The organism is Streptomyces aureoversilis (genome assembly GCF_042657885.1).
Classification (GTDB): domain Bacteria; phylum Actinomycetota; class Actinomycetes; order Streptomycetales; family Streptomycetaceae; genus Streptomyces; species Streptomyces aureoversilis.
Map to the genome: position 1 here is coordinate 1 of NZ_JBHSKJ010000019.1, position 56427 is coordinate 56427.

At 73.7% G+C, this 56427-nt stretch carries 49 protein-coding genes and 2 rRNA genes (1 of these 51 only partly in view); 35 read left to right on the forward strand and 16 right to left on the reverse strand.

Annotation, left to right across the window (positions count from 1 at the left end; genetic code table 11):
* From ACFPP6_RS27735 to ACFPP6_RS27750, 4 genes are all read left to right on the forward strand, one after another.
* Positions 1-106, forward strand: a 23S ribosomal RNA gene (locus tag ACFPP6_RS27735); the annotation flags it as partial.
* A gap of 105 nt (positions 107-211) precedes the next feature.
* Positions 212-328 (forward strand): 5S ribosomal RNA (gene rrf, locus ACFPP6_RS27740).
* A gap of 162 nt (positions 329-490) precedes the next feature.
* A complete protein-coding gene (locus ACFPP6_RS27745; RefSeq protein WP_382047844.1) occupies positions 491-1612 on the forward strand; it encodes a hypothetical protein in 1122 nt (373 codons plus the stop codon).
* On the forward strand, positions 1609-2457 hold the full coding sequence (locus tag ACFPP6_RS27750; RefSeq protein ID WP_382047847.1) for a tetratricopeptide repeat protein: 849 nt from the start codon (positions 1609-1611) through the stop codon (positions 2455-2457). The genes ACFPP6_RS27745 and ACFPP6_RS27750 overlap by 4 nt, the downstream gene beginning before the upstream one ends.
* Before the next feature lie 102 nt (positions 2458-2559).
* On the opposite strand, the gene ACFPP6_RS27755 is transcribed toward ACFPP6_RS27750, so the two are convergent.
* Complete coding sequence (locus ACFPP6_RS27755; RefSeq protein ID WP_382047850.1) at positions 2560-3885, reverse strand: DUF1015 domain-containing protein; 1326 nt, start codon at positions 3883-3885, stop codon at positions 2560-2562.
* A gap of 75 nt (positions 3886-3960) precedes the next feature.
* On the opposite strand from ACFPP6_RS27755, the gene ACFPP6_RS27760 reads away from it, so the two are divergent.
* A complete protein-coding gene (locus ACFPP6_RS27760) occupies positions 3961-4989 on the forward strand; it encodes an HAD-IIA family hydrolase (RefSeq protein ID WP_382047853.1) in 1029 nt (342 codons plus the stop codon).
* Between the two features lie 212 nt (positions 4990-5201).
* Here ACFPP6_RS27760 and ACFPP6_RS27765 read toward each other — a convergent pair whose 3' ends face one another.
* Both ACFPP6_RS27765 and ACFPP6_RS27770 read right to left on the reverse strand, forming a co-directional pair.
* Positions 5202-6029, reverse strand: a complete 828-nt coding sequence (locus tag ACFPP6_RS27765) for a siderophore-interacting protein (RefSeq protein WP_382047856.1) — start codon at positions 6027-6029, stop codon at positions 5202-5204.
* A gap of 62 nt (positions 6030-6091) precedes the next feature.
* A complete protein-coding gene (locus ACFPP6_RS27770; RefSeq protein WP_382047858.1) occupies positions 6092-7126 on the reverse strand; it encodes an ABC transporter substrate-binding protein in 1035 nt (344 codons plus the stop codon).
* Between the two features lie 124 nt (positions 7127-7250).
* Between ACFPP6_RS27770 and ACFPP6_RS27775 the strand changes: the two genes are divergently transcribed.
* The 3 genes from ACFPP6_RS27775 to ACFPP6_RS27785 all read left to right on the forward strand — a co-directional run bounded on the left by ACFPP6_RS27775 (position 7251) and on the right by ACFPP6_RS27785 (position 10267).
* Positions 7251-8261 carry a FecCD family ABC transporter permease gene (locus ACFPP6_RS27775; protein WP_382048199.1) on the forward strand — a complete coding sequence of 337 codons (1011 nt, stop codon included), beginning with the start codon at positions 7251-7253 and terminating at the stop codon, positions 8259-8261.
* A gap of 32 nt (positions 8262-8293) precedes the next feature.
* Entirely contained in the window at positions 8294-9352 is a 1059-nt protein-coding gene (locus tag ACFPP6_RS27780; RefSeq protein WP_382047861.1) for a FecCD family ABC transporter permease, read from the forward strand.
* A 105-nt stretch (positions 9353-9457) separates the two neighbouring features.
* A complete protein-coding gene (locus ACFPP6_RS27785; protein ID WP_382047864.1) occupies positions 9458-10267 on the forward strand; it encodes an ABC transporter ATP-binding protein in 810 nt (269 codons plus the stop codon).
* A 58-nt stretch (positions 10268-10325) separates the two neighbouring features.
* Here the strand turns inward: ACFPP6_RS27785 and ACFPP6_RS27790 are convergent, their stop codons facing one another.
* On the reverse strand, positions 10326-10673 hold the full coding sequence (locus ACFPP6_RS27790) for a sterol-binding protein (RefSeq protein ID WP_382047867.1): 348 nt from the start codon (positions 10671-10673) through the stop codon (positions 10326-10328).
* Between the two features lie 68 nt (positions 10674-10741).
* On the opposite strand from ACFPP6_RS27790, the gene ACFPP6_RS27795 reads away from it, so the two are divergent.
* From ACFPP6_RS27795 to ACFPP6_RS27805, 3 genes are read left to right on the forward strand one after another with little or no spacing between them, the layout of a single operon-like run.
* Complete coding sequence (locus ACFPP6_RS27795; RefSeq protein WP_382047869.1) at positions 10742-11125, forward strand: hypothetical protein; 384 nt, start codon at positions 10742-10744, stop codon at positions 11123-11125.
* A gap of 13 nt (positions 11126-11138) precedes the next feature.
* Positions 11139-11954: a TlyA family RNA methyltransferase gene (locus tag ACFPP6_RS27800; protein WP_382048202.1), complete on the forward strand. Its 816-nt coding sequence runs from the start codon at positions 11139-11141 to the stop codon at positions 11952-11954.
* Positions 11951-12940 (forward strand): NAD kinase, encoded by a 990-nt coding sequence (locus ACFPP6_RS27805; protein WP_382047872.1) that lies wholly within the window; start codon positions 11951-11953, stop codon positions 12938-12940. Before ACFPP6_RS27800 ends, ACFPP6_RS27805 begins: the two co-directional genes overlap by 4 nt.
* A gap of 55 nt (positions 12941-12995) precedes the next feature.
* Here the strand turns inward: ACFPP6_RS27805 and ACFPP6_RS27810 are convergent, their stop codons facing one another.
* Entirely contained in the window at positions 12996-14441 is a 1446-nt protein-coding gene (locus tag ACFPP6_RS27810; RefSeq protein ID WP_382047875.1) for a S41 family peptidase, read from the reverse strand.
* Positions 14442-14562: 121 nt separating this feature from the next.
* Between ACFPP6_RS27810 and recN the strand changes: the two genes are divergently transcribed.
* The 3 genes from recN to ACFPP6_RS27825 all read left to right on the forward strand — a co-directional run bounded on the left by recN (position 14563) and on the right by ACFPP6_RS27825 (position 18476).
* Entirely contained in the window at positions 14563-16332 is a 1770-nt protein-coding gene (gene recN, locus ACFPP6_RS27815; RefSeq protein ID WP_382047878.1) for a DNA repair protein RecN, read from the forward strand.
* Between the two features lie 183 nt (positions 16333-16515).
* Entirely contained in the window at positions 16516-17040 is a 525-nt protein-coding gene (locus tag ACFPP6_RS27820; RefSeq protein WP_382047881.1) for a hypothetical protein, read from the forward strand.
* 323 nt (positions 17041-17363) lie between these two features.
* On the forward strand, positions 17364-18476 hold the full coding sequence (locus ACFPP6_RS27825; RefSeq protein ID WP_382047884.1) for a glycosyltransferase family 4 protein: 1113 nt from the start codon (positions 17364-17366) through the stop codon (positions 18474-18476).
* Between the two features lie 58 nt (positions 18477-18534).
* On the opposite strand, the gene ACFPP6_RS27830 is transcribed toward ACFPP6_RS27825, so the two are convergent.
* On the reverse strand, positions 18535-19380 hold the full coding sequence (locus tag ACFPP6_RS27830; RefSeq protein WP_382047887.1) for a pentapeptide repeat-containing protein: 846 nt from the start codon (positions 19378-19380) through the stop codon (positions 18535-18537).
* 41 nt (positions 19381-19421) lie between these two features.
* The gene (locus ACFPP6_RS27835) at positions 19422-21026 is read right to left on the reverse strand and encodes a PucR family transcriptional regulator (RefSeq protein ID WP_382047890.1); all 1605 of its coding nucleotides are present in this window, start codon (positions 21024-21026) and stop codon (positions 19422-19424) included.
* A 129-nt stretch (positions 21027-21155) separates the two neighbouring features.
* On the opposite strand from ACFPP6_RS27835, the gene ACFPP6_RS27840 reads away from it, so the two are divergent.
* Positions 21156-22466 carry an MFS transporter gene (locus ACFPP6_RS27840; protein ID WP_382047893.1) on the forward strand — a complete coding sequence of 437 codons (1311 nt, stop codon included), beginning with the start codon at positions 21156-21158 and terminating at the stop codon, positions 22464-22466.
* Between the two features lie 128 nt (positions 22467-22594).
* On the opposite strand, the gene ACFPP6_RS27845 is transcribed toward ACFPP6_RS27840, so the two are convergent.
* Entirely contained in the window at positions 22595-24397 is a 1803-nt protein-coding gene (locus ACFPP6_RS27845; RefSeq protein WP_382047895.1) for a glycoside hydrolase family 15 protein, read from the reverse strand.
* 450 nt (positions 24398-24847) lie between these two features.
* On the opposite strand from ACFPP6_RS27845, the gene ACFPP6_RS27850 reads away from it, so the two are divergent.
* The 9 genes from ACFPP6_RS27850 to ACFPP6_RS27890 all read left to right on the forward strand — a co-directional run bounded on the left by ACFPP6_RS27850 (position 24848) and on the right by ACFPP6_RS27890 (position 35990).
* Positions 24848-26497: a CTP synthase gene (locus ACFPP6_RS27850; RefSeq protein WP_382047898.1), complete on the forward strand. Its 1650-nt coding sequence runs from the start codon at positions 24848-24850 to the stop codon at positions 26495-26497.
* Positions 26498-26572: 75 nt separating this feature from the next.
* A complete protein-coding gene (locus ACFPP6_RS27855; protein ID WP_382047900.1) occupies positions 26573-27199 on the forward strand; it encodes an NUDIX domain-containing protein in 627 nt (208 codons plus the stop codon).
* A 283-nt stretch (positions 27200-27482) separates the two neighbouring features.
* On the forward strand, positions 27483-29630 hold the full coding sequence (locus tag ACFPP6_RS27860) for a tetratricopeptide repeat protein (RefSeq protein WP_382048205.1): 2148 nt from the start codon (positions 27483-27485) through the stop codon (positions 29628-29630).
* Between the two features lie 150 nt (positions 29631-29780).
* Positions 29781-30896, forward strand: a complete 1116-nt coding sequence (ald, locus tag ACFPP6_RS27865) for an alanine dehydrogenase (protein ID WP_382048207.1) — start codon at positions 29781-29783, stop codon at positions 30894-30896.
* 343 nt (positions 30897-31239) lie between these two features.
* Positions 31240-32367 (forward strand): ParA family protein, encoded by a 1128-nt coding sequence (locus tag ACFPP6_RS27870; protein WP_058045052.1) that lies wholly within the window; start codon positions 31240-31242, stop codon positions 32365-32367.
* Positions 32352-32909 (forward strand): hypothetical protein, encoded by a 558-nt coding sequence (locus ACFPP6_RS27875; RefSeq protein ID WP_382047903.1) that lies wholly within the window; start codon positions 32352-32354, stop codon positions 32907-32909. Before ACFPP6_RS27870 ends, ACFPP6_RS27875 begins: the two co-directional genes overlap by 16 nt.
* Before the next feature lie 65 nt (positions 32910-32974).
* Positions 32975-33994, forward strand: a complete 1020-nt coding sequence (locus ACFPP6_RS27880; protein ID WP_382047906.1) for a segregation and condensation protein A — start codon at positions 32975-32977, stop codon at positions 33992-33994.
* 137 nt (positions 33995-34131) lie between these two features.
* Positions 34132-34698, forward strand: a complete 567-nt coding sequence (gene scpB, locus ACFPP6_RS27885) for an SMC-Scp complex subunit ScpB (RefSeq protein WP_382048210.1) — start codon at positions 34132-34134, stop codon at positions 34696-34698.
* Positions 34698-35990, forward strand: coding sequence for a pseudouridine synthase (locus ACFPP6_RS27890; RefSeq protein ID WP_382047909.1), 1293 nt, complete (start codon positions 34698-34700; stop codon positions 35988-35990). Before scpB ends, ACFPP6_RS27890 begins: the two co-directional genes overlap by 1 nt.
* 61 nt (positions 35991-36051) lie before the next feature.
* On the opposite strand, the gene ACFPP6_RS27895 is transcribed toward ACFPP6_RS27890, so the two are convergent.
* Positions 36052-36759, reverse strand: a complete 708-nt coding sequence (locus ACFPP6_RS27895; protein ID WP_382047912.1) for a nucleotidyltransferase domain-containing protein — start codon at positions 36757-36759, stop codon at positions 36052-36054.
* Positions 36756-37118: a DUF952 domain-containing protein gene (locus ACFPP6_RS27900; protein ID WP_382047914.1), complete on the reverse strand. Its 363-nt coding sequence runs from the start codon at positions 37116-37118 to the stop codon at positions 36756-36758. Before ACFPP6_RS27900 ends, ACFPP6_RS27895 begins: the two co-directional genes overlap by 4 nt.
* A gap of 154 nt (positions 37119-37272) precedes the next feature.
* Between ACFPP6_RS27900 and ACFPP6_RS27905 the strand changes: the two genes are divergently transcribed.
* The 4 genes from ACFPP6_RS27905 to der all read left to right on the forward strand — a co-directional run bounded on the left by ACFPP6_RS27905 (position 37273) and on the right by der (position 41358).
* The gene (locus ACFPP6_RS27905; protein ID WP_382047917.1) at positions 37273-38358 is read left to right on the forward strand and encodes a prephenate dehydrogenase; all 1086 of its coding nucleotides are present in this window, start codon (positions 37273-37275) and stop codon (positions 38356-38358) included.
* A 132-nt stretch (positions 38359-38490) separates the two neighbouring features.
* On the forward strand, positions 38491-39204 hold the full coding sequence (gene cmk, locus ACFPP6_RS27910; RefSeq protein ID WP_382047920.1) for a (d)CMP kinase: 714 nt from the start codon (positions 38491-38493) through the stop codon (positions 39202-39204).
* A 50-nt stretch (positions 39205-39254) separates the two neighbouring features.
* Positions 39255-39842, forward strand: coding sequence for a lysophospholipid acyltransferase family protein (locus tag ACFPP6_RS27915; RefSeq protein ID WP_245700645.1), 588 nt, complete (start codon positions 39255-39257; stop codon positions 39840-39842).
* A gap of 58 nt (positions 39843-39900) precedes the next feature.
* Complete coding sequence (der, locus tag ACFPP6_RS27920; protein WP_382047922.1) at positions 39901-41358, forward strand: ribosome biogenesis GTPase Der; 1458 nt, start codon at positions 39901-39903, stop codon at positions 41356-41358.
* A 143-nt stretch (positions 41359-41501) separates the two neighbouring features.
* On the opposite strand, the gene ACFPP6_RS27925 is transcribed toward der, so the two are convergent.
* Both ACFPP6_RS27925 and ACFPP6_RS27930 read right to left on the reverse strand, forming a co-directional pair.
* Positions 41502-41828, reverse strand: coding sequence for a hypothetical protein (locus ACFPP6_RS27925; RefSeq protein ID WP_058045061.1), 327 nt, complete (start codon positions 41826-41828; stop codon positions 41502-41504).
* 143 nt (positions 41829-41971) lie between these two features.
* Positions 41972-42787 (reverse strand): hypothetical protein, encoded by an 816-nt coding sequence (locus tag ACFPP6_RS27930; RefSeq protein WP_382048213.1) that lies wholly within the window; start codon positions 42785-42787, stop codon positions 41972-41974.
* A gap of 196 nt (positions 42788-42983) precedes the next feature.
* Between ACFPP6_RS27930 and ACFPP6_RS27935 the strand changes: the two genes are divergently transcribed.
* From ACFPP6_RS27935 to ACFPP6_RS27945, 3 genes are all read left to right on the forward strand, one after another.
* The gene (locus ACFPP6_RS27935; RefSeq protein ID WP_382047925.1) at positions 42984-44234 is read left to right on the forward strand and encodes a glycosyltransferase family 4 protein; all 1251 of its coding nucleotides are present in this window, start codon (positions 42984-42986) and stop codon (positions 44232-44234) included.
* Positions 44231-45211 (forward strand): hypothetical protein, encoded by a 981-nt coding sequence (locus ACFPP6_RS27940; protein WP_382047928.1) that lies wholly within the window; start codon positions 44231-44233, stop codon positions 45209-45211. The genes ACFPP6_RS27935 and ACFPP6_RS27940 overlap by 4 nt, the downstream gene beginning before the upstream one ends.
* Before the next feature lie 64 nt (positions 45212-45275).
* Complete coding sequence (locus ACFPP6_RS27945; RefSeq protein WP_382047930.1) at positions 45276-46250, forward strand: helix-turn-helix transcriptional regulator; 975 nt, start codon at positions 45276-45278, stop codon at positions 46248-46250.
* Here the strand turns inward: ACFPP6_RS27945 and ctaD are convergent.
* Positions 46204-47889: an aa3-type cytochrome oxidase subunit I gene (gene ctaD, locus ACFPP6_RS27950; RefSeq protein WP_382047933.1), complete on the reverse strand. Its 1686-nt coding sequence runs from the start codon at positions 47887-47889 to the stop codon at positions 46204-46206. The two genes, ACFPP6_RS27945 and ctaD, sit on opposite strands and share 47 nt — an antisense overlap.
* Positions 47890-48353: 464 nt before the next feature.
* Between ctaD and ACFPP6_RS27955 the strand changes: the two genes are divergently transcribed.
* Positions 48354-48569, forward strand: a complete 216-nt coding sequence (locus tag ACFPP6_RS27955; RefSeq protein WP_382047934.1) for an I78 family peptidase inhibitor — start codon at positions 48354-48356, stop codon at positions 48567-48569.
* 112 nt (positions 48570-48681) lie between these two features.
* Here ACFPP6_RS27955 and ACFPP6_RS27960 read toward each other — a convergent pair whose 3' ends face one another.
* Both ACFPP6_RS27960 and ACFPP6_RS27965 read right to left on the reverse strand, forming a co-directional pair.
* On the reverse strand, positions 48682-49692 hold the full coding sequence (locus ACFPP6_RS27960; RefSeq protein WP_382047937.1) for a phosphatase PAP2 family protein: 1011 nt from the start codon (positions 49690-49692) through the stop codon (positions 48682-48684).
* A 272-nt stretch (positions 49693-49964) separates the two neighbouring features.
* Positions 49965-51182: a glycosyltransferase family 39 protein gene (locus tag ACFPP6_RS27965; protein ID WP_382047940.1), complete on the reverse strand. Its 1218-nt coding sequence runs from the start codon at positions 51180-51182 to the stop codon at positions 49965-49967.
* 201 nt (positions 51183-51383) lie between these two features.
* On the opposite strand from ACFPP6_RS27965, the gene ACFPP6_RS27970 reads away from it, so the two are divergent.
* Together ACFPP6_RS27970 and ACFPP6_RS27975 are read left to right on the forward strand one after the other, a co-directional pair.
* A complete protein-coding gene (locus ACFPP6_RS27970; RefSeq protein WP_382047942.1) occupies positions 51384-53084 on the forward strand; it encodes an MFS transporter in 1701 nt (566 codons plus the stop codon).
* A gap of 267 nt (positions 53085-53351) precedes the next feature.
* The gene (locus tag ACFPP6_RS27975) at positions 53352-54518 is read left to right on the forward strand and encodes an acyl-CoA dehydrogenase family protein (protein WP_382047944.1); all 1167 of its coding nucleotides are present in this window, start codon (positions 53352-53354) and stop codon (positions 54516-54518) included.
* Positions 54519-54639: 121 nt separating this feature from the next.
* Here the strand turns inward: ACFPP6_RS27975 and ACFPP6_RS27980 are convergent, their stop codons facing one another.
* The gene (locus ACFPP6_RS27980; protein ID WP_058045069.1) at positions 54640-55077 is read right to left on the reverse strand and encodes a cell division protein SepF; all 438 of its coding nucleotides are present in this window, start codon (positions 55075-55077) and stop codon (positions 54640-54642) included.
* 286 nt (positions 55078-55363) lie between these two features.
* On the opposite strand from ACFPP6_RS27980, the gene ACFPP6_RS27985 reads away from it, so the two are divergent.
* Positions 55364-56427 carry the 5' portion of a DUF5685 family protein gene (locus tag ACFPP6_RS27985; protein ID WP_382047947.1) on the forward strand. Its footprint extends 202 nt past the window's final position, so the window shows 1064 of its 1266 coding nt (coding positions 1-1064); its start codon is at positions 55364-55366; the stop codon falls past the right edge of the window.

Consider the following 56427-nt stretch of genomic DNA (forward strand, 5'->3'; position numbering starts at 1 on the left):
CTTGATGGGGTAAGGCTCCCAGTAGACGACTGGGTTGATAGGCCAGGTGTGGAAGACCGGTAACGGTTGGAGCTGACTGGTACTAATAGGCCGAGGGCTTGTCCTCAGTTGCTCGCGTCCACTGTGTTAGTTCTGAAGCAACGAACAGTTGCTGGTTTGAGCAGAACCACTTAATTGAAAAGTGTGCTTGTTCGCTCGAAACCGATAGGGTTTCGGTGGTCATAGCGTTAGGGAAACGCCCGGTTACATTCCGAACCCGGAAGCTAAGCCTTTCAGCGCCGATGGTACTGCATGGGGGACCGTGTGGGAGAGTAGGACGCCGCCGAACAATATTTCAAGGACCCTTGGTCCCAGCGTTCACGCTGGGACCAAGGGTCCTTTTTTGTATTTCTGCCGAAGCGCGCCGGCCGTCCGGTTGCGCGAGAATGACTGCGGTACCCGAAGACAGGAGTCACGTCGATGCCCACCAACTACCCCGACGATCGTTCGGGTGGCGACCGCGGCGGTTTCCGCCGCGACGACCGACCGGCGTACCGGCGTGACGACCGCGGTGACGACCGGCGTGGCGGCCCCCGCCGCGACGACCGCGGCGGGCGTCCGGCCGGTGGCGGCTTCGGCCGTCGCGACGACCGCCCCTCTTTCCGCCGTGACGACGACCGCGGCGGCTCCCGCGGCGGTCGCGACGACCGTCGTGACGACCGCGGCCCGCGCCGCGACGACGACCGTGGCGGGCGTCCGGCCGGCGGTGGCTTCGGCCGCCGTGACGACCGTCCGTCCTTCCGTCGCGACGACCGCCGTGACGACCGCGGCCCCCGTCGCGACGACGACCGCGGTGGTTTCCGCGGCGGCCGCGACGAGCGCCGCGACGACCGCCCCTCTTTCCGTCGTGACGACCGCGCCCCGCGCCGTGACGACGACCGTGGCGGCTTCCGCGGCGGCCGTGACGACCGTCCCTCCTTCCGCCGTGACGACGACCGCGGCCCGCGCCGCGACGACCGTGGTGGCTACGACCGTCCCCGCGGTGGTTTCCGTGGCGGCCGCGACGAGCGTCCGTCCTTCCCCCGTGACGACCGTGCTCCGCGCCGCGATGACGACCGCGGTGGCTTCCGTCGCGACGACCGTGACGAGCGTCGCGACAGCCGTCCGTCCTTCCGTCGTGACGAGCGTCGTGACGACCGCGGTCCGCGCCGTGACGACGACCGTGGCGGCTTCCGTCGCGACGACCGTCCGTCCTTCCGCCGCGATGAGCGCCGTGACGACCGTGGCCCGCGCCGCGATGACGACCGCGGTGGCTTCCGCGGCGGCCGCGACGAGCGCCGCGACGACCGCCCGTCCTTCCGTCGTGACGAGCGTCGCGACGACCGCGGCCCCCGTCGCGACGACGACCGTGGCGGCTTCCGCCGTGACGAGCGTCGCGATGACCGTGGCCCGCGCCGCGATGACGACCGTGGTGGCTTCCGCGGCGGTCGCGACGACCGCGGCCCGCGCCGCTCGTTCCGTGACGACCGGCAGGGTGGCGGCGGCTACCGCGGTGGCCGGGACGACCGTTCCGGTGGCTACCGCGGCGGCCGTGACGAGCGCGACCGGGACCGTGGCGACCGCGAGCCGGTGAAGCGCCTGCCGATCCCCGACGACGTCACCGGTGACGAGATCGACGCGGACGTGCGCCAGGAGCTCATGAGCCTGCCGAAGGGCCTCGCCGAGGAGGTCGCCCGCAACCTCGTCATGGTCGCCAACCTGCTGGACGAGGACCCGGAGCAGGCCTACGCCTACTCGCGGATCGCGCTGCGTCTCGCCTCCCGCGTCGCCGCGGTGCGCGAGGCCGCCGGCTTCGCCTCGTACGCGACGGCCAAGTACTCCGAGGCGCTCGCCGAGTTCCGCGCCGCCCGCCGGATGACCGGCTCCGTCGAGCTGTGGCCCGTGATGGCCGACTGCGAGCGCGGCATGGGCCGTCCCGAGCGCGCGCTGGCCATGGCCGGCGAGCCCGAGGTCAACAAGCTCGACAAGGCCGGCCAGGTCGAGATGCGCCTGGTCGCCGCCGGTGCCCGCAAGGACATGGGCCAGGCCGAGGCCGCCGTCGTGACGCTGCAGAGCCCGGAGCTCGCCTCCAGCTCGGTCCAGCCGTGGACCGCGCGCCTGCGGTACGCGTACGCCGACGCGCTGCTGGAGGTCGGCCGCGAGAGCGAGGCCCGCGAGTGGTTCGCCAAGGCCCTCGAAGCGGACCAGGGCGGCCAGACGGACGCCTCCGACCGCCTCGCCGAGCTGGACGGCGTCGAGTTCACGGACGCCCTGGCGGAGTCCGAGGCTGACGAGGCCCTTGAGGCCTCCGAGGCCCCCGAGGCCGCTGAGAAGCCTGTCGAGGAGTCCGCCGAGGAGTCCGTCGAGAAGCCCGCCGAGGAGGCTGAGGAGTCCGGCGACGTCGCCGAGGCGCCGAAGGCCGACGACGACAAGAGCTGATCGCTGACGTAGAGGGCGGCGTCCCGGTACCTCGTACCGGGACGCCGCCCTTTTTCGTCTCTTCTTTCGGCTCTTCCGCCGTCTCTTCCGCCGTCTCTTCCGTCAGTTCAGGGCCAGGCTCCGCAGCACCAGGCCCGTCGCCGGCTTGGGGCCGAACGACGTGGACTTGCGGGGCATGGTCACGCCCTGTTCCGCCAGCTCCCGGACGACGTCCTCCTGGACCGGGTGCATCAGCACCGCCGTGCCGCCGTGCCGCTCGGCCTGCTTGACGGCCGCGGCCGTCTCGTGGATGTAGCTGATGTTCTCGGGGTTGTCCGGCACCTGCCAGATGTGTTCCAGCAGCACCGAGTGCAGGACCGTCGCGTCCAGCGTGCGCCAGGCCTCCGGGCGGTCGGTGGGGACCACGCGGGCCAGCAGCTCCGGGTCCGGGCGGTCGAGGAGGTGGAAGCGGCCGTCGCCCGCCAGGACGAAGGCGTTCCCCGCTTCTCCGGACGCTCCGGACACCCCGGGTGCCCCGGAGGCTTCGGACGCCTCCGCCAGCGCGTCGAGCGCCTCCGGCAACGGGCCGTCGATCGTGCGGACCCGGAAGGAGCCTTCGAGGGCCGCCAGGGCCTGGGCGACCGGAAGCCGGTGCAGGAGGCGGTGGATGGCCCGTACGCGCAGCGGGTAGCGGGCGGTGTCGACGAGGAGGACGAGGCCGAAGTCCCAGGGGCCGGGGGCCGGCTGCTCGGCGCGCAGGCGCAGATACGTGGCCCAGCGGTGGTGGCCGTCGGCGATGAGCGCGTGCTGCTGGGAGAGGTCCTTCCCGATCGCTTCGAGGTCGTCCGGGTCGGTGATGGACCACAGGCGGTGGGCGTAGCCGTCGTCGGTCGTCGTGGACAGCAGCGGCTCGGTGCCGGTGACGCGGTCGATGACGGCCGCGGCGCCGGTCGTGCTGCCGTTGCCGCGGTAGGAGAAGAGCAGCGGTTCGAGGTTGGCGCCCGTGCCGCGCATCAGGGCCGCGCGGTCCTCGACGATGTGCGGCATGACGTCCTCGTGCGGGAGGACGACTCCCTCCTCGCGGGGGCTGAGGCGGAGGGCGCCGATGAGGCCGCGCTGCAGTATGCCGCCGCCGCGCTGCTCGTAGACGTAGAGGGCGGGCTCGGGGTCGGCGGCGAGGACGTGCTCCTCCTGCCAGCGGCGGAGGGTGTCCGCGGCCAGCCGGTGCCGGTCCGCGGCGCTCGCCGCCTGGGGGAGGATCAGCCTGACGATGTTGTGCGGATCGGCGGTCTCCAGGTGACGCAACCCGTCGGGCCGTACGACGACGTCGTACGGTGGCGAGGTGACGGCGGCGAGGCTGCCGACCCGCTCCGGGACATAACGCAGCCCACGGAAGGGGGCGAGCTGGAGTCCTTGCCCTGCTTTCCCTGCTCGGCCTGGAGTGCTCATTGGGAAATGTTATGTCTCATGGCCCTGTGAGCAATGATCGTGGAAGAGACGTACAGCACAAGGAGCGAGTACAGCATGAACCAGACCGCCCGTACGCGGCCCGACGGCAGCGAGCGTGCCCTCAGCGAGGCCTACGACACGGCGCTGCTCGACCTCGACGGCGTGGTGTACGCGGGCGGGGAGGCCATCGCGTACGCCGTCGAGTCGCTCGGGACGGCCCGCGAGGGCGGGATGCACCTCGCCTACGTGACGAACAACGCCGCGCGGACGCCGGAGACGGTCGCCGGACACCTGACCGAGCTGGGTGTCCCCGCCGAGGCGTCCGACGTGATCACCTCCGCCCAGGCCGTGGCACGGCTGATCTCCGAGCAGCTGCCCGCCGGGTCCCGGGTGCTGGTCATCGGCGCCGAGGGGCTGCGGGTGGCCCTGCGCGAGCGCGGGCTGGTGCCGGTGGAGTCGGCCGACGACGACCCGGCGGCCGTCGTCCAGGGCTACGGCGGGCCGGACATGCCGTGGTCGCGGCTGATGGAGGCGTCGTACGCCGTGGCGCGGGGCCTGCCGTGGTTCGCGTCCAACACGGACCTGACGATTCCGAGCGGGCGCGGCATCGCGCCGGGCAACGGTGCGGCCGTGGAGGTCGTACGGATAGCCACGGGCGCGACGCCGCAGGTGGCCGGCAAGCCGCTGCCGCCGATGCACCGCGAGACGGTGCTGCGGACCGGTGCGGAGCGGCCGCTGGTGGTCGGCGACCGGCTCGACACGGACATCGAGGGCGCGCACGTGGGCGGGGTGGACTCGCTGCTGGTGCTGACCGGCGTGACGACGGCCGCGCAGCTGGTCGCGGCGCGGCCGGAGCACCGGCCCACGTATGTGGCCGAGGATCTGCGGGGGTTGCTGGTTCCTCAGCCGGAGGTCGTGCCGGTGGGTGACGGGTTCCGGTGTGGGGGGTGGACCGCCTCCGCCGACGGTGATGCGCTCGTCCTTGCGGGGGAGGGGGAGCCTGTGGACGGGCTTCGGGCGCTTTGTGCTGCCGCGTGGACGGCTGCGGGTGACGGGGTGTGCTCGCTGGACTCGGGCAAGGTGGTGGCCCGGCTGGGGCTGTGACCGTGGATGGGGCGGGTTGGGGGTTCTTCCCCTGACCCGCCCCTTCCCGTAACTGGGGCTGCGCCCCAGACCCCCGTCCGCGCTGCCGCGCGTCGTCCTCAAACGCCGGACGGGCTGAGTTGGTGCGGGGACGAGCTGAGTTGGTGCCGGGACGGACTCAGTCGGTGCCGGGCCGGGCTGAGTTGGTGCCGGACGAGCTGAGGTGGTGCTCGTCAGGCCAGTTCCGCCAGCAGGTCCTCCTCCGTGGCTCCCCGGCGCCAGTAGCCCGTGAACGTCACTGTGCGGCGGTCGATGCCGCGGTCGTTGACCAGGTGGCGGCGGAGGCCGCGGACCGTGCCGGATTCGCCGGCGAGCCATGCGTAGGGCGTGCCCTCGGGGAGGTCTGCGGCGCGGACGGCGCTCAGGACGGGCTCCGCCGCGCCCCGTACCAGCCAGGTGATCTCCGCGGCGGCGTCGGTGGGCAGGTCCTGGACGTCCTCCGGGTGGGGGACCTCTATCCAGATCTTGGCCGGGGTGCCGGCGGGCAGCCAGGCGAGGATGCCGGCGACGGCGGGCAGTGCCGTCTCGTCGGCGGTGATCAGGACCCAGTCGGTGCCGGCGGGCGGCTGGAAGTCGACGCCGCCGTTGTCCTCGACGACGGGCGCGAGGACGGTGACGACGTCGCCGGGGCGTGCGGCCTGGGCCCAGTTCGTGGCGGGGCCGCCGTGTCCGTCGGCGTCGCCGTGCACGGCGAAGTCGACGTCCATCTCGTCCGGATCCTGCCGCAGGTCCCGCACGGTGTAGGTGCGCATGAAGGCCCGTACGGCCGGGTCCTGGGCGCGCCATTCGGTGAACCAGGTCTCGTCGAGGTTCGCGGGCAGGACCGGGCGGTCCTGCCCGGGCTGTGGCAGGAACAGCTTGAAGCGCTGGTCGCGGCCGCCGGTGACGATGTCGCGGAGCTCCTTGCCGCCGAAGGTGACCCGCATCATGGCGGGGCTGATCCGCTCGGTGCGGAGCACCTCCAGGTCGAAGAAGCGGTACGGGAGGGTGGTGCCGGCCATGCGGGTGTTTCCCTTTCGCTCGGGTGCGCCTGTCAGGCGACTGGGTTGGGCCTGTCAGGCGGTCAGGCGACCTTCTTGGCCTTCTGGACGGCCTCGGCGAGGGCCTCGACGAGCGGTGCGCACCCGGCGTGCGAGTAGCGCGGCTCGCTGAGCCAGGGGCTGATCTGGCCGGCCTTGACGGCGGGCAGCTCGGCCCAGGTGGGCTTGGCGGCGAGGTCCTTGGGCTGGAGGGCGGCGGTGCGGTTGTCGAGGAGGATCAGGTCGGCGGGGTACTTGCCGGCGTTCTCCCAGCTGAGGCTCTCGAAGAAGCCGCCGGTGACCTTGTCGGGGACGACGAAGTCGACGCCGAGGGACTTGAAGTAGGCGAGGTCGGCGTAGACGCCGGGGTCGGAGACGTAGAGCAGGTCGGCGGAGCCGGAGGCGGCGAGGACCTTGAGGCCCTTGTTGTCCCGGGCGGCCTTGCGGAGGGTTTCGGAGGCCTTCTCGAAGCGGTCCTTGGCGTCGGTGACCTCCTTCGCCTTGAGGTCGGCGCCGAGGGAGTCGGCGAGCGCGGCGTAGCGTCCGATGACCTGGGTCAGGGAGACCTTGGTGACGTTGATGCCGATGCTGGGGGCGAAGCCGAGGATCTTCTTCCTGCTCTCCTCGGGGACGTACCAGAGCTCGGTGCCCTGGATCATGTTGGTGACGAGCAGTTCGGGGGAGAGGGCCGCGTACTTCTCGACGCTGAACTCGCCCCAGGCGTTGCCGAGGACGGTCAGCTTGTCGATGTCGAGGTCGCCGGCCTGGGGGTCGGGCTCGCCTCCCTTGCGGATGGTCGGGCCGAAGACGCCGACGCATTCGACGCCGAAGTCGTGCAGGGCCGCGGCGGTGCCGGTGAAGGCGACGACCTTCTTCGGGGTGCGATCGGCCTTCGCGGTCTCGCCGCGGTCGTCGTTGAAGCTCCACGGGCCCGAAGCGGAATCTGAGTCCCCGTCCGAGGAGCCCTTCGAGCCGCCCCCGCAGGCCGTCAGGAGGGCACCTGCGCCGAGGGCGCCGCCCGCGGCCAGCAGGCCGCGGCGGGACATGAAGGAGCTGGTGGAGGTGCGGGGGGTGCTCATGGTGGTGCGCTTCTCTCAAGAATGAGGCAAGAACGGGGGGAGTTAAGGGTAGGCTAACCTAAGGGTCGTGTTGGTTGACAGTCCCCCCGAGCCCCCGGCGGACACCGGTCCGCAGCCGCCGCAGATACCCCCGGCAAGCCGTAAGCGGAATGCCGCGCGGGCTGCCGGGCTGCTCGCGGCGACCGGTCTGCTGCTGCTCGTCGCCGTCGCGAGCGTCGCCGTCGGCGCCAAGCCGCTGTCGCTGGACCAGGTCTGGCACGGGCTGTTCGACGGCGCGCACGGCGAGGCCGGCGTCATCGTGCGCGAGGTCCGCCTGCCCCGTACGCTGCTCGGCCTGCTCGCCGGCGCCGCCCTCGGGCTCGCCGGCGCCGTGATGCAGGCCCTCACCCGCAACCCGCTCGCCGAGCCCGGGATCCTCGGCGTCAACGCGGGCGCCGCGGCGGCCGTCGTATCCGCCATCACCTTCCTCGGCGTCAGCTCGACCGGCGGCTACGTGTGGTTCGCCCTCGCCGGTGCGGCCGTCGTCTCCGTCGTGGTCCACGTGCTCGGCGGCAGCCGGGGCGCCACGCCCGTACGGCTCGCCCTGGCCGGCACCGCCGCGACGTACGCGCTCTACGGCTACGTCAACTCCGTCCAGCTGATGGACTCCGCCGCGCTCGACCGGATGCGCTTCTGGACCGTCGGCTCCCTCGCCTCCGCCAACGCGGACGTCATCCGGCAGGTCCTGCCCTTCATCGCCGCCGGCGTGCTGCTGGCCTTCGCCCTCGCCCGGCCCCTGAACGCCATGGCCCTCGGCGACGACAGCGCCCGCGCGCTCGGCACCCGGCCCGCCCGCACCCGCGTCCTCGCGATGGCCGCCGTCACCCTGCTGTGCGGCGCGGCGACCGCCGCCTGCGGGCCCGTCGTCTTCATCGGCCTGATCGTCCCGCACCTCGTGCGCGCCCTCACCGGCCCCGACCAGCGCTGGGTCCTGCCGTACGCGGCCGTCCTGTCGCCCGTGCTGCTGCTCGGCGCGGACATCATCGGGCGGGTCGTCGCCCGGCCCGGAGAGCTCCAGGCCGGCATCGTCACCGCCGTCGTCGGCGGGCCCGTCTTCATCCACCTCGTACGGCGCCGGAGGGTGGCCCAGCAGTGAGCTCACCCGCACCGACGACATCAACGGCACCGATGACACGGACGAAGCGAACGGCGCGCACGACGCGGACCATCCGTACCGGCGGCGGGCTCTCCCTGCGCGTGGACGCCCGCGCCGGCCTCGTCGTCCTGCTGCTCCTGGCCGTCGCGGCGGCCGCCTCCGTGGCCCTCATCGCCACCGGCGACTTCCCCATGTCGCCCGCCGACGTCCTGCGGACGCTCGCCGGCGGCGGCACCCCCGCACAGGACATCGTCGTCCACGACCTGCGCCTGCCCCGGGTCCTGGTGGGCCTGCTCGCGGGCGCCGCCCTCGGGCTGGCGGGCGCGGTCTTCCAGTCCGTCTCCCGCAACCCGCTGGGCAGCCCGGACGTGATCGGCTTCGGCCAGGGCTCCGCGGCCGGTGCGCTCGTCGTCATCGTCCTCTTCCACGGCGACCCCTTCGCCGTGGCGGCCGGCGCCGTCGCCGGCGGCATCGGCACCGGGCTCGCGGTCTACCTGCTGGCCTGGAAGAAGGGCATCAACGGCTACCGCCTCGTGCTCGTCGGCATCGGCGCCGCCGCCGTCCTCACCGGCCTGCGCGACTACCTGATGACCAAGGCGGACCTCGTCGACGCCGCCCGCTCCATGATCTGGATGGTCGGCTCGCTCAACGGCCGCGACTGGGCACAGGTGTGGCCCCTGCTGTGCGCGGTCGCCGTGCTCCTGCCCCTCGTCCTCGGGTACGGGCGCGCCCTGCGCATGCTGGAGATGGGCGACGACGCCGCCCACGCCCTCGGGGTGCGCGCCGAGCGCACCCGGCTCGTGGTGATGGCCTGCGCCGTGCTGCTCACCGCCGCCGCCACGGCCGCCGCCGGGCCCGTCGGCTTCGTGGCCCTCGCCGCGCCGCAGCTCGCGCGCCGGCTGACCCGCGCGCCCGGCCCCAACCTCCTCGCCTCCGCGGTCATGGGCGCCACCCTGCTCGTCGGCGCCGACTGGGCCTCGCAGCGGCTCTTCGGAGCCGACCAGCTGCCCGTCGGCGCGCTGACCGGAATGCTCGGCGGCTGCTATCTGCTGTGGCTGCTGTTCACGGAGCGCAAGGCGGGCCGGGTGTGAGCAGCGAACGCACAGCGGGCCGGGTGCGGGTGTGAGCAGCGCATCCCGTACGACCCTCGGACCTTCAGCACGACGGAGACGACCCCTCACCAAGGAGACAGCACCATGAGCCGACTGACGGCCGAATCCGTCACGCTCGCCTACGACCAGCGGGTCATCGCCCAGAACCTCTCGGTCGCCATCCCCGACCGGTCGTTCACCGTCATCGTCGGCCCCAACGCCTGCGGCAAGTCCACCCTGCTGCGCGCCCTGGCCCGGATGCTCAAGCCCGCCGCCGGATCCGTCCTGCTCGACGGCGCCGCCATCGGCTCCTACCCGGCCAAGCAGGTCGCCCGCACCCTCGGGCTGCTCCCGCAGTCCTCCATCGCGCCCGACGGCATCACCGTCGGCGACCTCGTCGCCCGCGGCCGCTACCCCCATCAGGGCCTGCTGCGCCAGTGGTCGCGCGAGGACGAGCGGATCGTCACCGAGTCCATGGCCGCCACCGGCGTCGACGCCCTCGCCGAGCGGCACGTCGACGAGCTCTCCGGCGGCCAGCGCCAGCGGGTCTGGATCGCCATGGCCCTCGCCCAGCAGACCCCGCTGCTCCTGCTGGACGAGCCCACCACGTACCTCGACATCCAGCACCAGATCGAGGTGCTCGACCTGTGCGCCCAGCTCCACGAGGAGCAGGGCCGCACACTCGTCGCCGTCCTCCACGACCTCAACCACGCCGCGCGTTACGCCACCCACCTGATCGCCATGCGCGACGGCAGTGTCGTCGCCCAGGGCGCGCCGGGGGACGTCGTCACCGCCGAGCTCGTGGAGCAGGTGTTCGGGCTGCGCTGCCAGGTCATCGACGACCCGGAGACGGGGACGCCGCTGGTGGTGCCGGCGGCACGCCGGTCCAGGGCGGGCGCCGCGCTGCAGAAGTGAGCGGGCCGTGGCAGCTGCGGCAGCCACGACTGTTGCAGCTGCTGCCCAGCGGCTGCCGCTACAGCAGCGACCGCAGCCGCAGGACGTCGCGCAGGCTCGCCTGGACCCTGACCCGGCCGGCGGCCCACGCCTTCGCGAAGTTCAGCCGGCCGTCCACCAGGGCCACCAGGTCGTCGCCCGCCATCGTCAGCGCGATCTCCGACCGTCGCTCGGGCGTGCCCGGCCGCGTCTCCACGTCCTGGATGTGCCCGCCCACGAGGTGGCCGGTGAAGGTCACGTCGAGATCGGTGATGTGGCAGCTGAGCGAGCGGTCGGGCGTGGCCGCGTCGCGGAGTTCGCCCTTCGCTCCCGCGAGGTTCTCCGCCAGTCTGTCGAGTGCGGCGCGGCACTCCTCGGTCGTCGCCATCACCAGGGACGGTACCGCAGCAGGCCGCGTACGCCGCAGAGGCGCCGTTCCGGGGTAGCGTCGGAGCCATGAGCGATGCGATGACTCCTGCGGACCGGGAGACTCCTGCGGACCGGGAGACTCTTGGAGGCAGGGAGACTCCTGGGGCCCCGGAGGCTCTTGCGGACCTGGAGACCCTTGCGGATCCGGAGACGGGCGAGGCCGGCGGGGCGACCGGGCCCGGCCCGGTGCCGCTCGGCGTCGTGCGCACCCCGACCGGCGACCCCGCCGTCGACACGCAGCTCGTCCGGCTGGCGGACGCCGACCACCTCGCCGCGAGCGGCCACCTGGAGGTGTACGAGGATGTACACCGGGGCCTGCGGGAGGCGCTGAGCGCGCTCGACCGGAGCCCCGGCCCGTCCGGGGCGTCCGCGGCCCCGGGCGCCCCCGCTTCGTACGACACCAGGAGCTGAACCACCCGTGGCAGTGACCCGCCCGCGACGCAGCCGACTCGACGCCGAGCTCGTGCGCCGTAAACTCGCCCGCTCCCGCGAGCACGCGAGCCAGCTCATCGCGGCGGGCCGGGTGACCGTCGGCGGCGCCGTCGCGACCAAGGCGGCGACCCAGGTCGAGATCAGCGCCGCGGTCGTCGTCACCCAGGACGAGAACGACCCCGACTACGTCTCCCGCGGCGGCCACAAGCTCGCCGGCGCCCTCGCCGCCTTCGTCCCGCGCGGGCTGAAGGTCGAGGGGCGCCGCGCCCTCGACGCCGGGGCGTCCACCGGCGGCTTCACCGACGTCCTGCTGCGCGCCGGTGCCGCGCACGTCGTCGCCGTCGACGTGGGCTACGGGCAGCTCGCCTGGTCGCTGCAGAGCGACGAGCGGGTCACCGTGAAGGACCGCACGAACGTCCGCGAGCTGACGCTGGAGCAGATCGACGACGTCCCCGTCGACCTCGTCGTGGGCGACCTGTCGTTCATCCCGCTCGGGCTCGTGCTGCCCGCGCTGGTGCGCTGCGCCGCGCCCGACGCCGACCTGGTGCTCATGGTCAAGCCGCAGTTCGAGGTCGGCAAGGAGCGGCTCGGCAGCGGCGGGGTCGTGCGCAGCACCCAGCTGCGGGCCGACGCGGTGCGCGCGGTCGCGGCCCGCGCCGCCGAGCTGGGGCTCGGGGTGCTCGGGGTGACCGCGAGCCCGCTGCCGGGGCCCTCGGGCAACGTCGAGTACTTTCTGTGGCTGCGCGCCGGAGCGCCCGAACTGGACCCGGCGGACGTTGACCGTGCAGTGGCGGAGGGGCCGCGTTGACGACTTCAGAAGCAACAGAGGCAGCAGCACAGGCAGGGGCACAGGCAGCAACGGCGGCACAGGGGGGCTGCGGGACGGACGACGGAGGGAAGCGCACCGTCTTCCTGCTCGCGCACACGGGCCGCCCGGCGGCCATCCGCAGCGCCGAGCTCGTCGTCCAGGGACTGCTGCGCTGCGGCATCGGCGTGCGGGTCCTCGCCGAGGAGGCGGCCGACCTGCCGCTGCCGTCCGCGGTCGAGCTGGTCGAGGCGGGCCCCGACTGCTCGGAGGTCCTGGAGGGCTGCGAGCTCCTCGTCGTCCTCGGCGGCGACGGCACGCTGCTGCGCGGCGCGGAGTTCGCGCGGCGCTCCGGCGTGCCGATGCTGGGCGTGAACCTCGGCCGGGTCGGCTTCCTCGCCGAGGCCGAGCGGGACGACCTCGACAAGGTCGTGGACCGGGTGGTGACGCGGGAGTACGAGGTCGAGGAGCGGATGACGCTCGACGTCCTCGTGCGCACCGACGGGCACGTGGTGCACACCGACTGGGCGCTGAACGAGGCGTCCGTGGAGAAGGCCGCGCGCGAGCGGCTGCTGGAGGTCGTCACCGAGGTCGACGGGCGCCCGGTGTCGCGCTTCGGCGGCGACGGCGTGGTGTGCGCGACGCCCACCGGGTCGACGGCCTACGCGTTCTCGGCGGGCGGCCCCGTGGTGTGGCCGGAGGTGGAGGCGCTGCTGATGGTGCCGATCAGCGCCCACGCGCTGTTCGCCAAGCCGCTGGTCACCGCCCCGGACTCGGTCCTCGCGGTGGAGGTCCAGCCGCAGACCCCGAACGGGGTCCTGTGGTGCGACGGCCGGCGGACGGTGGAGCTGCCCGCGGGCGCGCGGGTGGAGGTGCGGCGGGGAGCGGTGCCGGTGCGCCTGGCGCGGCTGCACCACGCGTCCTTCACGGACCGCCTGGTGGCGAAGTTCGCCCTGCCGGTGGCGGGGTGGCGCGGGGCGCCGCACTGATCCGCCGGTCCGCCACCGGTGCGGCGGGAGCGCGTCCCGCCGCACCGGGCGGGCCTCAGCGGTGGGAGCGGGCCACGAACCGCCGTGCCTCGGCGAGGGCCGAGTCGCGGTGGGTGCGGAACTCCTCCTCCGTGAAGACGGGCGTGGCGACATCCGGGGAAATGCCCGTGATGTCGTAGGTCGTCCGGTGATCCCGTGCGCTCAGGAACTCCTCGTTCGGCAGGGTGAACCGCCAGCCGTTGGGCAGCCGCCGCTCCAGGGTGTCGGAGAAGGACCCCTGGGTGTTCTCGCCGATCCGCTGCGTGGGCTGCGTGCGGCCCATGAGGGCCTGTGTGAGCGTCTCGCCCGCGCTGATGGTGAGCCGGCCCGTGAGCACGGCCACGGGGCCGGTGTGGACGGGCCCGCGGTGCGGGGTGACCATGACGGGCTGCTCGGGCGTGAACTTGCGCGGGTCGCGCGGATCGTTGCGGGCGTGCTTGAGGTACGCGAGGTACGGGCGGTCCGTCAGCCGCTCCGCCACGCGCAGGGCGAGCCGGTCGGAGCCTCCGCCGTTGAACCGCAGGTCGAGCACCAGGCCGCGCAGGGCGCCCGGGCCGCGGGTGCGGCCGGACGTGAAGATCTCGTCGAGGGCGCGGTCGATGACCGCGCTGTCCTCGGCGTAGCCGCCGTCCTCGGTGTAGCCCTGGAATCCGGTGATGCGCAGGTAGCCCGTGCGGTCGGGCAGTTCGGCGTACGAGATGCGGCCGTCGCCCCACGTGCGCCACCGGGCCTCGGGCACGCCGACGCCCTCCTTGACGGCCTTGTCCATGCGGAGCATGCCGTCGCGGTCGGGGATGGTGGTGTCCTCGCGGCGGCCGCCGAAGCGCCCCTCCGCCTTCTCGGGGTCGGCGACTATGCCCGTGTGGCCGTCGTGCAGCGGCTCGATCATGCCCTTCAGGACCTCGAAGAGCGCCGTGTCGTCCGCCGCTGCGGCGGCCCGCGGGCGGAACTTCTCGCGGACGTCCTTCCAGTCGATCCCCTTCTGGGCGAAGAAGGGATAGTTCTCGGCGTAGGTCTGCCAGAAGACGTCAAAGACGCGGAGATTGTCCGCCTTTGCGGGAGTGGGGGCGGGAACGGGAGTGTCGCGGCACTCGGCCGGCAGGGCGGGCAGGCGGCGCAGCGTGCGGTGCCCGACGTTGTCGCCGAAGGACAGCACCGCGCGGTCGCGGCCCTGCGCCGTCACCGTGATCGGCGCGTCCTTGTCCTGCTGGAAGGTGCCCGGGGCGGTCGTACGGGCGGCGTCGCGGAAGCCCGGCAGGCAGCTGACGGCAGTGGTGTCGTACGTCCGCAGCCTGCGGCCCCTGTCCTCGACGGAGACGACCGTGCCGTAGCCGTCCATGCGCCACGCCCCGTCCAGGGAGGCACGGGCGGGCGCGGCGAGCGCGCTGCCGGTGGAAGCTGCGGTGGTCAGAACGACGGCGGAGGCCAGGAACAGGGCTGCCGTGCGGGAACGTGCGGTCATGGCCCGATCGTGCCCGGAACCGGGCCGGAGCGGCCATGGAGCGATCACCCGGAACGGTGGTGGGGATTCCCCCAGGGTGGTCGGTGGGGGTGGCCGTCGCGAGGGGCCCCCGGAACCTCGTATGGTCGTATCCGTGTTGGAGGAGATGCGGATCCGGTCCCTGGGCGTCATTGATGACGCGGTCGTCGAGCTGTCACCCGGTTTCACCGCGGTGACCGGCGAGACCGGCGCGGGCAAGACCATGGTCGTCACGAGCCTCGGTCTGCTGCTCGGCGGGCGCGCCGACCCCGCCCTGGTGCGCATGGGGGCCCGGTCCGCGGTCGTCGAAGGGCGGCTCGCCGTCGACCCCGGCTCGCCCGTCGCCCTGCGGGCGGAGGAGGCGGGCGCAGAGCTCGACGACGGCACCCTGCTCATCAGCCGCACCCTCTCCGCCGAAGGACGCTCCCGGGCGCACCTGGGCGGGCGCGGCGTGCCCGTCGGGCTCCTCGGCGAGCTCGCGGACGACCTCGTGGCCGTCCACGGGCAGACCGACCAGCAAGGGCTGCTGCGGCCCGCCCGGCAGCGCCAGGCCCTCGACCGCTACGCGGGTGACGCGGTGGCCGCGCCGCTCGCCAAGTACGCCGACGCCTACCGCCGGCTGCGCGCCGTCGCCGCCGAGCTCGCCGAGCTGACCACGCGGGCCCGCGAGCGCGCCCAGGAGGCCGACCTCCTGCGGTTCGGGCTGGACGAGGTCGCCGCCGTCGAACCGCTGCCGGGGGAGGACGCCGAGCTCGCCGCCGAAGCCGAGCGGCTCGGGCACGCAGAGGCCCTCGCCTCCGCCGCCACCGCCGCCCACGCCGCGCTCGCCGGGAACCCCGAGGACCCCGAGGGCATCGACGCCGCCACGCTCGTCGCCGGCGCGCACCGGGCCGTGGAGGCCGTACGGTCGCACGACCCCGCCCTCGCCGCCCTCGCCGACCGCATCGGCGAGATCGGCATCCTGCTGTCCGACGTGGCCGGGGAACTGGCCGGGTACGCCTCCGACCTGGACGCGGACCCGCGGCGGCTGGCCGCCGTCGAGGAGCGGCGCGCCGCCCTCACCCAGCTGACGCGCAAGTACGGCCAGGACATCGCCGAGGTCCTCGCCTGGGCCGAGCGCGGCGCGGAGCGGCTCGGCGAGCTCGACGGCGACGACGAGCGCATCGCGGAGCTCGCCGCCGAACGGGACGCGCTGCGCGCCGAGCTGGGCGGGCTCGCCCAGGCGCTCAGCGACGCCCGGGCGGAGGCCGCACAGCGCTTCGCCGACGCGGTCACCGCCGAACTCGCGGAGCTGGCCATGCCGCACGCCCGCGTCAGCTTCTCGATCCGGCAGACCGAGGTCGCGGAGGCGGAGGCGGAGAGCGGCATCGAGGTCGGCGGCCGCGCCGTCGCCTACGGCCCGCACGGCGCCGACGAGGTCGAACTGCTCCTCGCGCCCCACCCCGGCGCACTGCCCCGGCCCATCGCCAAGGGCGCGTCCGGCGGTGAGCTCTCGCGCGTCATGCTCGCCGTGGAGGTCGTCTTCGCGGGCTCCGCCCCCGTGCCCACGTACCTCTTCGACGAGGTCGACGCGGGCGTCGGCGGCAAGGCGGCCGTCGAAGTGGGCCGCCGCCTCGCGCGCCTCGCGCGGACGGCCCAGGTCGTGGTGGTCACCCACCTCCCGCAGGTGGCTGCCTTCGCCGACCGGCACCTGGTGGTGGAGAAGACCCACGAGGGGTCGGTGACGCGCAGCGGCGTCCAGGCGATGGAGGGCGAGGACCGCATCCGCGAACTCTCCCGCATGCTGGCCGGCCAGGAGGACTCGGAACTGGCCCGCGCCCACGCGGAAGAGCTCCTCGCAACAGCGCGGGGCGCCTCCGGCGGGGGTGCGTGACGCTCTGCGGTTCGCGGGGTTCGCGGGGTTCGCGGGGTTCGCCGGGTCGGCGGGCCCGACCGCACGGCCCGAGCCGGCCCGGCACGGGTCTCCGTCGCCGGAGCGTTCGCCGACTGCGGCGAGGGCCGGCCGGCACCGCCGGGCTGCGGTGTCGCGGCTGATCGCCGCTGCGGCGGGAAGCGAATGCCGGGGCCGGCTCTTCATCGGCGGGGCGCCGGTCACCCGGCCCACGCCGGCCGCACGGCCGACCTGTACGCAGGCCCCGCCGCGGCCGCCGGCACCGCGCTCGCCCTGGCGGCCACGCCCGCTCTGCCGCCGAAGGCGCGGGCGGCCGGAGCGCCGGCCGTGGTGGCGGCCGGAGCCTGCGGGGCCCACGACGACTTCGTGGGCGCCGGGGATCCCCGGCGGGGGTTCCGGGCGCACCTGGGCGCCCTGCGGCGGGGCGAGGTGACCAGCGGGGCCGAAGCTCTTCGGGGCCGGGCGGCGGCCGTCAAGGAGCGGCCGTTCGGCAAGGTGCTCGCCGCGGTGGGGATCGCCGGCTCCGCCCACCTCGCCGACCTGCTGGACGTACGGCCGGGAAGGGCCGCCGGGGCCGTGCCGGTGCTCTCCGCGCCGGGCCCCGCCCGGCCCGATGGCCGCGCCGGGCCCCGCCCGGCCCGATGGCCGCGGCGGGCGCGGCCGGCCCGATGGCCGCGGCGGCCGGGCTGATCGCGGACGATCCGGCCGAGCGGACGGTGCCCGGCGCCACCGGCGGCCACGCGCTCGGGGGCGGGGCCTGGGCTCGCCGTCGTGGCCGGCAACGGCCGTGCCGGGCTTGCCCGCACGCCGCCGCACTGGTGGCGGAGGCCGTGGCGATGGACGCGAGAAATCACCTATGTGAGTGAATCCGCGGATGCGCGGGCGAGGTAGGGAGCTCAACCCGCGAGACGGTGGTCCCGTGATGTCGGCGGACGCTGGCATCCTGGGCGGCAGCACTGCGCCGTACGCCTCTCCGACGCCGACGCCGACGCCGAATCAGGAGTTCCCCCCGCGTGAGCAGTACACCCGCGCCCCACGGGCGGCCGTCCCTGCACGCGGTGCAAGTGCTGGGCAGCGGGGGAGCCGGCAGCGGCGCGCACGTGCGCTCCCTGGCGGCCGGGCTGGTCGCTCGCGGGCTGCAGGTGACGGTCTGTGCGCCGCAGCAGACGGGCGAGGGGTACGGATTCACGTCCGCGGGTGCGGCCTTCGCCCCGCTGTGGGCCCGGCCGGACGCCTTGGCGGTGGCCGGCATCCGCGCGGCCAGCGCCGGTGCCGACGTGGTCCACGCGCACGGCCTGCGCTCCGCCGTCCTCGCCGCCCTGGCGCTCCGCGGCCGCACCACCCCCCTCGTGGTCACCTGGCACACCACGTGCCACGAGGAGGGCGCCCGCGGCCGGTTCCTGCGGCTGATGGAGCGGCGGGCGGCCCGCGCCGCGGCCGTCGTCCTCGGGGTGACCTCGGAGCTGGTCGACCGGGCCCGGCTGCGCGGCGCGCGCGACGCCCGCCTGGCCCCGGTGGCCGTGCCCGCCCCGCGCCAGGCGCCGGACGACGACGAGCCGCGCGACAAGACCCGTGCCGAACTGGGCGCGGTGGCCCGCCCGTTGCTGGTCACCGTCGGCCGTCTGGAGGCGGGCCGGGGCCACGGCGTCCTGCTGGACGCGGCCCGCGTCTGGCGCGAGCTGGATCCCGAGCCGCTGCTGATCGTGGCGGGCGAGGGCCCCGAGCGGCCGCTGCTGCAGCGCCGCATCGAGGAGGAGAACCTCCCGGTCCGCCTGGTGGGCCGCCGCGACGACGTCCCCGAGCTGCTCGCCACGGCCGACCTCGCGATCCTGCCCAGCCGCTGGGAGGCCCGCTCCCTGCTCGCCCAGGAGGCGCTGCACGCGGGCGTCCCCCTGGTGGCCACGGCCGTCGGCGGCGTCCCCGACCTCGTGGGCGATGCGGCCGAGCTCGTCCCCTACGGCGACTCCGCCGCCCTAGCCGGGGCGGTGGCCCGCCTGCTGGCCGATCCGGCCCGCCGCGCCGAGCTCACCGCGGCCGGCCGGGCCCAGGCGGCCACCTGGCCCACCGAGGACGACACGGTCGCGCACGTCCTCAGCGTCTACGACGAGCTGGCTGCAGGCGGATAGCCCGCCCCCGCCTCTCGCAGGCGGAACGTTTCGGGCGCGAGGTTCCGGGTGCGACGTCTCAGGCGGCCGGGCCCCAGTGCGCCGGCCGGCTCAGCGCCTCCGGCAGCTTCGTGCCCGCATCGCCCCGCGCCGCGTTGAGCTGGGCCTGGGTGAGGAAGACGCTCCCGGTCAGGTCGGCCCCGGCGAGGTTCGCGTCGCGCAGGTCGGCCCCGAGGAGGTCGGCGGTCCGCAGGTCCGCGCCGCCGAGGTCCGCGGCGATCAGGTACGCGCCGCGCAGGTTGGCGCCCCGCAGGTCGGCGCCGCGCAGCCGGGCCCCCATCAGGTCGGCCCCGCGCCGGTTCTTCTTCTTGCCGGGGACCTGCGCCCGTACGAGCTCGCTGGTGCGCTGCAGCAGCTCGCCGACCTCCATCCGGCGCGCCGTCACGTCCACCTCCAGGATCGCCTCGGGGCTCTCGTGGGTCAGGCGCTCGACGGCGTCGTGCACGCGCCGGATCTCGGCGTGGAGCCGCCGGGCCGCGGGCAGGGTCAGGGCCTCGGCCAGGTACCAGAGCAGCTCGTGCAGCTGCCGCATGACCGGGTAGACGGCGAACATCTGCCGGGCGGTCCCGGGGTCCTGCCGCCAGTCCCGGCCGCCGAAGGTGACCTGGGAGACCTTCTGCCCCGCACCCTGGCAGTCGTAGACGGTGCAGCCGGAGAAGCCCTTCTGCCGCAGCTCGGTGTGGATGCCGCAGCGGAAGTCCTGCTGGATGTTGCCGCACGGCTTGCCCGCGTCCTTGGTCACGGCGAAGTCCGCCGAGGCGACGAACGGCAGCGCGACGCAGCACAGCGCGAAGCAGCTGCCGCAGTCCGCCCGCAGGTCCTCGCGGTCCGCCGCGGCGACGCCGACTGCCGCATTCTTCTTCATTCCGGTCACCGTTCGAGTAGAGCCCGGTACATCTGCGCAGGTCAAATCCATTCCGTATGACGCCGCGCACGCAGTGCGAGGCTCAGGGACAGCACCGTCTCCGGGTCCTCCAGGTCCGCGCCCAGGAGCCGGCCGATCCGCGCCAGCCGGTCGTAGAGCGTCTGGCGGTTGAGGTGCAGCTCGCGCGCGGTCTCCGCCTTGCGGCCCGCGTGGGCGAGGTAGGCGGTCAGGGTGGGCAGCAGCGCCGGCCGGGAGGCGGCGTCGTGCGCGATCAGCGGGCCGAGCACCCGGTCGACGAACGCCGCAAGGTCGCCCTGGGAGCGCAGCCGCCACAGCAGGACGTCGACGTCGAGCCGCCGCACGTCGTGCCAGGGCCGGTCCGGCAGCCCCTGGGCCGCCGTCGCCGCCTCCGCCGCGTGCCGCAGGCCCGCCCCGGCCGTCTCCCACGTCGCCGGAGCCCCGGCCACCACCACGGGCGCCGGGAAACCGGCCCGCTCCGCGCCCGCCCGCAGCGCCGCGGCCACCCGCCCGGCCACCGCCGTCCGCTCCGCCGCATCGCGCAGGCCCACCAGCAGCGGCACCCGCCCCTCCGGCATCCGGACGCCCAGCAGCACCGGCACCCCCACCCCGGCCAGCTCCTCCTGCACCGAGCAGGCCAGCGCGGCCCGGCAGTCCGCCGGCGCCAGATCGGCGGCCGGGCGCATCACGAGCGGCAGCAGCGGGCCCGGACCCGGCTTGAAGCCCAGCACCCGGGCCTGCGCGGGCGCGTCGGCCGCGGACACCCGCTCCTCGGCGAGGTCGGAGAGGAAGTCGGCGCGCCCGCGAGCGGCCAGCTCCTCCTCCTGGCGGGCCTGCAGCAGGACGACCGCGAGCAGCCCGGCCGTACGGTCCGCGGCGATCCGGTGCACGGGCGCCAGCGGGGCGTCCACCGGCAGGACGGTCAGCCGGGCCCGTACCGCGCCCGGCCCGGGACCGGTCCCGGGAATGTCGGTGACGACCGCCCCGGCCATCCCCGCCGACCGCAGCCCCTCCCACACCTGCAGCGGATCCGACCCGCCGGACACGCCCTCCGGCCCCGCCGCGTACAGCAGCCGGCCGTCCGGCGTCCCCAGGAACACGGGGTTGCCCGCGAAGCCCGCGAACAGCCGCAGCACCTCCGGCACCCCGCCGCCGCCCAGCAGCACCTCCGTGCACCTCCGGTGCACCTCCTCGGCGCGCCGCAGCAGCGCGTAGTGCTCGTTGACGAGCTCGGTGTGGATCTCCTCCGTCACCGCGACGAACGGCACCTCCCGGTGCAGCTGCACCAGCGGCAGCCCGCACGAGCGGGCCGTGTCCACCACCGCGGCCGGCAGCGTCGTGAAGCGCGCGCCCAGCTCGACCACCAGCGCCGCGATGTCCCGCTCCGCCAGCCCACGCACGAAGGCGCGCTGCTCGGCGGGGCGGCTGCCCAGCCCCAGGCCGGTGGTCAGCAGCAGCTCGCCGCCCTTGAGCAGCGCGGCGATGTTCGGGGCCTCGCCCGCGTGCACCCAGCGGACCGGCCGGTCGAGCCGGTCGCCCGCCGCGAGCACCTCGGGGAGTCCCTTGCGCAGGGTGGGCAGCGCGAGGGCCCGCGCGACGGTGATGGTGCCCTGCGGGGTGTGTTCCATGCCCGGAACCTAACGGTCGTCCGGCTTGGTTGTCAGACAGGCCTTGCGGCAGGTTCGAGGCCGCACGGCGGCGGGCCGCACGGTCGGACGTTGTATGCACCGCACCGCGCCGCACCTACGCTGTCCCGCATGACCGCCGTGCCCGAGAGCTCCGAGTCCGCCCCCTCCGGCTTATCCCCGGAGCCGGGCCGGGACGCCGCCGTCCTGCCCGACCGCGCCGCCGTCCAGCACCGTACGGTCAACGTCCTCATGGCCGCCCAGATCTTCATCGGGGTCGGCATGGGGGCCGTGATCTCGTCCGGGAGCCTGCTCGTGGAGCGGCTCACCGGCTCCCAGGCCGCCGCCGGCTTCGCCACCACCCTGGTGACCCTCGGCGCCGCGGCGCTGTCCGTCCCCCTGGCGGCGCTCTCCCGGTCCCGCGGCCGCCGCGCCGGGCTCGGCCTCGGCGCGCTGATCGCCGCCGCGGGTTCGCTGGTCGTCCTGGTGGCCGCCCCGCTCGGCTGGGTGCCGCTCGCGTTCCTGGGCCTCCTCCTCGTCGGCGCGGGGACGGCGGCCAACCTCCAGTCGCGCTTCGCGGCGACCGACCTCGCGGAGGCCGACGGGCGGGCCCGCGCCCTCTCCCTGGTCGTCTGGTCGGTGACGGTCGGCGCCGTCCTCGGCCCCAACCTCACCGGTCCGGGAGCCACCGCCGCCCGTGCCGTGGAGCTGCCCGAGGAGGCGGGCGCCTTCGTCTTCTCGGGCGTGGCCTACCTCCTCGGCTGGGCCCTCATCCACACCCGGCTGCGCCCCGACCCGATGCTGCTCGCGGCCCGGCTGAACCCGGGCGGAACGACCGGGCGGGGCGCGCGCTTCCTTACCCGAATGAGCGGCGCCCTGCGGCACGTGGCCGCGTCACCCTCGGCGCTGACCGGGCTGATCGCCCTGGTCCTGGGCCATGCCGTGATGGTGTCGGTGATGACGATGACGCCGGTGCACCTCGCTCACCACGGGGCATCACTGAGCGTCGTCGGTTTCACCATCAGCCTGCACATCGCAGGCATGTACGCGTTCTCGCCTCTGGTGGGCCGGGCGGCGGATCGGTTCGGCAGGGTACCGGTCATCCTGGCCGGGCAGGTCGTCTACGTGGCCGCGACGCTCCTCGCGGGGACGGCCGGGGACCGGCGGTGGGCCGTCACGGCCGGGCTGTTCCTGCTGGGCGTCGGGTGGTCGTGCGCGACGGTCGCGGCGTCCACGCTGCTGAGCGAATCGGTGGACGCCGGGCACCGGGCCGAGGTGCAGGGCGCTTCCGACATGCTGATGGGGCTCGTCGGGGCGGCCGGCGGGGCGCTCTCCGGGGCGTTCGTCGCCGTGAGCGGCTACGGCGGCCTGAACGCCGCCGCGGCCGTTCTGGTCCTCCCGGTCAGCGGCTGCGCCCTGTACTTCGGCCTGCGGAAGCGCTGACCACTGCGTTCGGCTCGGCGCCGGGCGTGGAGCCCGGCTTTGTGTCCGCCGCAGCGGCGATCAGCCACTGCGGCGGAGAGAGGCGGTGCCGGACCGCCTGTGCGAGGGGCGAACCCCGAAGACCGCCCCTAACCCCCGAACGCGCTGGACGCCGTCAGGCGCAGCGCCGTGTCGATCAGCGGCACGTGGCTGAACGCCTGCGGGAAGTTCCCCACCTGGCGCTGCAGCCGCGGGTCCCACTCCTCCGCCAGCAGGCCCAGGTCGTTGCGGAGCCCCAGCAGCTTTTCGAACAGCTGCCGCGCCTCGTCGACCCGGCCGATCATGGCCAGGTCGTCCGCGAGCCAGAAGGAGCAGGCGAGGAAGGCGCCTTCGTCGCCCTCCAGGCCGTCCACCCCGGCCTCCTCGCCGGCGGTGGGGTAGCGCAGCACGAAGCCGTCCGGCGTCGACAGCTCGCGCTGGATCGCCTCGATCGTGCCGATCACGCGCTTGTCGTCGGGCGGCAGGAAGCCCATCTGCGGGATGAGCAGCAAGGAGGCGTCCAGCTCCTTCGACCCGTAGGACTGGGTGAAGGTGTTGCGCTCCTTGTCGTACCCCTTCTCGCACACGTCCCGGTGGATGTCGTCGCGCAGCTCGCGCCACCGCTCCAGCGGCCCGTCCACGTCGCCGGACTCGATGAGCTTGATGGTGCGGTCGACGGCCACCCAGGCCATCACCTTGGAGTGCACGAAGTGGCGGCGCGGGCCGCGGACCTCCCAGATGCCCTCGTCCGGCTCGTTCCAGTGGTCCTCGAGGTAGCCGATCAGGCGCAGCTGCAGCAGCGAGGCGTAGTCGTTGCGGGCGAGGCCCGTCATGTGGGCCAGGTGGAGGGCCTCGGTGACCTCGCCGTAGACGTCCAGCTGGAGCTGGTCGGCGGCGCCGTTGCCGACCCGGACGGGCGTGGAGTTCTCGTAGCCGGGCAGCCACGGCAGCTCGGCCTCGCCCAGCTCGCGCTCGCCGGCGATGCCGTACATGATCTGCAGGTTCTCCGGGTCGCCCGCGACCGCGCGCAGCAGCCACTCGCGCCAGGCGCGGGCCTCCTCGCGGTAGCCGGTGCGCAGCAGGGAGGAGAGGGTGATCGCCGCGTCGCGCAGCCAGGTGTAGCGGTAGTCCCAGTTGCGGACGCCGCCGATCTCCTCCGGCAGGGAGGTGGTGGGCGCGGCCACGATCCCGCCGGTCGGCGCGTAGGTGAGGGCCTTCAGCGTGATCAGCGAGCGGACCACGGCGTCCCGGTAGGGCCCGTGGTACGTACAGTGCTCGACCCACTCGCGCCAGAACTCCTCCGTGGCCTCCAGCGAGCCCTCGGGGTCGGGCAGGGCGGGCGGCTCGCCGTGCGAGGGCTGCCAGCTGATGGTGAAGGCGACGCGCTCACCGGGGGAGACGGTGAAGTCCGCGTACGTGGTGAGGTCCTTGCCGAAGGTGTCGGCGGTGGTGTCGAGCCACACCGAGTCGGGGCCGGCGACGGCCACCGTGCGGTCGCCGACCTTGTGCACCCAGGGCACGACCCGGCCGTAGGAGAAGCGCATGCGCAGCGCGGAGCGCATCGGCACCCGCCCGCTGACGCCCTCCACGATCCGGATCAGCTGGGGCGCGCCGTCGCGCGGCGGCATGAAGTCGATGACGCGGACCGTGCCGCGCGCGGTGTCCCACTCGGATTCGAGCACGAGGGAGTCCCCCCGGTACCGGCGGCGGTCCGCGGGCGGCGGTGCCGCGCCCGAGGGGTGGGCGGGGCCGACCCGCCAGAAGCCGTGTTCCTCCGTGCCGAGCAGACCGGCGAACGCGGCATGGGAATCGAATCGGGGCAGGCACAGCCAGTCGGCCGTGCCGTCCCGGCAGACAAGGGCGGCGGTCTGCATATCGCCGATGAGTGCGTAATCCTCGATACGCCCGGCCACGTCATCTCCAGTCGAACGGCGCCACATGACCCCGGCAGGGGTCCCTCTTGCGGTCAAGCGATCTTTAGACGAGCTCTGTTCCGGAATGGTGCGTCTCCCTTGGAAGCACCTCCAGCGGTAGCTGTGGGGAGGTGGCTGGGGGAGGGCGGGATGATGCCGTGCCGGCCGGCTCGTTGCATGTGTCCGAGCAGGATACGACGCGGAGTTGGTGCGACGCGCGACGGTTGGAGGACGAATCTGAGCCGAATGGGTGGCCTGTGACAGGGCCGCCACGCAGGGCCACACAGGGCGCCCGGACGCGTCGGCGGGCGCGGCCGGGCCGGGGCGCTGATACCCTGGTACCCCGTGGACCGGTGGGCGCAAGACCCCCCAACCGCAGCGACGGCACCCCCGAAAACCCCGGGTGGGCGCCGGTACGCACCCTCCACTCGCGACCACGGGAGCCCCCCTTTGGCCATTGCCGCTAAGCCCACGACGACCAAGCACCTCTTCGTCACGGGGGGTGTCGCCTCCTCGCTCGGCAAGGGACTGACGGCCTCCAGCCTGGGCGCGCTGCTCAAGGCCCGGGGACTGCGGGTCACGATGCAGAAGCTCGACCCCTACCTCAACGTAGACCCGGGCACGATGAACCCCTTCCAGCACGGTGAGGTGTTTGTCACCAACGACGGCGCCGAGACCGACCTGGACATCGGTCACTACGAGCGCTTCCTGGACGTCGACCTCGACGGCAGCGCGAACGTCACCACCGGCCAGGTGTACTCCTCGGTGATCGCCAAGGAGCGGCGCGGCGAGTACCTGGGCGACACCGTGCAGGTCATCCCGCACATCACCAACGAGATCAAGCACCGCATCCGCCGGATGGCGACCGACGACGTCGACGTCGTGATCACCGAGGTCGGCGGCACGGTGGGCGACATCGAGTCGCTGCCGTTCCTGGAGACGGTCCGTCAGGTCCGCCACGAGGTCGGCCGGGACAACGTCTTCGTCGTCCACATCTCCCTCCTGCCCTACATCGGCCCCTCGGGCGAGCTGAAGACCAAGCCCACCCAGCACTCGGTGGCCGCCCTGCGCAACATCGGCATCCAGCCCGACGCGATCGTGCTGCGCGCCGACCGCGAGGTGCCCACCGCCATCAAGCGCAAGATCTCGCTGATGTGCGACGTCGACGAGGCCGCCGTGGTCGCCGCCATCGACGCCCCGTCGATCTACGACATCCCGAAGGTCCTGCACACCGAGGGCCTGGACGCCTACGTCGTGCGCAAGCTGGACCTGCCCTTCCGCGACGTGAACTGGACCCAGTGGGAGGACCTGCTGGACCGCGTCCACAACCCCTCCCACGAGGTCACGGTCGCGCTGGTCGGCAAGTACATCGACCTGCCCGACGCCTACCTGTCGGTGACCGAGGCCATCCGCGCGGGCGGCTTCGCCAACCGCGCCAAGGTCAAGGTCAAGTGGGTCGCCTCCGACGACTGCAAGACCCCGGCCGGCGCCGCCGCCCAGCTCGGCGACGTCGACGCCATCTGCGTCCCCGGCGGCTTCGGCGACCGCGGCGTGAACGGCAAGGTCGGCGCGATCACCTACGCCCGCGAGAACAAGGTGCCGCTGCTGGGCCTGTGCCTGGGCCTGCAGTGCGTGGTCATCGAGGCCGCCCGCAACCTGGCCGGCATCGAGGGCGCGAACTCCACCGAGTTCGACCCGGCCACCGCCAACCCGGTCATCTCCACCATGGCCGAGCAGCTGGACATCGTCGCCGGCGAGGGCGACATGGGCGGAACGATGCGCCTGGGCATGTACCCGGCCAAGCTCGCCGAGGGCTCCATCGTCCGCGAGGTCTACGACGACCAGCCCTACGTGGAGGAGCGCCACCGTCACCGCTACGAGGTGAACAACTCCTACCGCGCCGAGCTGGAGAAGGCCGGCCTGGTCTTCTCGGGCACCTCCCCGGACAACAAGCTGGTGGAGTACGTGGAGTACCCCCGCGAGGTGCACCCCTACCTCGTGGCCACCCAGGCCCACCCGGAGCTGCGCTCCCGCCCGACCCGCCCGCACCCGCTCTTCGCGGGCCTGGTGAAGGCGGCCGTCGAGCGCCAGCAGGGCTGACCTATACGGTTGACCGGGGTGAAGGTTTCCGCACGGAAGCCCTCACCCCGGTTTCCGCATTTCTGGAGGACGTACATGGGCATCAAGGACACCGCCGCCGAGTGGCCGGTCATCGCCACGCAGACCCCGTTCACCGGCAACAAGACCAGCGTCCGCACGGACGAGGTGGAGATGCCCGACGGGACCGTCGTCAAGCGCGACTACCAGGTCCACCCGGGGTCCGTCGCCGTCCTCGCCCTGGACGAGGAGGGCCGCGTGCTGGTCCTCAGCCAGTACCGCCACCCCGTCCGGCAGAAGCTGTGGGAGATCCCCGCGGGCCTGCTCGACGTGCCCGGCGAGAACCCGCTGCACGCCGCCCAGCGCGAGCTGTACGAGGAGGCCCACGTCAAGGCCGAGGACTGGCGGGTGCTGACCGACGTCTACACCACCCCCGGCGGCTGCGACGAGGCCGTGCGGGTCTTCCTGGCCCGCGAGATCTCCGACGTCGAGGGCGAGCGCTTCGAGGTCGAGCACGAGGAGCTCGACATGGAGCTGGACCGGGTGCCGCTGGCCGAGCTGGTGCGCGGCATCCTCGCGGGCGAGCTGCACAACAACGCCCTGGTCGTCGGCGTCCTCTCGCTCTCCGCGGCACTGGCGGGCGAAGGCTTGGACGCGCTGCGCCCGGCGGATGCGGAGTGGCCCGCGCGGCCGTTCGAGGCGTAGCGCCGCCTTCGGGCCCGCGGCAGCCACGGCCGTCGTGGATTCCGCCGGACCCTCGCCGCCGTGGTTGCGCCGTCGCGGCGGGATGCCTTTGCGGGTGCCCCGGCCCGCGTACGAGACAGGCGGCGCGCTCGGATCGTCCCACCATCAGGAGAACCGAATAGGTGATCTTCGGCAGCGGCGGCCGGGACTCACCGGGTCGTGCCGGGCCGTGAACTAGGCTCGTCGCGTGCTCGACCGCGGCCGCGGCGGGCTCGTGCGTGGCAGGTGGACGGGAGTGTGCCCCGTGGCGGAGCGGGCGGTGGAGACCGGCGGCGGGACGGCGGCGGTGCCGCCGGGGCGGCGGCTGTCCGTTCCGGCGGCGGGTGCCCCGGCCCGCGCGGCGGCCTTCGCGCTGCCCGGGTTCGTCGGGCGCCGCCGGGAGCTGGAGGAGCTGCGCGCCGACATCGTGCGCGCGGGCCTGGACACCCTCGCCGGCCGCAAGAGCGGGCGCGGGCGGGTCCTGCTCATCGCCGGACGGCCCGGCTCCGGCCGTACGGCCCTGGCCGAGGAGCTCGCCGAACAGCTCGCCGGCCGCTATCCCGACGGCGTGCTGCGCGCCCGGCTCACCGAGACCGACGGCTCGCCGGTCCCCACCGAGCGGACCGCCCGCGCGCTGCTCGCCGCGCTCGGCGAGCCCGTTCCCCCGGGGGCGGAGGAGGACGAGCTGACGCAGGCGGTGCGCGCCGCCCTCCGCGGCCGCCGGGCGCTGCTGGTCCTCGACGACGCCGCGGGCGCCGAGCAGGTGGACCCGCTGCTGCCGGACAAGTCCGAGTGCCTGGTGGTGGCCGTCTCGCGGGGCCCGCTGACCGGCGTGCCCGACGTGCGGCCCTGCACCCTGGGCGGCCTCGACACGGCCTCCGCCGTCGAGCTCCTGGAGCGCTTCGCGGGCCCCACGCGCATCACGTGCGACCCGGCCGCCGCGCAGGCCGTGGTGGAGGAGTGCGGCGGGCAGCCCGCGGCGCTCGTCCTGGTGGGCGGCTGGCTCGCCGCCCTGTCCAAGCTGTCCGTGGTCGACGCGGTCACCCGGCTGCGGGAGCTGCCGCCCGGCGACGGCCTCGACGTCGCGGGCCGTTCGCTGGCCCGGGCCTTCCGGCTCGCCCACGAGGCGCTGCCCGTGCCCTCCGCCCGCATCCTGCGGCTGCTCGCGCTGGCCCCGGCCGGCGCCGTCGACGCCCACACCGCCTCCGCGCTGGCCGGCTGCTCGGTGGCCGCCGCGCAGACCGCCCTGGAGGACTTCGAGGCCCGCGGCCTGCTGCGGCCCGAGCCCTCCACCGGCTCGCTGTCCCCGCAGTACCGGGTGCCCGGCTGCCTCACGGCGCTGCTCCGGGAGCTGATGGCGGCCCAGGAGCGCCCGGCCGAGATCGAGCTGGCCCGGGCGCGGATGCTGGAGCGGACGGTCCGTCAGCTGCACTCGTGCCGGGCCGCCACCCGCACCGACGACCCGCTGACCCGCAAGCGGCTGGCGGAGCTGCCCAGGCCCCTGCGGTTCGCCTCGCCGCAGACCGCCGCCGAGTGGCTGCGCTGCAGGCTGCCGGCGCTGCTGGCGGCCGCCCGGCTGGCCGTGCAGGACGGGCACCTCGACACCCTCGCCCGGCGGCTGGTGTCCGCGCTGACCCGGGCCCTGACGGCCCATTTCGGCGCCGAGGAGGCGGGCCCGGAGCTCTACGGCCTCCACCAGCTCGTCCTGGACGTGGCGCAGCGCTGCGAGATGCCGCTGGAGAAGGCGGCCGCCCTGCTGAACCTGGGCGACCTGGACGCCCGGGCCGGCCGGGTCCCCGCCGCCCTGGGCCGCTACCGGGAGGCGCTGGACGCGGCGCGGCAGGCGGGCGACCCGTACGCGATCAGCCGCTCCCTGGAGTCCATCGCCGCCTCCTACCACGAGCTGGGGGACTGGCAGCGGGCCGTCGACTGGTACGGGCGGGCGCTGGAGCTGCGCCTGACGCGCGGTGAACTCGCCGACGAGGCCCGGCTGTACGGGCGGCTGGGCGCCGTGCGCGCCTACGCCGGGCAGTGGAACGAGGCGCTGCGCGACTGGCGGGCGGCGGCGGCCGCGTGCCGCCGGTTGCGGGACCTGCCGGGGCACGCCCGGGCCCTCACCGAGATCGCCCGGGTGCAGGAGTACGCGGGCCGCCCGCAGGAGGCGCTGCGGACCTGCCGGGAGGCCGTGGAGTGCGCGCGGCAGGCGGGCGACGACCGGATGCGGGCCGCGGTGCTGCTGCGGCTCGCGGACATGCTGGAGCGGCTCGGGGACCCCGCGGCGGCCGGTGAGCACCGCGCCGCGGCGGGAGAGCTGCTGGTGACCGGGCCCGGCGGGCCCCCTGCCGGGCCGGGTGGCGCCATAGCGTCCGTGCCCCCGCCCGCCGAGGCCGAGGGTTACCTACGAAATCAGTAGTGGTCTTCCAAAAAATTGGCTCTTTGCAAGGCTAGACAGCACAGGATCCTTCATTAGACTGGTTGGGCCGCGGTCGACGCGGTCTGCTCTGGTATGCCCCCGCATTTCCGGATTAGCCTGTAATTCTCTGATTCAAGGACCGTGATCGACGTGAAGGTCGGCATCCCCCGCGAGGTCAAGAACAACGAGTTCCGCGTGGCCATCACGCCCGCCGGCGTGCATGAGCTCGTGCGCAACGGCCACCAGGTCTTCGTCGAGAAGAACGCCGGTGTGGGCTCCTCCATCACCGACGCCGAGTACGTCGCGGCCGGCGCCGCGATCCTGGACACGGCCGACGAGGTCTGGTCGACCGCCGACCTGCTGCTGAAGGTCAAGGAGCCGATCGCGGAGGAGTACCACCGCCTCCGCAAGGGCCAGACCCTCTTCACCTACCTGCACCTCGCCGCCTCCCGCGAGTGCACCGACGCCCTGCTGCAGTCCGGCACCACGGCGATCGCGTACGAGACGGTCGAGCTCGCCAACCGCGCGCTGCCGCTGCTCGCCCCGATGTCCGAGGTCGCGGGCCGGCTGGCCCCGCAGGTCGGCGCCTACCACCTGATGCGCTCGGCCGGCGGCCGCGGCGTCCTGCCGGGCGGCGTCCCGGGCACGGCGGCCGGCAAGGCCGTCGTCATCGGCGGCGGCGTCTCCGGCTGGAACGCGGCGCAGATCGCCGTCGGCATGGGCTTCCACGTCACCCTGCTCGACCGTGACATCAACAAGCTGCGCGAGGCCGACAAGGTCTTCGGCACCAAGGTGCAGACGATCGTCTCCAACGCCTACGAGCTGGAGAAGGCCGTCGTCGAGGCCGACCTCGTCATCGGCGCCGTCCTCATCCCGGGTGCCAAGGCCCCGAAGCTGGTCACCAACGAGCTCGTCGCCAAGATGAAGCCCGGAAGTGTACTTGTCGACATTGCGATCGACCAGGGCGGCTGCTTCGAGGACTCGCGTCCGACCACCCACGCCGATCCGACCTTCGAGGTCCACAACTCGGTCTTCTACTGCGTCGCCAACATGCCGGGCGCGGTGCCGAACACCTCCACCTACGCGCTGACCAACGCCACGCTGCCCTACATCGTGGAGCTGGCCAACCGCGGCTGGCAGGAGGCGCTGAGCCGCGACGCCGCGCTCGCCAAGGGCCTCAACACCCACGAGGGACAGGTCGTTTACGGCCCCGTCGCCGAGGCGCACGGCCTGCCGTTCGTCGAACTGAGCACCCTGCTCGGCTGAGTCGTCAACACGACACGCCAAGAGCGCACCCCCGGCCGGGCCTTGTTCAGCAAGGTCCGGCCGGGGCCGTTTCCACCCAGTTTGCGAGCGGTTTCCACGCCTGGTCACCCACCCGCGAAACTTCCGGGTTGTGGGCCGCAAACCCTTGACAGAAGCCTGTTCGATTGCCGACACATCGTGCCGTCTCCGGCGGATTGTGTTGCTGCGAACCGCCGACACGCCATAGAGTCGCCAACCGTCGGCATGGTGCAACGCTGACCTATCTAGATGTTTCCTGGTCACCAAGGAGGTAGGACGACTTGTGAATGAGTCGACATTTGCTCCCGGGGGTGGTCACCCAGGAATGTCTGCGCAGGGCCAGAGTCCCACGGGGCTCGAAGCTGTCGGCTCCGTCGCTGTCCACACCTTCGCGGCACACCAGAGCATCCAGAGCACACCGACAGCCCACCAGAGCATGGACGGCCATCACGTGAACGCCATGGCCGGCGACCGGGGCGGGGTCGATCCCGCGCGGCTCGCCGACTACGAGGACGTGCCCGACGGGCACTTCTACGACCCTGACGCGGAGTACGAGCCCGACCCCGAGTACGCGGCCACCCTCGCGCCCGACGCTGCCCGGCAGCGCCGCGAGCGCATCGGCCCCACCGGGCGTCCCCTGCCGTACTTCCCCATCCCCGGACCGCTGACCGACCACGGCCCCGCGAAGATCATCGCGATGTGCAACCAGAAGGGCGGGGTCGGCAAGACCACCTCGACCATCAACCTGGGTGCCGCCCTGGCCGAGTACGGGCGCCGGGTGCTGCTCGTCGACTTCGACCCGCAGGGCGCGCTCTCCGTCGGCCTCGGCGTCAATCCGATGGAGCTGGACCTGACGGTCTACAACCTCCTCATGGAGCGGGGCATGTCGGCCGACGAGGTCCTCCTCAAGACGGCCGTGCCCAACATGGACCTGCTGCCCAGCAATATCGATTTGTCTGCCGCCGAGGTCCAGCTCGTCAGCGAGGTGGCCCGCGAGTCGACGCTGCAGCGCGCGCTCAAGCCGCTGCTCGCCGACTACGACTACATCGTCATCGACTGCCAGCCCTCGCTCGGCCTGCTCACCGTCAACGCCCTGACGGCCGCTCACAAGGTGATCGTGCCGCTGGAGTGCGAGTTCTTCGCGCTGCGCGGTGTGGCGCTGCTCACCGAGACGATCGAGAAGGTCCAGGAGCGGCTCAACCCCGAGCTGGAGCTCGACGGCATCCTCGCCACCATGTACGACTCGCGGACGGTGCACAGCCGCGAGGTCCTCGCGCGCGTGGTCGAGGCCTTCGACGATCACGTCTACCACACCGTCATCGGCCGTACGGTCCGCTTCCCCGAGACCACGGTCGCGGGCGAGCCGATCACCACGTACGCGTCCAACTCCGTGGGTGCCGCCGCCTACCGCCAGCTCGCCAGGGAGGTGCTCGCCCGGTGTCACGCCGAGTGAGTCTGCCCGGCGCCGACGAACTGTTCCGTACCACCGGGGGGTCGGGGCTGCAGTCCTCCTCCCCCCGCCGGCAGGCGAACGGCGAGGGCGCCCCGCGGGTGCCCGGCCCGGCCGGTGACTCCGAGACCACGCCCGAAGGCGGCGCCGCCGGCGCGGGCGGCGAGCCCGGCGGCCGCGGTGCCGCCGCGGCCGACCGGGACAACGCCCCCGAGCGCCGCCCCGCGTCCGCGCAGGAGCGCCCCGCGGGCGCCGTCCGGGCCGGGGGCCAGGGCGAGGCCGCCGCGCCCGCGCAGGGCCGCCGCCGGGGGCGCGGTGCGGGCCGCCGGCCCAGCGGCCGGGAGCGCCACGACGAGAAGATCACGGTCTACGTCTCCGCCGAGGAGCTCATGGACCTCGAACACGCGCGCCTGGTGCTGCGCGGTGAGCACGGGCTCGCGGTCGACCGCGGCAGGATCGTCCGGGAGGCCGTCGCGGTCGTCCTCGCCGACCTGGAGTCGCGGGGCGACGCGAGCATCCTCGTACGGCGCCTGCGCGGCCGCTGAGCGGCATTCGCCGGTAGCCTGCCCCTTGGCCGTACGGCCCGTCTCCGCCTGCACCTGGACCCCTGATGCCCTCAGCTTCCTCCTCGGCCCGCCGTCGCCTGGGCCTCGGCCCCGGTACGGCGTCGCCCGCCGGCGGGGGAGAGGGGGACGAGGGCGCGGGGGTGCCTGCCGGCGCGGGTGACGGTGCGGGTGACGGCGGTGAGTCCACCGCGGCGGTGACGGCGGCCCTGCCGGATGCGCCCGCCGACGGGAAGGCCGACGCCGCCGAAGGCTCGGCCGACGCGAGGTTCACCGTCCGGCTCGACAACTTCGAAGGGCCCTTCGACCTCCTGCTGCAGCTGATCGCCAAGCACAAGCTGGACGTCACCGAGGTCGCCCTCCACAAGGTCACCGACGAGTTCATGGCGCACATCCGCGCCATGGGCCCCGACTTCGACCTGGACCAGACCACCGAGTTCCTCGTCGTCGCCGCGACCCTGCTCGACCTCAAGGCCGCCCGCCTGCTGCCCGCCGCCGACGTCGAGGACGAGGCCGACCTCGCCCTCCTGGAGGCGCGCGACCTGCTGTTCGCCCGCCTCCTGCAGTACCGGGCGTACAAGCGGGTCGCGGAGATCTTCAGCGGCCGGCTGGACGAGGAGGCGCGGCGCTTCCCCCGTACGGTCGGCCTGGAGCCGCACCACGCGGAGCTGCTGCCCGAGGTCGTCCTCGGCATCGGGCCCGAGCGCCTGGCCGAGCTGGCCGTCAAGGCCATGCGGCCCAGGCCGGCGCCGCAGGTGTACGTCGACCACATCCACGCGCCGCTGGTCAGCGTCCGCGAGCAGGCCGAGGTCGTCGTGGCCCGGCTGCGGCGGGCGGGCCGGGTCAGCTTCGGGGAGCTGGCCGGCGACGCCCCCGACACCCTCACCGTCGTCGCCCGCTTCCTGGCGCTGCTGGAGCTCTACCGCGAGCGCGTGGTCGCCCTGGACCAGGACGAGGCCCTCGGCGAGCTGGCGGTGAGCTGGACGGGCGGGGAGGGGGCGGAACCGCTGGTGACGGACGAGTTCGACCGGGAGCCGGAGACCGAGCCGGAGGAGAGTGCACAGTGAGCGCAGAGACGGCGGAGACGGGGACGGCAGGCACGGAGACTGCAGGGACGTACGAGGGCGAGGAAGCCCCCGCAGGGGCCTCCGGTCCCTCCGGCGTCCGCGGGCTCGGTCTCAAGCCCGCCCTGGAGGCCGTCCTCATGGTCGTCGACGAGCCCGCCACCGAGGAGCACCTCGCCAAGGTCCTGGAGCGCCCCCGCCGCGAGATCGCCGCGGCGCTCGGCGAGCTGGCCCGGGAGTACGACGCCCAGGGGCGCGGTTTCGAGCTGCGGCAGGTCGCCGGGGGCTGGCGCTTCTTCACCCGGCCGGCCTACGCGGACGCCGTCGAGGCGTTCGTCCTCGACGGCCAGCAGGCACGCCTGACCCAGGCCGCCCTGGAGACCCTCGCCGTCGTCGCGTACCGTCAGCCGGTCAGCCGGTCGAAGGTCTCGGCGGTGCGCGGCGTGAACTGCGACGGGGTCATGCGCACCCTCCTTCAGCGAGGTCTGGTGGAGGAGGCGAGGACGGAACCCGAAACAGGTGCGATCCTGTACAGGACGACGAACTACTTTCTGGAGCGCATGGGCCTGCGAGGCCTGGACGAGCTCCCGGAGCTCGCGCCCTTCCTCCCCGAGGCGGAGGCGATCGAGGGCGACACTCAGGAAGGTGTGCCGTCGTTCGATCCGGACGCACCGGACACCGAAGCGGACGACAAGACGGAACTTTGATGCGAAGCAGCGGCAGGAACAGCGGAAGCGGCAACCGGGACGACCGGGGCGGTCGAGGACGTCCGGCGTCCGGGGGCGGGCGCGCGGGCGGCGGCCGTTCCGGCGGCGGGCGCCCCGAGGGCGGCGGTCGCGCCGGCGGCGGGAGCTACGGTGGCGGTCGTTCCGAGGGCGGTCGTTCCGAGGGCGGTCGTTCCGAGGGCGGGCGCTACGACGGCGGCCGCTCCGGGGACCGGCGCGACGACAGGCCGCAGGAGCGTCCGCGCCGTCCGCGCCCCGAGGAGCGTCGCTACGACGTGGGCCCCGACGCCGAGCGCACCCGCAGCGGCCCCACCAGCGGCCGCACCAGCGGACCCACGAGCGGCCGCGGTGCGGCGGCCCGGGGCGGCGCCAAGGGCGGCCCCCGCAAGAGCTCCACGGCCGGCTCCGGCGGCCGCAGCAGCGGGCCCGCCCGCGGCCACGGCTACGCCCCCGCCCGCTCGCGCGAGCTCGACGCCAAGATCGAGGAGCGCAACCGGGAGCGGCACAACAAGCCGCAGGTGAAGACCCCCAAGACCTTCCCCGGCGCCGAGCAGGAGGGCGAGCGCCTGCAGAAGGTGCTGGCCCGGGCCGGCATGGGCTCGCGCCGCGCCTGCGAAGAGCTGATCGAGATGGCCCGCGTCGAGGTCAACGGGCAGATCGTCACCGAGCAGGGCCTGCGGGTCGACCCGGAGAAGGACGAGATCAAGGTCGACGGCCTGACCGTCGCCACCCAGTCCTACCTGTTCTTCGCGCTCAACAAGCCGGCCGGCGTCGTCTCCACCATGGAGGACCCCGACGGCCGCCAGTGCCTCGGCGACTACGTCACCAACCGCGAGACCCGGCTCTTCCACGTCGGCCGGCTCGACACGGAGACCGAGGGCATCATCCTGCTCACCAACCACGGCGAGCTGGCCCACCGTCTGACGCACCCGCGCTACGGCGTGCAGAAGACCTACCTCGCCGCCATCACCGGCCCGCTGCCGCGCGACATCGGCAAGCAGCTCAAGAACGGCATCGAGCTGGAGGACGGCTACGCCCGCGCGGACAACTTCCGCGTCATCCAGCAGACCGGCAAGAACTACCTGGTCGAGGTCACCCTCCACGAGGGCCGCAAGCACATCGTGCGCCGCATGCTCGCCGAGGCGGGCTTCCCCGTCGAGAAGCTGGTCCGCACCTCGTTCGGCCCGATCGCCCTGGGCGACCAGAAGTCCGGCTGGCTCCGCCGCCTGACGAACACCGAGGTCGGCATGCTGATGCGCGAGGTCGACCTCTAGCCGGTCCCGGTACGGGCCGGGGCCTGGCCCCGGCCCGGCACCACCGGTCACGCGCGGCCGTCTAGCCCGCCCCCGCCGAAGCGCGGCGTACGCGTATCAGGAAGTCCTCGACGCGTGCGTGGTCGGGTTCCTCGGGGAGGGGGCTCGTGCGGGCCGCCTCCCCGGCCTCCTCGGTCAGGCGGTTCAGCCAGGCCTCCGCCTCGGGCCAGGGCACCTCGCCCCGGCGCACGGCCAGCAGCGGTTCGCGCATGCTGCCGGCATCGAGCACGAGCGACCCCGTCCGCAGCAGGTCACGGCCGCACATCAGCAGCCGCAACGCGTGCATGACGGGCTTCCAGCGCCGCGGCGCGCCGTGCGCCCGCACGTCCGCCGCGAACTTCTTGCGCTGGTCCGCCGCGTAGCCCGCGTACGTCCGGTGGACCCTGCGGGAGAGGAACGCCCCCCGCAGGTCCAGCAGCTCGCGGCCCGTGTCGTCGGCCTGCTCGACGAGCGGGGAGTGCAGGCACTCCAGGATGTTCGGGTTGCCCCGCAGCGCCAGCTCGCAGAAGCGCTCCAGCTCCCAGGAGAACTGCTCCTCGGCCGGTCCCTCCACGTGCGGCGGAGGCTTCTCGAAACCCCAGAACAGGGGCGTCGGCGCCACGTACACGCCGCGCCGGTCCGTATCGCTCGCCTCCGTGGCCAGCCCGAAGGCGCGCGAGCCCATCACGCACGCGTAGACCGTGTGCTCGGTGACCAGCGCGGCCGGGGTGACCGGGGGCACGGGCGTCACGACCACACCGCCAGCCCCGTCGCGCGGCCCGCCTCGTCGCGCTGGATCTCCATCATCCCCTCCACGGCGTCCCGGTTGATCCGCCCGAAGACGTGCGGGAACTGCGTGCCCGGGGCCACGCCGGGCGGCGGGGCCGGGTCCGCGTCCTCCCAGCGGACCAGGACGTCCAGCTTGTGCTCGTCGATCAGGAGGACCATCAGCGGGCCGGGCACGTCCCTGTAGAAGGCCGTGGCCACGGCGAGCGTCGTCTCCTCGTCGGGGGAGCAGTGGACGAAGCCGTCCTCGGAGAGGGAGGCGGGGGAGTACGGGCGGTCGGGCACGGCCAGCCAGTCGTCCAGGGGCACCACGTGGTAGATCATGTGCACGGTTCTACCGGACGCGGGCCCGGCAGTCCCGCAGGGCGCCCGCCCCGGGCCCCGCGGGGCCGCCCGCCCCGCACGGCCGGCGGAGCGGCTGGATAGGCTGGCCCGGCCCGCTCTCCGTCACGCTCCACGCACCTCGCAAGGACTCTCAGTGAGAACCGCCCTCGTCATCGGCACCGGACTGATCGGCACCTCCGCCGCGCTCGCCCTCGCGGGCCGCGGGGTCCACGTCCACCTCAGGGACCACGACCCCGACGCGGCGCGGACGGCCGCGGCCCGCGGCGCCGGCACCGACCAGGCGCCCGAGGGCCCGGTCGACCTGGTGATCGTCGCGGTGCCGCCGGCGCACGTCGCGGCCACGCTCGCCGGGGCGATCCGGGACGGCCTCGGCCGCGGCTACGTCGACGTCGCGAGCGTCAAGGGCGGCCCGCGGCGCGAGCTGGAGGCCCTCGGCGCCGACCTCTCCCGCTACCTCGGCACGCACCCGATGGCCGGCCGCGAGCGCTCCGGCCCCATGGCCGCCACCGCGGACCTCTTCGAGGGCCGCCCCTGGGTGCTCACGCCCACCCGCGCCACCGACACCGAGGTCCTCAACCTCGCCCTCGAGGTCGTCGCCCTGTGCCGGGCGGTCCCCGTCGTCATGGACGCCGACGAGCACGACCGGGCCGTCGCCCTCGTCTCGCACACCCCGCACCTGCTCTCCAGCATGGTCGCCGCCCGCCTGGAGGAGGCGGACGAGACGGCCGTGCGCCTGTGCGGCCAGGGCATCCGCGACGTGACCCGGATCGCCGCCTCCGACCCCCGGCTGTGGGTCGAGATCCTCTCCGCCAACCCCGGCCCCGTCGCCGACATCCTCGCGGCCGTCGCCTCCGACCTCGACGAGACGGTACGGGCCCTGCGCGCCCTGGAGGCCGCGGACGACCGCAAGCGCGACGAGGGGGCCGCCGGCCTCGAGGACGTGCTGCGTCGCGGCAACGCGGGCCGCAGCCGGGTCCCGGGCAAGCACGGTGCGGCTCCCGCCGCGTACGAGACCGTCTCCGTCCTCATCGGCGACCAGCCGGGCGAGCTCGCCCGGATCTTCGCCGACGCGGGCCGGGCGGGCGTGAACATCGAGGACGTCCGCATCGAGCACGCGACGGGCCAGCAGGCGGGCCTGATCCAGCTCATGGTCGAGCCGGGCGCGGTGGGGTCCTTGACGGCGACCCTCCGCGACCAGGGCTGGTCGTTGCGCCAGTAGCCCCGTCAAGGGCGCTCGCGCCCTTGACGGGCCCGGGCTCACCCGGCCGCGGCCCGGGCCGCCTCCGCGAGCCAGTAACCTTGTCGCAGGCTGGTAAAAGCCGCCCGTACTCCCACCCCGTGCACAAGGAAGGTGTCTGACACCGTGGAAACCGCCGCCCGGACCGCTCCGGCAGCAGTCATCGTCGGCATCGACGGCCCCTCCGGCACGGGCAAGTCCAGCACGTCCAAGGCCGTCGCGGCCAAGCTCGGCCTGCGCTACCTGGACACCGGCGCGCAGTACCGCGCGATCACCTGGTGGATGCTGAGCAACGGCATCGACGTGAACGACGCCGCGGCCGTCGCCGACGCCGCGGGCAAGCCCGAGATCATCTCCGGCACCGACCCGTCCGCGCCGACCATCACGGTCGACGGTGCCGACGCCGCGGGCCCCATCCGCACCCAGGAGGTCACCTCCGCGGTCAGCGCCGTGAGCGCCGTCCCGGAGGTGCGCACGCGCCTGACCGAGCTGCAGCGGTCCATCGCCGCCGAGGCGCCGGCCGGCATCGTCGTCGAGGGCCGTGACATCGGCACCACCGTGCTGCCCGACGCCGACCTCAAGATCTTCCTGACGGCGTCCGCCGAGGCGCGGGCCGCCCGCCGCAGCGGCGAGCTGAAGGGCAAGGAGGCCAGTGACCTGGCCGCCACCCAGGCCGCCCTCGTCAAGCGGGACGCCGCCGACTCCGGCCGGAAGACCTCGCCGCTGGCCAAGGCCGGCGACGCGGTCGAGGTGGACACGACGGAGCTGACCCTGGAGCAGGTCATCGAGTGCGTGGTGACCCTGGTCGAGGAGCGACGCAGCGCGTGACCGCGTCCCCCGGGGGTGCCGCCGTCGGCCGGCGGATCGGCATAGGCCTGATGTACGGGCTGTGGAAGCCGCGTGTGCTGGGCGCCTGGCGGGTGCCCGCCGCGGGGCCGGTCATCCTCGCGGTGAACCACTCCCACAACCTCGACGGCCCGATGCTGATGGGCACCGCGCCCCGGCCGGTGCACTTCCTGATCAAGAAGGAGGCGTTCGTCGGCCCCCTCGGCCCGTTCCTGGAAGGGATCGGCCAGCTGAAGGTGGACCGCACGAGCGCCGACCGCGCCGCGATCACGGAGGCGCTCGGCGTCCTGGAGGGCGGCGGGGTCCTGGGGATCTTCCCCGAGGGCACCCGGGGCGAGGGCGACTTCGCCTCGCTGCGCGCCGGCCTCGCCTACTTCGCGGTGCGGTCGGGAGCACCGATCGTGCCGGTGGCGGTGCTCGGCAGTGCGGAGCGCAAGGGCCGCGTCGTGCGCGGCCTGCCGCCGCTGCGCAGCCGGGTCGACGTCGTCTTCGGGGACGCCTTCGAGGCCGGTGACGGCAGCGGCCGGCGCACGCGCAAGGCGCTGGACGAGGCGACCGTGCGCATCCAGGAGCGGCTGAGCGCGCACCTGGCGGACGCCAAGCGGCTGACCGGCCGCTGAACGAGACTTAGTAGCGGGCCCGCGGGTCCGCCGACCATACGAACGAGGAACGGACTTCATGAACGACCAGATCCACGGCGACGAGCACGGTGAGCTTGGCGACGCCGAGTACGCGGAGTTCATGGAGCTCGCGGCGCAGGAGGGCTTCGAGGCCGAGGAGATCGAGGGCGCCCTCGGCGAGGCCGGCCACGGCCCGCTGCCGGTGCTCGCCGTCGTCGGCCGCCCCAACGTCGGCAAGTCGACGCTCGTGAACCGCATCATCGGCCGCCGCGAGGCCGTCGTCGAGGACCGGCCGGGCGTCACCCGCGACCGCGTCACCTACGAGGCCGAGTGGGCCGGCCGCCGCTTCAAGGTCGTCGACACCGGCGGCTGGGAGCAGGACGTCCTCGGCATCGACGCGTCCGTCGCCGCGCAGGCCGAGTACGCGATCGAGGCCGCCGACGCGGTCGTCTTCGTCGTGGACGCCACCGTCGGCGCCACCGACACCGACGAGGCCGTCGTCAAGCTGCTGCGCCGGGCCGGCAAGCCCGTCGTGCTGTGCGCCAACAAGGTCGACGGCCCCTCCGCCGAGGCCGATGCCGCCATGCTGTGGTCGCTGGGCCTCGGCGAGCCGATGCCGGTCTCCGCGCTGCACGGCCGCGGCACCGGCGACATGCTGGACGAGGTCCTCAAGGCCCTGCCCGAGGCCCCGGCCCAGCGCTTCGGCGTCGCCGTCGGCGGCCCGCGCCGCATCGCCCTGATCGGCCGCCCGAACGTCGGCAAGTCCTCGCTGCTCAACAAGGTGGCCGGCGAGGAGCGCGTCGTCGTCAACGAGCTGGCCGGCACCACCCGCGACCCGGTCGACGAGCTGATCGAGCTCGGCGGCGTGACCTGGAAGTTCGTGGACACCGCGGGCATCCGCAAGCGCGTCCACCTCCAGGAGGGCGCCGACTACTACGCCTCCCTGCGCACCGCCGCCGCGGTCGAGAAGGCCGAGGTCGCGGTCATCCTGATCGACGCGAGCGAGACCATCTCCGTCCAGGACCAGCGCATCGTCACCATGGCCGTCGAGGCCGGCCGCGCGATCGTCATCGCGTACAACAAGTGGGACACCCTCGACGAGGAGCGCCGCTACTACCTCGAGCGCGAGATCGAGACCGAGTTCCAGCAGATCGCGTGGGCGCCGCGGGTCAACGTCTCGGCGCAGACCGGCCGGCACATGGAGAAGCTCGTCCCGGCGATCGAGACGGCCCTGGCGGGCTGGGAGACGCGCGTGCCGACCGGTCGGCTGAACGCCTTCCTCGGCGAGCTCGTCGCGGCCCACCCGCACCCGATCCGCGGCGGCAAGCAGCCCCGCATCCTCTTCGGCACCCAGGCGGGCACCAAGCCCCCGCGGTTCGTGCTCTTCGCCTCCGGCTTCATCGAGGCGGGCTACCGGCGCTTCGTCGAGCGCCGCCTCCGCGAGGAGTTCGGCTTCGAGGGCACCCCGATCCACATTTCGGTGCGGGTGCGCGAGAAGCGCGGTCGCAAGAAGTAAGCCGCGCCCCGGGCTCGGCTGGGGGGCCGGGGGTTATCCCCCGGGAGATGCAGCCGGTGCGGGTGCGGGAGAAGCGCGGGCGCAAGAAGTGGGCGGAACAAGCAGAGTCTGTGGGGGCCGGCGGCCCCCACAGACTCTGTTCGCTAATAGCCGCGCATGCGGCCGTCACGCGGAGCGGGCGGCAGCGCGGCGGGCACGTGCCCGCCGCGCTGCCGCCCGTAATGCGTGTCCCAGGCGGTGTTGTAGCCCGAGTGGACGTGGTAGCCCAGCTGGCCGGCGTAGCCCTGCTGCCCGCCGTACTGCCCGTAGCCGAGCTGCGGACCGAAGCCCACGAACCTCAGCTCCTCCTCGCCGGAGCGGTCGAAGGGGAGCGCCCGGAACGAGCGGCGGTACTCGGAGTAGAGCGCATCGTAGATCGGGGTGACCGAGACGGGATGGCTCTGCGGGGTGGCTTCGCGGGATGGGCGCATGCCGGGGATGTGGTTCGGGTACGGAATCCGCGGGGCAGGCTCGTATGAGTGCACATACGAGCCAACGAGTCCGTGGCCCGGGGGATGCGGGCCCGGCCGGTAATGGGCCGCCGGAGCGTGGCGGACGGGGTGCACGGCGCCCGTCACGTACCCGCGAGGGGCATGGTCGCGGCGACGAGCCGACCGGCCGCCGCCGCCCGGTCCAGCGCCTCGCGCAGCAGGTCCTCGCGCGGCTGCGAGCCGATCGTGCCGACCGGCGCGGCGAAGACCAGCACCCGCTTGGTCTTGTTCACGGCCGACCGCCACTCGGGCGCCACCTGCATGGCCTGGTGCGCCTGCCACCACGCGGTGGGCTGGCCGCCCGCGACGCCGGGCATCAGGATCGCGTGCAGCTGACCCATGGCCAGCAGTACGGACCAGCCCGGCGTGGACGGCGGCACCTGCTCCACGGTGGCGACGGGGGCGAAGCCCTGCTCGATCAGGAGCGGCAGGAAGACGTCGACCGGGCCGTTCGTCCCGGGGCGCGCGATCGGCCCGAGCGGCTCCACGACGAGCGCCGGGTGCAGGTCGCCGCCGATGAGCACCAGGCCGCTGGTCACGCCCAGCTCGGCCTGCACGGGGCCGTCGGGCGTGGCGGTGAGCGTCGGCATGGCGGCCGGCGCCGGCAGCTGGGGGGCGCCCGCCTGGTCGCCCTCGCCCTGGATGGAGCGCACGGCGCCCTGGAGCTGTTCCTCGGAGACCGCGACGACCTGGGAGGGGATGCAGGCTGCGTGGGCGAAGGCGAGCACGGCCGTCTCCTCGCCGACGAAGAGCACGGTGCTGGTGCGCTCGCGGTCGGTGTCGCCGGGGGTCCGGCAGGAGGTGCAGTCGTAGCTGCCCGGGGCGCTGTCACCGCCCAGCAGTCGTTCGGCCTCTTCGTCGCCGATCTCGGCGCGGACGTCGTCACTGACGTCGAGCATGCGCGGCACGGGTGGCTCCTAGATATCGGTGCGTATCACACGGGGGTTCCCGGTTCGTAAGAGCACAACGGGCGATCCGTGGCAGGGGTCACGCGTAACGAGTTGGCGATCAGGGCCAACCTCATGCGCCCCACCACGGTCTAATCTCTGGGTAGGCGGGCTGGATGGAATGTCCGCGGCAAACGGCTGGGGACGAATGCACATCTCATTCCTGATTCACAACGCGTACGGCATCGGCGGGACGATCCGGACCACGTTCAACCTCGCGAGCACCCTCGCCGAGCAGCACGACGTGGAGGTCGTCTCGGTCTTCCGGCACCGGGAGGAGCCGGTGTTCGCGCCGAGCGGCAAGGTGCGCCTGCGCCACCTGGTCGACCTGCGCAAGGGGACCCCGGGCTACGAGGGGGACGACCCCGAGTACGAGCGCCCGGCCGCGGTCTTCCCCTCCGCCGAGGGCCGTTACAAGCAGTACAGCGCCCTGACCGACCGCCGGATCGCGGAGCACCTGCGCAACCTGGACTGCGACGTGGTCGTCGGCACCCGCCCCGGCCTGAACGTGCACATCGCCCAGCAGGCCCGCCGCGGCCCGGTCCGGGTCGGCCAGGAGCACCTGACGCTGAGCACCCACTCCCAGCCGCTCAAGCTGACGCTGCGCACGCACTACCCGCGGCTGGACGCCGTCACCACCGTCACCGAGGCCGACGCCGCGACCTACCGCAAGCTGATGCGGCTGCCCGGAGTGCGGGTGGAGGCCGTGCCCAACAGCATCCCCGCCCCGTCCGTGGCCCCCGCCGACGGCAGCGGCAAGTGGGTGGTCGCCGCCGGCCGGCTCGCTCCCGCCAAGCGCTACGACGTGCTGATCCGCGCCTTCGAGAAGGTCGTGGCCGAGCGGCCCGACTGGAAGCTGCGGATCTACGGCGCCGGTGCCGAGCGCGCCAAGCTGCGCGCCCTCATCGACAAGCGCGGCCTCTACAACCACGTCTACCTCATGGGCCCCGCCAACCCGCTGGACCCCGAGTGGGTCAAGGGCTCCATCGGCGCCGTCACCTCCAGCCTGGAGTCCTTCGGCATGACCATCGTCGAGGCGATGCGCTGCGGCCTGCCGGTGGTCTCCACCGACTGCCCGCACGGCCCCGGCGAGATCATCGCCGACGGCGTCGACGGCCTGCTCGTGCCGGTCGGCAAGGTCGACAGGATCGCCGCCGGCCTGCTGAAGCTGATCAACGACGACGAGCTGCGGCAGCGGATGGGCCGGGCGGCGCTCGAGAGCTCCGCCCGCTTCGACCCGGCGCAGGTCGCCGGGCGCTACGAGCAGCTCTTCGGCGACCTGGCCGCCCGCGGCTCCCTGCGCGGCTCGCTGCACCGCACCCGCGGCGCCCTGCTCAGCAACGCGTTCAAGACGTCGGACGCGAGCCGCTCCGCCCTGCGCCGGGTGCGTGCCGCATGACCCCCGAGACCGGTAAACCCTCCGTGCCCGCGAACGCCGCCGGATCCGGCGGCTCCACCACCCCCGAGGAGAGCACCATCGTGTCTGCCCCGGCCCCGCCGCGCGCCGACTGCATCGCGGACTCCGCGGGCGGGCTCACCTTCGACCTCGACGCCCCCGGCCCCGGACTCGACCTCAGCGAACCGGACCACTGGACCGCCGCGCTGGTCCTGCGCCGCCGCGGCAGCGACGACGAGGCCGAGGAGATCCGCCTGCCGCTCGCGCCCGACGGCGAGGGACGGCTGCGCGCCGTGCTGCCCAGCACGGTCGCGCTCCCCGAAGGCCGCTGGGACGTCTACGTGGCCTTCGCCGACGCCGAGCCCCGCCGCCTGGTGCCCGGTCTGGCCGACCTCAGATCGCTGGTCGACCGCAGACCCGGCCCGAGCACCTCGCCGCTGGCGGTCCGCATCCCGTACGCGACCAAGCACGGCAACCTCTCCCTGCGCAGCTGGCTGCGCGGCCCGCACGCCGAGGCGGGCGACCTGCACCCGGACGCCTCCGGCCTGACCGCCCACGGCCGCATCCACCGCGTCGCGGACCCGGACGCCTGGCTCACGGGGGCCGTCGTGGAGGCCCGCTGCCGCCGCGCGCCCGACCTCGTCGTCACCGCCCCGGTCACCCGGGAGAAGAAGGCGGAGGACGCCCCCGCCGAGGAGGCCGACGGCCAGGACTTCTCCTTCAGCCTGGAGTACGCCCGGCTCGCCGAGGAGTGGCACGGCGGCCTGGACGTCTGGGACCTGTGGCTGCGCCCGGCCGACGGCTCGGAGCCCGCGCGCATCGCCCGCCTCCTCGACGACGTCGTGGACAAGCAGCAGATCTTCACCTACCCCGTGCTGCCCGTCGACGCCGCGTACGCGCCCGCGCAGGCCGGCCCGTACTACACCGCCGACAACGACCTGGCGGTCAGGATCGAGGAGCGCCCGCCCGTAGCGGGCTGACCCCCGGGGCCGCCCGGGCCCATCGAGGACAGGAGCCGTCCGCATGGGCGGCATACTTTCTGCCATGTTGGAGACCTCGGCACGGCTGCTCCGCCTGCTCTCCCTGCTGCAGGCCCACCGCGAGTGGTCCGGGCCGGACCTCGCCGACCGGCTCGGCGTGACCGCGCGCACCGTGCGCCGGGACGTCGACCGGCTGCGGGAGCTCGGCTATCCCGTGCACTCCGCGCCCGGCACGGCCGGCGGCTACCGGCTCGGCCCGGGGGCGCAGCTGCCCCCGCTGCTGCTGGACGACGAGGAGGCCGTGGCCGTCGCCGTGGGGCTGCGGACCGCGGCCGCGGGCGGCGTCGAGGGCATCGAGGAGACGTCCGTACGGGCGCTCGCCAAGCTCGAGCAGGTCCTGCCGGACCGGCTGCGGCGGCGGGTGAGCGCCCTCAACGCCTTCACCGTGCCGATGGTCTCCGCGCGGCGGGGGCCCGCGGTCGACGCGGCGGTCCTGACCGAGTTGGCCGCCGCGTGCCGGGACGGCGAGCGGCTGCGCTTCGCCTACCGCGACCACGACGGCGACTCCACACGCCGTACCGTCGAGCCGCACCGGCTGGTCTGCGCCCGGCGCCGCTGGTACCTGGTCGCCTGGGACACCGACCGCGAGGACTGGCGGACGTTCCGCGCGGACCGCATCACCCCCACGCCCCCGCACGGGCCGCGCTTCGCCCCCCGCCGCCCGCCGGCGGAGGACCTGGCGGCCTACGTCTCCCGCGGCGTGTCCACCACCGCCTACGCCGAGCAGGCCACCGTGCTGCTGCACGTGCCGCTGGAAGTGGCCGCGCAGAAGGTCTCGCCGGCCGCGGGGACGCTGGAGGCGGTCGACGGCGGCAGCTGCCTGCTGCGCACGGGCGCGCACACCCTCGATGTGATGGTCGTGCACATCGTGCTGATGGGCTTCGAGTTCGAGGTGCGGGAGCCGCCCGGGCTCGTCGACCGGATACGCGAGGTCAGGGACCGGCTGTCCCGGGCGCTTCCGCCGTCTGCGGAGCGGTGACCTTGGCCACCTCCGGGTGGTGCAGGTCGAAGGCGGGCGACTCGGAGCGGATCCGGGGCAGGGTCGTGAAGTTGTGCCGGGGCGGCGGGCAGCTCGTGGCCCACTCCAGGGAGCGCCCGAACCCCCAGGGGTCGTCGACCCCGACGGGCTTCCCGTACTTGGCGGTCTTCCAGATGTTGTAGAAGAACGGCAGGTTGGACAGGCCGAGCAGGAACGCGCCCATGGTCGACACCGTGTTGAGGGCCGTGAAGCCGTCGGCCGCGAGGTAGTCGGAGTAGCGCCGGGGCATGCCCTGGGCGCCCAGCCAGTGCTGGACGAGGAAGGTGAGGTGGAAGCCCAGGAACAGCGTCCAGAAGTGGACCTTCGCCAAGCGCTCCTCCAGCATCTTGCCCGTGAGCTTGGGCCACCAGAAGTAGAAGCCCGCGAACGTCGCGAACACCACCGTCCCGAAGACCACGTAGTGGAAGTGCGCGACGACGAAGTAGGTGTCCGTGACGTGGAAGTCCAGCGGCGGCGAGGCGAGGATCACCCCGGTCAGCCCGCCGAAGAGGAAGCTCACCAGGAAGCCCACCGCCCACAGCATCGGCGCCTCGAACGACAGCGACCCGTGCAGCATGGTGCCGATCCAGTTGAAGAACTTCACGCCGGTGGGCACCGCGATGAGGAACGACATGAAGGAGAAGAAGGGCAGCAGCACCGCCCCCGTGGCGAACATGTGGTGCGCCCAGACCACCACCGACAGGGCCGTGATCGCCATGGTGGCGCCGACCAGCGTCAGGTAGCCGAAGATCGGCTTCCGGGAGAACACCGGGATGATCTCGCTGATGATGCCGAAGAACGGCAGGGCGATGATGTAGACCTCGGGGTGGCCGAAGAACCAGAACAGGTGCTGCCACAGCAGCGCCCCGCCGCTCGCGGAGTCGAAGACCAGGGACGCGAACCGCCGGTCCGCCTCCAGCACCAGCAGCGCCGCCGCCAGCACGGGGAAGGCCAGCAGGATGAGGATCGAGGTGAAGAGCACGTTCCAGGTGAAGACGGGCATCCGGAACATCGTCATCCCGGGGGCGCGCATCCCGATGATGGTGGTCAGGAAGTTCACCGCGCCGAGGATCGTGCCGAAGCCGGAGAGCGCCAGCCCCATGATCCACATGTCGGTGCCGATGCCGGGGGAGCGGACCATGCTGCTCAGCGGGGCGTAGCCGGTCCAGCCGAAGGTGGCGCCGCCCTGCGGCATCAGCAGGCTGGAGACGACGATCAGGCCGCCGAAGAGGTACAGCCAGTACGCGAACATGTTGAGCCGGGGGAAGGCCACGTCCGGGGCGCCGATCTGCAGCGGCATGATCGCGTTGGCGAAGCCCGCGAAGGCGGGGGTCGCGAAGAGCAGCAGCATGATCGTGCCGTGCGCCGTGAAGGCCTCGTTGAACGACTCGTTGGTCATCAGCTGCAGGCCGGGGCGGGCCAGCTCGGCCCGCATCAGCATCGCCAGCAGGCCGCCCGCGAGGAAGAAGGCGAACGAGGTGATCAGATAGAGGTGGCCGATCGTCTTGTGGTCGGTCGTCGTGAGCCAGTCGATCACGATCCGGCCCGGTCGGCGCTCCCGCACCGGCCCGGTGGTCGCCTGCGCGGTGTCCGTCCCCATCTGCGCTCCCTCGATGTCACCTTCGACGGGCTTTCGGGCTCACGCCATGATGCTCGCCCCGGGGGCCCTCGCGCGAGGGTGCCTCCTGGGGCCCGGGGGGCGGCCGCGGCCGGTCCGGCGAATCGGAATTCTCTATTCCGGATGTTTCCGGACCGCGCTATTCCAGTGACTGTGAACACGGATCCGCAATATCCCGTGCGCCCGTTGTGCGGTCATTTCCGGTGCGCGCCCGGGCAATTTCGGCGGGCCTCCCGAAAAGATGCCGCGCATTTACCGCCGAGGATGGGTGAAGACGTTCCGCGCGATCCCGTAATCCCCGTAGGGGTGAAGTGTTCCGCGGCAAACCACGACGGGTTCTCTGTGACAGAAGTGTGACCGCCGGAGGATGGCGGCGGCACGGCCCGGCGCTCCGGCCGCCCCGGACTCCGCTTCCGTACGGCGACGGGGCGGCCTACGGTGACGGCATGGCACCTCTACCGAACCTCCCCGCCGATCCCGACGACGACCCCGCCGCCTACGTCGGGCTCGCCACGGCCGCCGCCGCCGAGCGGGCCCGTGCCCGCGGCTGGGCCACCGTGCGGTCCCTCGCGCCGGGCACGCTCGTCACCATGGAGTACCGGGCGGGCCGGCTGAACTTCGAGGCCGAGGACGGCGTCGTCAAGCGCTGCTGGAAGGGCTGACGGCCCGCGGGCGCGACGCGCGGACACGGCCCGCACGTACGACGGCGGCGGCCCCGGAACCACCTCTTCGGAGAGGTTCCGGGGCCGCCGTCGTACGCGGGGGAGCGGGCCGTCAGCCGCCGACCGTCCGGCCGCGGCCCGCGGCCGGGCCCAGCGGGCTGGTGCGCGGCGCCCGGTCGGGGTTCGGCGGGCGGCGGCTGCCGGTCGGCGTGACCGGCGTCCGCTCGGAGCGGGCCGTGTGCGGCCTCGCCGGAAGGTGGGGGCGCCCCTCGGGGCTCCGCACGCTCGCGGACCGGCCCCCGACGCCCACCGGCTCGCGGGCCGGCTGCTGGTCGTCGGCGGGGGAGCGGGGGGCGGCCACGGCCACCGGGGCGACCGGGGCGGGCACGAGCACGGCGCGCTCGCGCACCCGGCGCCACAGGGCCAGCAGCCACGCCTCGGCGCGGGCCATCGGCGCCTCGAACCACGGCAGGGCGAGCAGCACCAGCAGCCCGGCCGTCCAGCCGAGGGTCACGTCGCTCATCCAGTGCGTACCGAGGTAGACCGTGGTCATGCCGACGCCCAGTGCGAGGAGCGCGGCGATCACCGAGGCCACCCGGCGGGTGCGCGGCGTGGTGGCCAGATAGGCCAGGACGCCCCAGGTCACCACGGCGTTGGCCGTGTGCCCGGAGGGGAATATGTCGCCGCCCGCGAACATCTCGTTCGAGCCGATCGAGGTGGCGTAGTGCGGACCGAGCCGGCCCATGCCGATCTTCGCCGCGCCGACGGTGGCGTTGAGCAGCAGCAGCGACGTGCCGAGGACCAGCAGCGGCCGCAGCGTCCCCAGCTTGTAGGTGCGCCAGCCCAGCCAGGCCGCGACCGCGACGGCGGTCGGGCCGCGCTGGCCCAGGACCACGAAGTAGTCGAGGAAGGTGTGGATCTCCGGCCACTGCTTGTACGGCCGGAAGAGCATGACCTGCCAGTCGAACCGCACCGGCCAGGACGTGGTGAGCACGCCGACCACGATCGCCAGGTAGACCACGGAGGTCGCCACGAAGATCCCGAGACGGGTCCGGGTCATCCGCGGCCGCACGGGCTCGGTCGGGCGCTCCTCCGCTTGGACGAGCTCGTCGTTGGTACGCACTCAATCGACGTTACATTGAGTGACAGGAAGCTTCGGCCGATCGGGCCTGTTTGTGATGACGATGTGATGTGGAATGCGTCTCAAGCATGACGTGCGCCACATTGGATTCCCCGGGGCAACTCTCGTCCGGGAAATTCCGGGGCCGCCCCGGCCGGCCGTCCGGGCCCTATTCCTTCTCATTCCGGCCGTTGTTTATCGGGGATTGGCCGGGCCGTTCCCCTACGTTTTCCGGTGGCTCCGGGAGGGCGCCGGGCGGCCGCCCCGGAAAACGATCACGGGGGGCCGGAGCCGTGCAACCAGAACGCCCCGTAGATCGCGGACACCAGCGCCACCACGCCCACCGTCGTCACCGCCCGTACCGTCCGTGTCCGCGCGAGGGCCACCGCGAGCGGCAGCAGCAGCGGGAAGGCCGGCATCATCAGGCGCGGCTTCGAGCCGAAGTACCCCTTAGCCGTCAGAGCCAGGAGCAGCACCGCGCCCGCGTAGCCCAGCAGCGGCAGCGGCTGGCGCTGCCGCACGCACGCCGCGTACAGCCACAGCACCAGGCCCACGCCCACCAGCAGGCCGAGCCCCGCGGCGAACGCGGAGCCGAAGAGCCGCTCGGCGATGAACGAACCGAAGGCCAGCCCGCCGTCGAAGCCGTTGCCCCAGCCTCCCTGCACGTCCAGGTAGCCCGTGAAGCTGCCCGTCCGCACGCCGACCCAGGCGAAGTACGCGAGCCAGCCCAGCGGCGCGAGCACCGCGCCCAGCAGCATCCGGGGCAGCTCGCGCCGCTCCCGCAGCTCCTGTCGCTCCTGCCCCTCGTGCTCTTCCCCGCGCCGGCGCCGCAGCGCGACCAGCACCCCGAGCCACACGGCCAGGACCACCGCCGCCCCCACCGGGCGCGTCAGCCCGGCCAGCGCCGCGAAGGAGCCCGCCCACACCCAGCGCCGGGTGAGCAGCGCGTACAGGCTCCACGCCGCCAGCGCCGTGAACAGCGACTCCGAGTAGGCCATCGACTGCACGATGCCGACCGGCAGCGCCGCCCACAGCGCGACGAGCGCCACCCCCGCCCGCCGGCCGTACAGCCGCTCCCCGATCAGGAAGACGGCCCACGCCGCGAACAGCGAGGACAGCGCGCTGACCAGCAGGCCCGCATCCGCCGCCGACAGCGGGAAGACCGCCGACAGGCCCCTTTCCAGCCAGGGCAGCAGCGGGAAGAACGCCAAATCCGAGTGGATCTTCCCGCCCGGCAGGTGGAGGGTGTAGCCGTAGCCGTCCTCGGCGATGCGGGAGTACCAGAGGGAGTCCCAGCGGGCCGAGAGCAGCTGGTGCGGGCTCCTGCCCGCGAAGTGCCCCCACAGCGCGAGCACGGCGATCCCCAGTGCCCGCACCGCCGCGTAGACGCTCAGGGCGGGCAGCGCACGGCGCAGCGCGCCACGCACCCGGCGGGCGGCCGGCGGCCGGTCCGCCCCGGCGCCCGTACCGGCGGGAGAAAAAAGATCAGTCACCGATCAATTGTCCAGCATGCGCGGAGCGCCTCCACGATCGGCCCGGACGGTGACGGAGCACACGGATCCGTGCCCGGGACTCGCGTACTCTGTCGAGTCACTCGCCCACGACGATTCCCCCGGCCTCCCCCCGGGCGGCAAGCACGGCCCACGTCCCCGGGGCCGGCGGGCGGACGGCGAGCGCACGACACGGAGGTGTGAATGTCCGGGACGACCACGGCCGGCCCGCCGCGGGCCGACGGCGTCCCCCGGCAGCGGTACCGGCGCGGACAGCGGCAGCGGCCGCCGTACGGGCCGGGCGCCGGCGCCGGGGCGAACCGCTGGACCGTCCTCGTCGTCCTGTGCGTCAGCCTGCTCCTCGTCGCCGTCGACGCGACCGTCCTGCACGTCGCCGTGCCGGCCGTCACCGAGGACCTGCGGCCCGGGGCGATCCAGCTGCTGTGGATCGTCGACGTCTACCCGCTGGTCTGCGCCTCGCTGCTCATCCTCTTCGGCACCCTCGGCGACCGCGTCGGCCGCCGCCGGGTGCTGCTGCTGGGCTACGGGCTCTTCGGCGCGGCCTCCGCGCTCGCGGCGTTCGCCCCCACCCCCGAGGTGCTCGTCGGGGCCCGCGCGCTGCTCGGCGCCGGCGGCGCGATGATCATGCCGGCGACGCTGTCGATCCTCCGCCAGGTCTTCCCCGACCGGCGCGAGCGCGCCGTCGCCGTCGGCGTGTGGAGCGCGGTCGCCGCAGTGGGCGCCGCGGTCGGGCCGCTGCTCGGCGGCTTCCTCCTCGAACACTTCTGGTGGGGTTCGGTCTTCCTCATCAACATCCCGCTGATGGCCGCCGCACTCCCGGTCGGGCGCTGGCTGCTGCCCGAGTCGACCGGGCCGCGCAACGGGCCCTGGGACGTGACCGGCGCGCTCATGGCCGCGTTCGGGCTGTTCGGGCTCGTCCTCGGCGTGAAGCGGGCGGGGGCCGGCGAGGCGCTCAGCCTCGGCACGATCGTGCCGGGGGCCGTCGGCGCGGCCCTGCTGATCCTCTTCGTCCGCCGGCAGCGCAGCCGCACCCACCCGCTCGTCGACCTCCGGATGTTCGCCCGGCCCGCCTTCGGCACCTCCGTCGGGTGCATCGTGCTGGCCATGCTCGCGCTCGTCGGACTGGAGCTCATAGCCGCCCAGTACCTGCAGCTCGTCCTCGGGCTCACCCCCCTGGAGACCGGCCTGCGGCTGCTGCCGCTCACGCTCGCCGCGATGGCCGCCGGCCTCGTCGGCTCCCGGCTGCTGCAGCGGCTCGGCCCGCGCACGATGGTCGCCCTCGGCTTCGTCCTGACCGCCGCGGCGGTCGCCTCGCTCACCGCGATGGGGCTGCACGACCGGCCCGGGGTCCTCGTGGCCTGCTTCGTCCTGCTCGGCTTCGGCCTCGAGACCACGCTCTTCGGCGCATACGAGTCCATGCTCAGCGAGGCGCCCGCCGAGTCCGCGGGCGGCGCCGCGGCGATCGGCGAGACCTCGTACCAGCTCGGCGCCGGCATCGGCATCGCCCTGCTGGGCAGCGTCATGAACGCCGCGTACGCGCCCGGCGTCGGCTCCGTGCCCGGCGTGCCCAGCGCGGCGGGCGCCTCCGCGAGCCACTCCCTCGGCGAGGCGTACGACGTCGCCTCCCGGCTGGGGGGACCGGCCGGGGAGGCGCTGCGGGTCGCGGCGCGGGACGCCTTCGTGCACGGGCTGCACGTGACGCTGGCGCTGAGCGCGGCGTTGCTGCTGGCGGGGGCGGTCGCCGCGCTGCGGCTGCCGCGGGCGATGGACTGCGGGGCGGTGGTGTCTCCGGCGCCGGTGCCGGTGGCTCCGGCTTCGGCCCCGGGGCCGGCCCCGGCGGCTCCGGTCCCGGCCGAGGAGGGCTCGGCACCGCCGGTCACGTAGCGATCGGCTGCGCGAGGGTTCCCGGACCCACCCCTTGCCATCCCCTCACAGTCCCCTCCCGCCCGGGGCCGGGGGGCTTGCCCCGGAAACGATGAAAGGGCGGGTCCGGGGCATCTCCCTCCGCCGCAGCGGCGGGCAACCACCGCGCTGCGGTCCGGCGGTGCCGAACCGGCGCCCGGATCCTCTGGACTCGGCCGGTTACCCGGCCGTAGCGTGCTGGCGAAGCGAAAGACGATCACATTCGCCCGCACCCCGCCGGAGGCAGCCGTGTTCGACCCGCACGATCCCCTCGGGATCGAGGACCTGCTCAGCCCCGAGGACATCGCCGTCCGGGACACCGTCCGGCGCTGGGCTGCCGACCGCGTCCTGCCGCACATCGCCCAGTGGTACGAGGCCGGTGAACTCCCCGGCGTCCGGGAGCTCGCCCGCGAGCTCGGCGCGATCGGCGCGCTGGGCATGCAGCTCAGCGGCTACGGCTGCGCGGGCGCGAGCGCCGTCCAGTACGGCCTGGCCTGCCTGGAGCTGGAGGCCGCCGACTCCGGCATCCGCTCCCTGGTCTCCGTCCAGGGCTCCCTCGCGATGTACGCGATCCACCGCTTCGGCTCCGAGGAGCAGAAGCAGCAGTGGCTGCCCGCGATGGCGGCGGGGGAGACCATCGGCTGCTTCGGCCTGACGGAGCCCGACCACGGCTCGGACCCGGCCGGCATGCGCACCTACGCCAAGCGCGACGGCGGCGACTGGGTGCTGACGGGCCGCAAGATGTGGATCACCAACGGCTCGGTCGCCGGGGTCGCCGTGGTCTGGGCCCGGACCGACGACGGCATCAGGGGCTTCGTCGTGCCCACCGACAGCCCCGGCCTGTCCGCGCCGGAGATCCGGCACAAGTGGTCGCTGCGCGCCTCCGTCACCAGCGAGCTGGTCCTCGACGAGGTGCGGCTGCCCGCGGACGCGGTGCTGCCGGAGGTCACCGGGCTGCGCGGCCCGCTCAGCTGCCTGAGCCACGCGCGGTACGGCATCGTCTGGGGCTCGATGGGCGCAGCGCGTACGAGCTTCGAGACCGCGCTCGACTACGCGCGCACGCGTGAGCAGTTCGGCAAGCCCATCGGCGGCTTCCAGCTCACCCAGGCCAAGCTCGCCGACATGGCGGTGGAGCTGCACAAGGGGATCCTGCTGGCGCACCACCTCGGGCGGCGGATGGACGCGGGGAGCCTGCGGCCGGAACAGGTGAGCTTCGGCAAGCTCAACAACGTGCGGGAGGCGATCGAGATCTGCCGGACGGCGCGGACGATCCTCGGTGCGAACGGGATCTCCCTGGAGTACCCGGTGATGCGGCACGCCACGAACCTGGAGTCCGTGCTGACGTACGAGGGGACGGTGGAGATGCACCAGCTGGTGCTGGGCAAGGCGCTCACCGGTCTCGACGCGTTCCGGTAAGCCCTCGCCCTGTTACTGCTCAGATCTGGTTGCTGTGTTGTCCCGGGGGCAACCCCCCCGGACCCCCGGCCGGCCACCGGCTCCCCGGCCGGGCCCCAGCTCCCCGGTCGGCTCGCGGGACTCAGCTCTGGTTGAAGAAGCCGCCGTTCGCCCGCCCCCTCGGCTCCCCGCTGACCACCATGTAGTCGGCGGGGGTCAGCAGGAACACGCGGTTGGCCACGCGCTCGATGGAGCCGCGCAGTCCGAACGTCAGCCCGGCGGCGAAGTCCACGACGCGCTTGGCGTCGTTGGGCTCCATGCCGGTGAGGTTGACGATCACCGGGACGCCGTCGCGGAAGAGCTCGCCGATGCCCCGGGCGTCGCGGAAGCCGTCCGGGGTGACGGTGGCGATGCGCGTGCCCTGTTCCTGCGCGGCCTCGTCCGCCACCCGCACCTTGGGGTTGGTGACCCAGGCGTCTCCGGGCTCGGGTCCCTCGGCGTACTCGTCGTCGTAGTAGCGCTCGTCATCGCTGTCGTCGACGAGGCCGAGCCAGGCACTCGCCTTGCGCACCGATCCCATGGACGCCTCCTCTCACACGCGGTGTGTTCCGTCCGCTTCTCTATCGTCGTCCATGATGCGGATGGTGTGCCAAGTGGATAGCCGCCGGACGAGCATTTCGTGACGCATCTGGTGCAAACCGGTTGGCGGTGCGTCAGAAACCCCGCAGGCCCCTTCTTACGCCCTGGACCTGGGCATATGCGGTTACGGCGGGCGATTGGGGGGCGCGGGGCGGGCCCCGGTCGGGTCGGGTGGTCAGGTGTTTAGGATGCCCGGGTCCATTCACACCACACACGGGGGCTGGGTTTTGTTCGGGATCATAAGGCCATGTCGGCACCGGTTGTCAGAGGCCATGCGCACGGAATGGATGGCGCATCTGTGCGGACTGTGCCTCGCGCTGCGCGGCGACCACGGACAGTTCGCGCGCGCGGCCACCAACTACGACGGACTGGTCATATCGGTCCTGGTGGAAGCCCAGTCGCCGGCGGACGAGGGAGCCAACTCCTGGCGCCGCACGGCCGGACCGTGCCCGCTGCGCGGCATGCGCACCGCTTCCGTGGCCAAGGGTGAGGGGGCGCGACTCGCCGCCTCGGTCTCGCTGGTGCTGGCGTCGGCGAAGATGCGTGACCATGTCGCGGACGGCGACGGCGTGTTGGCGCGCCGCCCGGTCGCCGCGGCGGCGCGCCGCGTGGCCGCGAAGTGGGACCGGGCCGGAGCCCGCACGGGAGCGGACCTCGGATTCGACACCGCCGTCCTGGTCGACGCGGTCGAACGGCAGGCCGGCATCGAGGCGCTGGCCGGTCCGGGGACGTCGCTGCTGACGGTGACGGAGCCCACCGAGACGGCCACCGCCGCGGCTTTCGGCTACACCGCCGTGCTCGCCGGCCGACCGGACAACAAGGAGCCCTTGGAAGAGGCGGGCAGGCTCTTCGGGCGACTGGCCCACCTGCTGGACGCCGTGGAGGACATGGCGGAGGACGCGGAGACCGGGGCGTGGAACCCCGTCGCCGCGACCGGCACCGACCTGGCCGAGGTGCGCAGGCTGTGCGACGACGCGGTGCACGGCGTCCGTCTGGCGCTGCGCGAGGTCGACTTCGCGAGCAAGAGCCAGAGCCGGCTCGCGCACGTCCTGCTCGCGCACGAGCTGGAGCGCGCCGTCGACCGGGCGTTCGGCACGGCGGGCTGCGGGCACGCCGGGCACGCCGGACCGGCGGGGCACGCCGGGCCCGCCGCTCTCCAGGACGGCGCGCCGCAGGGCGCGTTCGGGCCGCCGCCGGTCATGCCGCCCGACCAGATGCCGCCGGGGCAGATGCCGCCCGGCGCGCCGCCCGAGCCACCGCGGCGGGGGAGGCAGCGCGGGCTGATAGCCGG

Bases quoted from the DNA above. Each gene is read 5' to 3' on its own strand.
- ACFPP6_RS27830 (WP_382047887.1), bottom strand. From the start codon at position 19,380: ATGAAGAAGAATGCGGCAGTCGGCGTCGCCGCGGCGGACCGCGAGGAC.
- ACFPP6_RS27780 (WP_382047861.1), top strand. From the start codon at position 8,294: ATGACACGGACGAAGCGAACGGCGCGCACGACGCGGACCATCCGTACC.
- ACFPP6_RS27930 (WP_382048213.1), bottom strand. From the start codon at position 42,787: ATGCTCGACGTCAGTGACGACGTCCGCGCCGAGATCGGCGACGAAGAG.
- recN (WP_382047878.1), top strand. From the start codon at position 14,563: ATGGTCGTATCCGTGTTGGAGGAGATGCGGATCCGGTCCCTGGGCGTC.
- ACFPP6_RS27810 (WP_382047875.1), bottom strand. From the start codon at position 14,441: ATGACCGCACGTTCCCGCACGGCAGCCCTGTTCCTGGCCTCCGCCGTC.
- ACFPP6_RS27755 (WP_382047850.1), bottom strand. From the start codon at position 3,885: ATGAGCACTCCAGGCCGAGCAGGGAAAGCAGGGCAAGGACTCCAGCTC.
- ACFPP6_RS27880 (WP_382047906.1), top strand. From the start codon at position 32,975: ATGCCCTCAGCTTCCTCCTCGGCCCGCCGTCGCCTGGGCCTCGGCCCC.
- ACFPP6_RS27820 (WP_382047881.1), top strand. From the start codon at position 16,516: ATGCCGGGGCCGGCTCTTCATCGGCGGGGCGCCGGTCACCCGGCCCAC.
- ACFPP6_RS27935 (WP_382047925.1), top strand. From the start codon at position 42,984: ATGCACATCTCATTCCTGATTCACAACGCGTACGGCATCGGCGGGACG.
- ACFPP6_RS27795 (WP_382047869.1), top strand. From the start codon at position 10,742: ATGAGCGATGCGATGACTCCTGCGGACCGGGAGACTCCTGCGGACCGG.
- ACFPP6_RS27785 (WP_382047864.1), top strand. From the start codon at position 9,458: ATGAGCCGACTGACGGCCGAATCCGTCACGCTCGCCTACGACCAGCGG.
- ACFPP6_RS27940 (WP_382047928.1), top strand. From the start codon at position 44,231: ATGACCCCCGAGACCGGTAAACCCTCCGTGCCCGCGAACGCCGCCGGA.
- ACFPP6_RS27955 (WP_382047934.1), top strand. From the start codon at position 48,354: ATGGCACCTCTACCGAACCTCCCCGCCGATCCCGACGACGACCCCGCC.
- ACFPP6_RS27840 (WP_382047893.1), top strand. From the start codon at position 21,156: ATGACCGCCGTGCCCGAGAGCTCCGAGTCCGCCCCCTCCGGCTTATCC.
- ACFPP6_RS27945 (WP_382047930.1), top strand. From the start codon at position 45,276: ATGTTGGAGACCTCGGCACGGCTGCTCCGCCTGCTCTCCCTGCTGCAG.
- ACFPP6_RS27890 (WP_382047909.1), top strand. From the start codon at position 34,698: ATGCGAAGCAGCGGCAGGAACAGCGGAAGCGGCAACCGGGACGACCGG.
- ACFPP6_RS27925 (WP_058045061.1), bottom strand. From the start codon at position 41,828: ATGCGCCCATCCCGCGAAGCCACCCCGCAGAGCCATCCCGTCTCGGTC.
- ACFPP6_RS27900 (WP_382047914.1), bottom strand. From the start codon at position 37,118: ATGATCTACCACGTGGTGCCCCTGGACGACTGGCTGGCCGTGCCCGAC.
- scpB (WP_382048210.1), top strand. From the start codon at position 34,132: ATGGTCGTCGACGAGCCCGCCACCGAGGAGCACCTCGCCAAGGTCCTG.
- ACFPP6_RS27760 (WP_382047853.1), top strand. From the start codon at position 3,961: ATGAACCAGACCGCCCGTACGCGGCCCGACGGCAGCGAGCGTGCCCTC.
- ACFPP6_RS27855 (WP_382047900.1), top strand. From the start codon at position 26,573: ATGGGCATCAAGGACACCGCCGCCGAGTGGCCGGTCATCGCCACGCAG.
- der (WP_382047922.1), top strand. From the start codon at position 39,901: ATGAACGACCAGATCCACGGCGACGAGCACGGTGAGCTTGGCGACGCC.
- ACFPP6_RS27835 (WP_382047890.1), bottom strand. From the start codon at position 21,026: ATGGAACACACCCCGCAGGGCACCATCACCGTCGCGCGGGCCCTCGCG.
- ACFPP6_RS27980 (WP_058045069.1), bottom strand. From the start codon at position 55,077: ATGGGATCGGTGCGCAAGGCGAGTGCCTGGCTCGGCCTCGTCGACGAC.
- ACFPP6_RS27915 (WP_245700645.1), top strand. From the start codon at position 39,255: ATGTACGGGCTGTGGAAGCCGCGTGTGCTGGGCGCCTGGCGGGTGCCC.
- ACFPP6_RS27790 (WP_382047867.1), bottom strand. From the start codon at position 10,673: ATGGCGACGACCGAGGAGTGCCGCGCCGCACTCGACAGACTGGCGGAG.
- ACFPP6_RS27970 (WP_382047942.1), top strand. From the start codon at position 51,384: ATGTCCGGGACGACCACGGCCGGCCCGCCGCGGGCCGACGGCGTCCCC.
- ACFPP6_RS27870 (WP_058045052.1), top strand. From the start codon at position 31,240: ATGTCTGCGCAGGGCCAGAGTCCCACGGGGCTCGAAGCTGTCGGCTCC.
- ACFPP6_RS27770 (WP_382047858.1), bottom strand. From the start codon at position 7,126: ATGAGCACCCCCCGCACCTCCACCAGCTCCTTCATGTCCCGCCGCGGC.
- ACFPP6_RS27765 (WP_382047856.1), bottom strand. From the start codon at position 6,029: ATGGCCGGCACCACCCTCCCGTACCGCTTCTTCGACCTGGAGGTGCTC.
- ctaD (WP_382047933.1), bottom strand. From the start codon at position 47,889: ATGGGGACGGACACCGCGCAGGCGACCACCGGGCCGGTGCGGGAGCGC.